This window comes from Nostoc sp. FACHB-892 (assembly GCF_014698795.1).
Classification (GTDB): domain Bacteria; phylum Cyanobacteriota; class Cyanobacteriia; order Cyanobacteriales; family Nostocaceae; genus Nostoc.
In genome coordinates this window covers 1-42,757 of sequence record NZ_JACJTR010000049.1, presented here as the reverse complement: position 1 = coordinate 42,757, position 42,757 = coordinate 1, and the positions used below count along the sequence as shown (strand labels likewise).

The following is a 42,757-nucleotide window of genomic DNA, read 5'->3' as shown; positions in this document are numbered from 1 at the left end:
TTTCTGGTTCAACAATTACTATTTTCAGCATGATTTGATTAATCCTCTAATAATAAATGGCTGTTTATTGGCGGACTTATTATTGATGCTTCTGCCGTGGGTGTCCGTGCTGCCGTAGCAGTGCCGTAGGCTACGACCTATACAGCGCATGGATTGCCGTGATTGTGCCGTATGCCGTGTCCACTCAGAAAAGCCTGTAAAACATCCCCTTTTATGATCACGGCATCACGGCAGGACTTTCACCAATCAGGGAGAGAGTAGCTATCAGGAGCATCAGAATTTACCTTTTCAGTCTTAACTAATTCAGCTAAACCATCAATTAATTCTGATTCTGAATAGCCGGACAACCTATCTGCCTTCTTCAAATCACGTAATGTTTTTGGCGTTTTCGACTTCACATTCTGGAAGTATTCATAAATCTTGTTAGCCACTTCAGATAATGGTTTAGGATGTATCTGGTGAGTCGGACTTAAATTAAATTCCAGGTCAAATACTCTATCTAGATATTCCTGCTCCGAAGCAATCGGGTTAACTTGATTAGATAATCTTGGCATTAATGCCACAACAAAACCCCCAACGGAAGCAATCATAACTGGGCGCAAGTTTTTATAAGAGACTGCTTTAATATCCAAGTATTTAGATTTAATTTGCTCCCGTTCTTGCTTACCTGGGATAATGTCACCTCTATTTAAAATCAACTCCAGCACCCCATAAGATTCTTGCTCCCTTCCATTCTTGATATACCTATTACCTAACAGCAATAAATTCAAACACATTCTCGTTTGAGCATCCATCTTTTCAATGCCCAAAGCCGCCAAATTAAAAGACTGTAGGGAAGCAATAAACTTAGTATTAAACTCTCGACCAATCAGTAAAACATCAAGTAATTTACCCCCATAATTCCAGTCAGAGTAATGCTTACTTAATTGGTCAGCAATCACTAACCAGTCATCCAAAATTAGAATCAATGGCGGTAAGGATTCGCGCTTTGATTCTGGTAGTTGCTTACGCTTTTTGTAGTCGGTGTAAAAGTTGTCAATTACCTCTTTGGCTAGGTCTGGGTTTTCCCCGTCAAAGACAATTACCCTTTCTTTCTCCCGTAAACCGCAAAAACTATCATTCTTAGCGCTAATTACCCAGATGTCCGCCCCTGGGGAATCAGCCAAAATCCGCCCAATTAAGTAATTGAGGGTTACTGATTTACCGCTTCCCGGTGCAGCGACTAAAGCAGTAGAACTATCGGCTCTCGCTAAGGCTTGCAAAGTATTGAGGGCAAGAGCTTCTGATGGGTCAAGGCTACTATTCGTATTTTGTTGTAGCGTCTTTTGAGAGCTTCCTTCAACCTTATCCCCAGGATTAGCAATATCCTGCATTGACTGCCCCGGCAATGCTGCGGCGGGTTGTCCAGTCGCCTGCTGTAGTTGCGCCCGTGCTTCGGCTTCTGCCCTCAAACGTACCTGCTCTTGAAAGATAGCTAACTCTTGCGGTGTCATTTTTGACAACTGCGCTTCTCTTACCCGTCTATTCTCCGTCCATTGGTGAAATTCGTAGTCTAACTGCGCGGTGTAGCTTTCTTTGTGGAGCCTTAACCCGTACCAAAGTTTAGAAATTAACCAGTTGCTACGAATTTCTTCCCTAACTGAAGGCATTAGTTGGATTAATCGCCATTCCCTAGCTTTGGATAACCCATAAGCTCCACCAACGAATAACACTGAAGCTAATCCCCAAATCGGCTTATGAGGGTTACTTGGTTCTATTATTCTTAAGCGGGTTGCTTTGGTTGGCAGGAAGTTATCACGTTGAAACTCTGGGTTAGCTGGTGTGTAAGCTTCGCTGTAAAACTCGCTTTCGGGCATTACATAACGTTTCTCTGGAGTGCAGTACCTTTGACGGTTAACTGGATGAGTGAGCTTTTCGGGGATGAAGCAATATTCAACCAAACTAATCTGAGTGCCTGTGAATGACTTTGCCCCACAAATTAACCCAATGGTTGCCAGCACCCCCACAGTGATATTGTTGGCTGTTCCCGAACGCAAGTATTCTTCAAATTGTTTGCGTTTCATTGGTTTGTTCCCCTGACGATTGCTGCAATCACCAACAACACAAAAGCACCTACCCCAATCAAGCCCCAAGGTATTTCACTCTTGGGAGTTGGCTTAACTTCGTAGGTTTTAACCTCCTGATAGAACCGTGTCTTACCTGTATTAGTTGCTTCTGACACTGCCCTATATTCATCAAAGGCAATCCACAACGAAGCCCCTACACTCACCGTCTGAGCAGTGGCTACCATGAAGTCTTTACCAATGTGGATTCTGCCGTCATAGTGAATTTTAGTAAGGGTATCAGCGAAAAATAGCCCTAGTACAATGCTGCTTAAAGTGCCAGAAGCGATCGCCCCAATCCCAAGACTTGTTAGTAGGCTGACTCCAGTGTTAGCGGTGAATACGCCCAAAAATGTCTTGAGTGCTTTGTTGAGGAGTTGTTTATTGCTGAATACATCCCTAATAGATTGCTCTAGCCGTTCGCCGTCTTCGCTCTCTGGGGTCGGTTTTTCTGAAGTAGTTTCACCCCACATTAACGGTGTGGACTGTTCACTGGTGTTTTGGAACTGTGATAATAGGGAATCAATTTCATTCATGTTTACCTCGCCTGGGTGAAACAGAAAAAGCCAGAGTTTACCGTCACTACTGGCTTTTAGCTAACTATGGTTAGATGCCCATAAAATTCCTGAACCACTGCCCTACTCGGCTAATGCCAGCAGTGCGCGAGTAATTGGGCTTGGGTATGCGGTCGGTTTTCGCTTCACTACCGTTTGTCCACAGTGCGCTAGTTACGGCGTTTTCATAAGCGCGATCTGCTGCGTCTTGGGCTTCTGGGACTTTGTTGGATGCCTTGATTAAATCAGCCTCATATTTTGCGATCGCCATCAAGTCCGCAGTAGCCCCAGATATCTGAATCAAGGATGAGCGTTGCGCGTGACGGGTGGCCTCGGCAGTGGTGGCGTTGACGTGTTCTGCCTGCATCTCGGACATCTCGTTTTTGAAACGCTGCTCTCCTGTCTTACTGGTGTTGATAGCTTTCAGGGTTTGCGTTCCGTGTTTTTGGGTCAATTGCACCAGTTCAGCGTAGGCTTGGTTTACATCTCCGGTGGTTTCAATGATTTTTCGGTATGCCTCCAAAGCTTTAGGCAGATTAGCCTTAGCTGTGTCAGACAGTCGCGCCATGTCTGCAATTTTGGTGATTACCGTTTGATCTCCCTGTAAAGCTTTGTTGAACTCCTCGGCCGACACATCAAACAGTCTCCCCATTGCTCCTAACGTACCGGGGGCATTATTGGGAATATGATTTTTGAGTTTTGCTGCTCCAAAATTACGTGCCATTTAATCTCCTAATAAGGTATTAAGTCGTAGTTGATATCATCGTCAGAGTCTGGCACTTCATTCCAGTAACCCATCTCTTCAAATCGGCTATAAATTCTCGCTGCTAATTGCCTTATGGGGTCGTCAAAATCATCAGAAATTAAATCAAATCTCTTCTCACCAAACGCCAATATATTTGCAATATCAGGGTCAATACCATTACCCAAGAATTGACCAAATGCAGCAGAGTATGGATGCTCATCAATGGTTGAATGAGTTGCTAAGAATTCAGTTCCTGTGAGGGGTAAGTAAAGGCTGCAAAGAAAACTATTTATTTCGCGCTTCGTAGCTGTTGGGTTAAGAGCCTTAAATTGCTGGAGTTTCAAAGCATTATCAGTGAAAGAACAGCGCCCCCAATCATTGGGATTTCTATAATCGAGTGTCATTTGTTAGAATCCTTGTGTACTTTCGTTTTTGCGGCGAGAGATACATACTTTGTGGGGCGATTGCAATGATTGGTCGTCGGTGCAATCGCTTCATCATCAGTTCTCACAAAACTCAACAAGTTCAATAACCTCCAGCTGCACTTGCTTTGGTTCTGTTCATGCTGCCCCCTTGAAATTAGTGACCATTGCGCTAAGTGCTGATTTATTGGGCTGTGTAGATTGCGCTGTTTCAACTTTGGGCGATGGTTGTACATTACCGTGTTGAAAAATCAGCTTCTCTACACCTGCTGATAATGCTTGTGTTGGCGCATCTTGGGGTAAATCAAACATCTTGCACAATTCAATTACTGCTAGGTAGGAGATGGTTATACGCCGAGATTCGTAATTCATTAATTAGGCTCCCAAAGAAATTTGAGTTAATAGTTTCAACCCCAAGGCATTGATGAACTGGGGATTATTCAAAACCACAAAGCCTAAACCGGCTAAGTTCTGATCCACCACGGGCAGAGAAACACCCCCACCCCAGGCGACAAGGTATTTAGCGCGGTCTAGATAATTGCCAGCAGTCACGAAGTTGGCGAATTTCTCAATCCTGTTACTCCACCATTCATCTAGACATTGGCTGTACTCGGTTTCAAACTTCTTGCCTGTGAGGTGGTTGCCGCCATAAGTGAAAGTGCCTTCGATAATTCCCTGGTTCACCAAGCTGGGCGAGTGCTTCACATCCTTGGATAGCAAGCTCACTCTGTCGTTTCGCTTGTCGAGAGATCCGGCAATCATGCTGTGCAGTTCACCCGCTCCACCTTCAATCAAGTGACGGTCAATCACTGCACCACTGCCGTTAAAGACAGTTACAAGCCAAGTTGATGAACCGATATCAAGTGCGATCGCTAATTCTGACGGGTCAAGTACCAGGGATGCTTCACCAAATAAGCAGTGGGCAATGCTTCCAAAACCTTCGGGGTAAATGCCTGTGACTACGATTTCAACTGTCTTGCTGACAATGGAACGAGTTACAGGGTGCAAATGTTCAAAGGTGTGAGTCCCTTCAACTCTGCGTTTAATCTCTTGGCCCCAGCGTTCGGGGTTATGGTTGCTCAAACTAATCGAAAGCTTGAACCCATCGGGAATATTCAGAACTGCTAAGTCTGCAAGGATGCTTTCTAGTGCCAGTTCTGCTTTTTTGGCTTTGTCCTCGTGTAACAGGGTGTGGTCACTTTGCGCTAGAGCCGCACTACCCCAAAAGAATTGAACATCTTTTAAGTCAAGCCGCGTTCCTTCTAGATAACGTACCCATGCCCCATCTTTTGAGATTGTTTCGTGGTGCATGATGTTTCGGTTGCGAACAAGTGAGTATACGGCTGGCATCATGATCGAAAAATCACCGATGATTGCTTTGCCATACCCTGCACCTGAATCTTTTCCGGCGATAAGGTCAGTTAGCCCTGATTTGGCTAACAAGTCTGCTTGGACGAGCCAGTTTTTGGCATTGGTGTATGTCGTTGTCATGGTTCTGATGGTTGGTGAAAGTCTTTAATTGTAGGAATTTAAGCCCATTTTTAACAAAATAGACTCAAATCCAGTTATCCAGTTATTGGTTAGCCTTAACTTCACTTTCTGGCTTCACTTGCCTTTGTTTTGTGTCGTTTTCTGGCTTATAGTGTTATCATAACACTACACAACACCAGTGACAAGTAAGAGGTTTAGACTGAGAATAGGGTTATTCCAACACCAGACAGTGTTACGATGCCCACAGGAACTAGACTAAATATTTATTTCACTGATGAAGATGATTTAGCACTCTATGAATTGATAACTGCTGAAGCAAAAACTGAAAAACGCTCTATGAGTCAAATGGTAAAAATTCTTGCTTCCGAAGCGATCGCGACAAGACACACAAAAACAAATAAATCAAAAAAGCAGGATGAAGATTAGGGCGACCACTTTCGGTGGAACTTAGCCTAAGCAAGATACATTCCTTAGTAAAAATTAACTAGATAGTTTAGATGAGGATAAATTTGACACTGTAACGGATGAGACATTAGTCAGCAGCCAAAACAATTTTTGATTTAGCCAATGTTGATCCAGAAAGACCTACCAAGCGATTTTCAACTCCCGCCGCACAATGAAGCGGCGTTAGAGATGATTAGGGAGGCGAAAGACTATGAATCCGCTTTGGCTCTAGCGGTTAGCGGTACAGCACTTGCTACAGGCGGCTTTATTACTCCAGTAGGCTGGGCAGCTTTTGCATTGGCTTACAAGCCATTGGTAAGAATTCAAAAACTTGCAAGGCTGGAAAAATTAACAACTTCGCTTTTGGATGAGTTTAAAAACCAAGGAATACAAGTCTTTCCGGTGCTGAAGATAGAAGATAAGAACCCTATCGACTTGTTTGTGAGATTTGAGCGAAAAATTCACCTGTTTATCTCCATTCGCTCAATAGGAGATAAGGAGATTGTCTACAACGAAGCTAGAGAGGTTTTGCAGATCAAGAGGAAAGACAAACATGGACTAAAAGTTTGGAATCCTTGCCCACTGCTTGAATTGGCAGATTACGAGAAGTGGTTGAGCAAGAACAGGGACTTGTTTGCAATGTCTTCCCGTGAAGCTACAAAAACGCCCTCAGCAAAAGTTTTGGTCTTATGGCCTCCCACCAAGGCGGCTATTGATCACAATTCACACCTTTATTCTGAAGTTGGAAGTATGAAAATTCTGGCTCTTAGAAGAAAAGGCACTGCATTTATTATTCAACAGGAGGAAGTAATCGAGTTTGTCAAGACGACTTTAGCCAAGTACTCATAGGCAAAACAACGAAAACCCCGCGTCCCGGTAGGACAGCAGGGTTTTCAAAGGGAATTGGGGTTATCGGGTTTGAACGGCCTAATTAATATCCCTAATAGTAATTTTATCGTACATGATTCGGTGTAAAGCCAATGTAACACTGGCTCACCAGATGTAAACAGCGTTTGAGAAATTTTATCAAATTATATTTTTGAACGTTTGTACTAAAAGATTACTTTCGGGATAGCTCCAATTCCTCCAACACACAAACTGGAGGAATAGCTCTCATGTCACCATTACAACAATTTAATCACTCAGTATCGGCGCAATCAGCAGATGCTCAAGGGGCAAATTCTGCTGCTTTGACAAAACTTGAGTTGATTGAGAGTCGGATAATCAAGTTTGCGTTTAACGCAACTGGAAAAAACAAAGACTGGGACTTTAAGAAGCTGGCCGGTAACTTCATTGATGTAGAGGGCACTCTAGCCGATGTCCAGCAACACATAAAAGCAGGTCACGCCATCTGTGCCGGACTGTTAGGGGCGAAATGGCGCAGTAAGGCCAATGTCATCGGTTCTCAGTGGCTACTACTCGACATTGATAATTCCAATATCGCCCGTGATCCTGACGGCAAACCAATACTGGACGCTAACGGCAATTCTATCAAAGTTTACGATCACCAATTAACCATTGAAGAAGCGCTAGCCCATCCCTTCATTAAAAAACACTGTGCTTTAATTTACACCACAGCCAGCCATAAACCAGAATGGCATAAATTTCGTTTGGTTTTTCTTCTCCCCGAATATGTTCAGGGTGCTGATACTGTAGAAGCTTGTACACGCTTCCTAATGCAGCAGTTACCCCATGACCCAGCTTGTAAAGATGCAAGTCGTGTTTTCTACGGTAGTACAGAGGCAGAATTCCCGCTAGTCAACCCTGAAGCCACTTTACCAGCAGAATGGATAAGTGAGGCGATTGCGATCGCGCTGCATGAACGGGAGGAGTATCAGCTAAGAATCCAAGAAATTGAGTCACGGCGTAAAGAGTGGCGTGAGATTTCCCTCACTGAAGGCTGGGACATTGACCAGCTAATCCAGAACGCGCTTTCATTCATCCCACCACGTACCCCAGGAAGCGGTAACTATGACGAATGCCGTCAGGTGTTGATGGCTTTGGTCAATCACTACGGGCCAATGGATGCCGAAATCATCGCCGAACAGTGGTCGCCCAGTATCAAAGGCTCAACTTGGAACATCCACGCTAAGATTCGCAGTTTTCGGCGTGGGGGAATCTCAATCGGTACACTGTTTCACATTGCCAAACAGTATGGCTTTCGGTTCCCTAAACGGCAGTATGAATATAACGAACGCGACCAAGGAGTAATTAGCCGTGAACAGTGGGAACTTGGGCGAGTTAGAGAGGATTTGAGCAGCTTCCAAAATTTATTGAAGCAAGCGTTGTTTACCGCCGTAGGCATCGCTCCATTTTCTTCGATATTTAAAGGATTTAAAGCCCCACCAACACCAAAGCCTGAACCCGAAATTGACACGCCTTCGACCAATGTAATTATCTACAAAAGGGGCAATATCCCGTACATAACTGAAGTTACAGGCAATATCTCTATCTCCTGCCAGCCAGAAGAACATATCACCGCATGGGTAGAGGCCGTATCCAAGGGCTGGACACAAATCTTAGATAATTCCCATCCAGGACTCGGCAAGTCTTACAACGCAGGGCAATTAACGGCGGGGCTATTCGGCGTTGATAAACTAATTTACCAGGATGCCAACCACAGAAACCCATCTACACTGCCCATTGAGACGAATTTTATTGACCTGCCAGTGCGACACAACGGCTTTAAACTTGACCCCACCCGCAAAACTCCTCTAGGTGAGGACTTTAAACTGTGGACTAAAGCGGGTGAAACTGCCGACACTGACGGCAATTGTCACAGGACTTACTTATTTAACGCATTTCGTAACAAGAATTTTAGCAGCCTTGATTTTGAAGAGAGCGGTATTAGCCCCATCTGTGGCGGTTGTTCCCTTAAAAATCAGTGCCGTTTTGCTTACGGGGACGGTTTTGGATTCCGCTTTCAAAAACGTACAGCAATTCAAAATTATTCCGAACTCAGAGCGCACCCAGACTCTACACCAATTACCTTAACTAACGCTGCTGACCAAACTTTCACCGTTGGGCGATTATGGGAAGAAGCTGGCACACTCATCAAGCCCGTGCGCTCGGTTGATGTGAACCGCAACGATTTTGAAACCACTGTGGGCAAGCTGCTACTGTTAGAACCAAACATAATGTCACAGCTGCAACCTGCACTCTTAGTTTTACACCAACTGTTAACTCAGCAACTTAAGCCGAATGACCGCTACGGGTTTGATGATGCCAGCATCCGTGCGCTGCTGCCGGCTTTCCCCACAGGTTTAGATATCGAAGCCATTCAGCAAGCCTCAGAACCTGATTTAACTTTCTTAGAAGACTTGGACTCAATTGATATTACCCAAGATAAACAACTCAAAAAAAGCTCTGCGGCTCGTTATGCTGCCAAAAAGGTAGTTAAAGACAGCGCACGAACGGCAGGCAGGGAGTTTCTTGACTTGCCTAATTACTGGTTGCCTGACTTCCTGGAAGCTTGGAAAGGTGATGGTAGTTTTCAGTCTCAATGGGGTGTACTCAGCATTTACCGCCGAAATCCTAAACATACTGAATTGGCTGTAGGAGCCAAATTTAATATTTATCTTGATGCCACATTCAAATCCGAGCAGTTGAAATTGAAACTGGGCATCAATGATCCTGTGTTAGTCATTGAGCAACAACGCCCAGACTACGGCAATTTAAAAGTCGTCAACGTCACTGGACTGGGTAAACTGCCCAAAAATCGCTCTCTTCCACTAAGCGCTCGTGTTAATGCCCTCAAAGAAACCTTGAAAAAACTCTGCCCCAACCTTGGGATTATCGATTGGAAACAGATTGCATCCCTTTCCGAGGGCCACACAGAATACGGTCACTTTGTCGATGGGCGTGGTGTTAACAGGTTTAGTGAGTGTGATGCGATCGCTTCTTTTGGCATTCCTTACCAAAACATCGGTGTTTTAGCAGCACAATATCAGGTGATGACTGGTGAAAGGGTTAACCTGGAAGATAAAAACAGCACCTTCCAAAAGTATCTCACAGACCTGATCCGTGCAGAAATAATCCAAGAGATTGGGCGATTACGTTCACATCGTCGCCCCAATGTGGAGCTAACATTCTACTTCTGCGCTGACTATGATTTGGGTTTCCTCGATCGTGAATTACCAGGAGTTAAATTAGAAAGCGTTGATGCTTTCCAACTCTGCCCAGAAGCGGGTAACGCCAGTGAGCAAACAGGACACGCTATCGTCAACGCATTAACGCAGCTTTGGCAGTCAAAACAGAAAATTACCCAACCAGCGATCGCGAATATTGCTGAAATCTCCCAAGCTTGGGTGAGCCGATTTACCCAGAGATGGGGGGGCTGGCAGCACTTTAAAAAATTATTACTCCTACTATTAGATAGTCTTAATAGCGGTAGTAATAAAAATTTGGCTGACTTAGACGATGATGAAAAGTGGCTAGCCCGTACATACTTCCCAATGTTGATTGCTGAATCAGAATCATCACTCCCAACTGTGCAAGAAGGGGTGGCGGAAGTTGCCCAAGTTATTGGTAGTACGGCGATGCGGCGAGTTTTACACAGATGTAGCCCGGCTGTTAGGGCTTCACTGCTGATGATTATCTTGCGTTGTTTACCTACTGAAGTTTACTCAGACGAATCCATTCTGAGTACCGTTGCAAGGGTGCAAATCACCTGTAACTCGACAGTAACGCTCTAAAATTTATCAGTTTTTAATTTCTACTGACCTATCAGTAACAAAAGATGCTCTCCTTCATGATTCGGTACTTAATCATTGAGTGAGCGTCCGGTTTAGTATGCCTTGAAACGCCCCACCCTAGCTCTGTACAGCATCAGTGCATTAAGGTTACTGCTTTCTACGGTAAGAGCAACGTGCTAATAATGTACTTCACCTTATCTTCCCTGAGTTGCCGCATCTGTTGTTCTAGCTGGGCAAGCCGAGACGCGAGATTTTCTTGCTCTAGTGCCGCAACTCTGGGGCCAAGGTCGGTATCTCCCAAAGGGCAACCGTCTTTTTTGAGAAAGTGTTCGACAATCAGCGACACAGCAGAGGAGACAGAACGCTGGTAATTTTCGTCCATCCAGCCTTTGAGTAGCTCATGCACATCTTTTGGTAAGTAGGCTGTAACTTGTACGCTCTTGCTATCAGCTTCATCCATACATTGCCCTCACTGCTTTTCAATGTGTGTGCAATGTGCGCGTACAGTGGAATGCCTTATTTAAGCATTGCCTGTACTGCACTTCACTGTATTAGTAATGTACTAAGTGCTGTCACGGGTGGTGCCACAGCATTGTTTAATACTGTTATGTACGGCATTAATAAATTAGACTTGTCCGAAAAGTTCAAAACCCGACTGTTCAAATCTTTGGGACAAAACTTTGATATTTGCGAAAAAACGTAATTACAAGGGTTTGAGATAGTTAGTGATAATTTAGAGGCGTAAAAATTAAACGCCTAATTTCTAAAAATTTCTGCTTGTTTCTAATAGCTGAGTTAGTAAAACTGTCTTAACATATTGTTAGTTATTTGACAACAAAACACGGAATATTTGTCTACTTGCTATAGGTGGAAGGCTGATAAAAAAATATTTTCTAATATATATATAACGATGTATGTCTGAGGAATGAAAAATAAAATTTAACATTTGTTAAGATTCATACTCGTTGTTGTAACCCCCAAACTTCAGAGATAGGGGTAGTTCAGGAAGCAAATAAAAAGGTGTATTTATGAGTACGTTAAAAGCAAATTCTGTTTTTCCGCAAATCACGAATGAAGAACTAGATCTGATTCAATCACAACTGGTTCTATCTGTACTTACCGAAGAAGAAGAAAACGCTATTCAAGGCGGTAATGCCTTAGAAGATGTAATAGCTGTAGTAGGTCAAGGCATTTTAAACTTTGGAGGCACTCCTAAAGTTACCCGAGGTGTAGGTGGTACTAAATAGCTACTTATAGACATTTATTAAGCTACATTGGAAAATTTCCTAAAATTATAAAAATATCAACCAATCAAGTGTTCGTTGATATTAGTACAAAATACTTAGGAAATCTAGAAGCTTTTTTATTCCAATGTTTCTCAAATAAAGTTTAATCATCGGTCATTTTCTATGGGGATGTTTAAAAAGTTATAAATTGTTCTAAATACCAGCTTGCATTCCTCTTTTAGAAACTCTATCCCGAAAAGATAAAGGGTATAAAATGTTATGTGTGTGAGCTTTTAAGGCAAGTAATAATACTTTTAAAACATCCTCTAAAATTAAAATACTAATATTTTATAACAAAAAATTATTATCTAAAATACTTCTAATTTCTTATTAATTAATTAAAATAGTCAACACACAAGTATTTTAAATGAGCGACATAGAAATTAAAATAATTTCCTTTACAGAATTTAAAAAAATTTCTGAGGAAATTCATCAGATAGTTTTTCAAGAATACCGACCGAGAGAATTAGAAAGAATAGACTTTGCTATTCTATTTTTTTACCAAAAGACCTTGGGAGGTTACATGACATTTTACGAACATAATAGTGAACAAATATATATACAATTCGGTGGTGCTTTACCAAAGTTTAGAAATTCTCCATTAATTTATAAAGCTTATGATCAAGCTATTAAACAATTACTCTCCCAATACTCATACTTGCTAACATTTGTAGAGAATAACAATATAGCAATGTTAAAACTAGCATTAAAAACTGGTTGGAAAATTATAGGAACAAGAATGACAACTGATGGAAGACTATTAGTAGAATTAATTAACTATAACTCTTAATTTAATAGTGCTGACATCTGTAATTGCAGAATGTTGTGAGTTTGGTTTATATCAACTTTTACCCGACCCATACGGGTATGGTAAAGATGATGAAATGGTAATACGAATAGATAAACAAAAGCTGGAACTTGAAAAAGAAATATATCGAAAATATAACTCATAATTCAACCAGCTTATATTTCGTTATCTTTGTAAATTTTTGGCATAAAAGCTGACCTGTTTGTTTCTCTAGTTGGTTCTGATTTTGCTTCTGGTTCCTGCGCTGCTGGCTGTTGTTTTTTCTTGCCCTTTGTACTCTTTACAGGTGTTTCTTCAGCTTCGCTGCTTCCAACAACTGCTGACTGATTTTCAATAGGCCCATTCTCTGATTTACTACTGCCGTTATCAGATGTTTTCTGACGGCGACGGCTGCTTTTTTTCAACTCACCTACTAAATATTTAATTCTGCTGCCTGTCAAATTAATGCCCAGACCCTTCAGCATTTCTGAAACTTCGTCGTAAGTGTAGCCGTACTTGTCAGAAGTCAGCTTCTCAATGTACCGTCTCATTTTCCTGATGGCCTCTCTGTCCGATACAGCTTCTCGCTCTTTCGGCTTCTGTCCCTTGAGAAGATTAATGGCCTTATCAATCTTCTCTTTCGTGATTACTTCTGAATTCTGATGCTCACTCATGGTTATCTCATGAATACCGATTAACTGATAATTATCGGCTATTTGAAATAATTTGTACCAAGAGAGTTTTCAAAATCCTACAAAAATCGGCTATTGCGGCTACGCCGAATTACCTCTTCGCATCACGGCTACGCCTTATATTTTTTAGTGTGGCAGCTTCGCTGGTCTTATTATTCAAGCTAACGCTAAAAAATCTGACTATTACAGCTACGCTGAATTATCTTTTCGTATTACAGCTACGCAGACTATTATATTGTGTGGCAGCTACGCTGAATCAGAGAATTTTTATATAGCAGCTTCGCTGTTTTTATCTCCTCTATAGTGGCTACGCCAAACCAGAATTTATCTCCTGCTTGATTTGATTCAAATTCCGGCTACGCCGTTGATATATCCCTCTGTAGGTTGTAGGATAGTCAGCATCACGGCTACGCCGTTGTACTCCCGCCTTCAGCCCCCTGCTGTCTCCTCCGTACATACGTAGCACACGACACCTCGCCCACCCCCGTATTTGGGCTTGAAGCCAGCCATGCCTCAAAGCTTACGCTTTGTCTCGCTGCGCTCGAACGGCAAAGCTGGTTCAGTGGGGTTTCACCCCCCTAAAAACCCCCCTCGCAATGTCCCTCAATCTCTCAACTTATGGCGAATCGCAAGCAGTCTAAAGCTCTAGTCCGAAAGCATATATTCCCAGTTAGGTTGAGCGACATTGAACTGGATATGATTCGTGTTAAATCACAAGACGCGGGGATGTCAGCAAGTGAACTAATGAGACGTAATGCGTTGATGCGTCCATTACCAAAACGACTGAGTAAAATTAGCTTACAAACATATTGGGAGTTAGGACAAATCGGGAACAACCTAAACCAGCTTGTAAAGGCAACTAACACAGCCTTAAAAGTTGGGCGAACTTTACCTGCTGATCCAGAACTACTAAGAGAACTTTTAGAACTGCTGCATCAGTGCAGACGATATATTGCCTCGGATGATGTTGATGATGAAGATTCAGAAGAGGAAGACGAAGAGGATGATTGGGAAGCAGACTAAAGGTAGAGGTTTTCGCAAGCTGTTAGATTATTTAGAATCTCGTGAAGATGCCAAACTCATCGGTGGCAACATGAGCGGGAGAAATGCGCGGGAGTTAGCACGGGAATTTAAGCTGTCGAGACAACTAAATTCTGATGCAGACCGAGTTGTTTATCAAGTCAAAATGAGTCCAAAAATTCTCTCTTTCTTTACTGATTTTAGTCACTCAATTCGTCTGAATTCATTAATGACTCAAATTCAAGCTGTGTCAACCGAGGAATTTGTACGCTAATAATTTGATTACATACATCCACACACTCATTACAAATATAAATAGAGACATTTCCCCGTGGTGGCCCTGCTATCAAAAGATTAACCTGTTCACTGCTTTTGTTACAAAATGAACAGCAAAGTTCTGGCTTAATTTGTGTATTTGTATTGGTAGCCATTGTCTTAGATTCCTTAAATGAAATAGGTTGAATCTTCGCTCTTATAGGTAGCAAACGTTGTCTGAGTTGGTGGCGAGCTTTATGCAAACGCCCCTTGACTGCACCGACTGAAATATTTAAGCGAACTGCTACTTCTTGTAGACTGAGTTGTTCGTCATAGAACAGCAAAGTTGCTTGACGATTATTGTCAGATAGAGAATCGATTGCTTCTAGTAAAGCAATGCGGAGTTCTTTGAGTTCTTCTACTTGCTCAGGAGCGGGTGAATTCTCATCAATTAATAATGGCGTATCAGCTAAATCTCCCAGCATTGCTTCTATGGAAAACACGATCACCTTTCGACGGCGCAATTCGTTGCGGCAAATATTCAGCACAATGCCATATAGCCAACTTTTAAAGCGCTCTGGCTGATGAAGTTTCTCCAATGAAAGATAAGCTTGCAACATGGTATCTTGTACAAGATCACCGGCCAAATCTTTATTGCGGAGCATTCGCTCTGCAATGCGTTGCGCCATCGGCTGATAACGTAACACAAGCCGACCAAATGCAGCTTTATCTCCTTGTCGTGCTAAAGAAATTAATTCTGGATCACTTTGCTCTGACACATCTGGCTTGCTGAACAACTCTACTTAATAGTGGCAGAGTCAACAGCAAAGGTTACTTGTAACGACAAGCCTGGGTAAAATGGTGAAAAATTTGATTACTTCGCTCTTAAGCCTTATTTATTAGGAGTTTCAGGGGTCATCGTGCCAAAACAGGAAAATCGGACGCGATGTGGACTTGGTTCAGTTCAAGAAAGAATTTTTGAAACACAATTGCAACATATCATGATTACGCATTGTCAATAAGCCTGGGTCTTATTGACAATACAAATTGCTCAAAAAAGTGGCTGTAATTGAGACTGGATATAAGTTACAGAAGATTTTCTTCAAAAACACTGTCCGGCCAAAAGGACAAAAACTGGTCATTTCTGTCCTTTTGGACGGCCGTTGACAGGTGGGCATTTGTCAGCAGAGCATGACAATTGAGTAGGGTTGGCGTTCATTGGACGGCCAAAAGGACAAAAAACCACTGTTTTCGTCCTTTTGTCCGTCCAAAAATATTAGTGTCGGATGAGACTGATTTACTACGGTTAAACTACACTAAGTCCACGGCTTTATAAGTGTTTAGTGTAGTTGTTGCGTTAGACGAGTTTCGATTTCAGTTAACGCTCAATATATAAAATGACTCCTGAACTCACAGTGGAGATTTCAGATTTACTCACTGAAGAAGTTGATCGATTGAGCGAGATTTTTGAAGTACGTTTGCAACATCAAAGTATTATACATTCTCAATAATTTTAGAGTTATTGAGAATGAGTAAGTTTGATAAAAGTGGCTAAAGGGTAGTTGGTGTATGTATTAGACACCAATTTTTCAAAAAAGCGATGTGCAAAATAGCAGACATTTTGTAGTGAATAATCAAAGTTTCCTGACAGCTATAACGGTTAGAAGCGTGTATAAGCTGTGCAGAATAGCAGACATTTTGTATATGAATCGGGGTTTTAGGTGCAAAATGTCTGCTATTTGTAACTGTGACTAATCAGACAATTTCACTACTTAAAACAAGTTTCATCTCTATTAACAAGCGTGGAGATTGTAAAATGAACAATTTCTATTCAGGCATGAAGAAAAAAAATCGGATGTTAAGTGGGCTGGGTTAAGTGAATGAAAAAATTATTGAAGCACACTTGCAACATAAATGTATTATGCATTCTCAATAATTTTGAAGTTATTGAGAATAAAACAAGCGATTAAAATTTGCTGTAAGTCATTGTCAGTCAGCATTACGCCAGAATTTTTCAAGAAATGTCTTATGCTCAACTGGTAGCAGTAGGGCTACTCTATAGCTACCAGTTGGGGAATTATCAAATTTTCAACAACTCGCTTTTTTACTACTCAACTGGTAGCGGTGTGTCACCAGTTGAGCTACCCAACAGCTACCACTTGGGCAAGGTATTTAGAACTACTATTTCAATACTGTTAAACTACATAAAGTCTATGTAATAAGTGGTGTTTATAGCAAGCTTTGGTGTAACTCACAAGTGGAGTGCAGCTTTTTAGTTACAAATGTAGTATAAAGTAATATGAAAAAGTAGAGTTTTGCTCAAAATGTGTTTCTAAGCAATAATTTAGCTTTAGATGACGCGCAAATACTCATTTTTGATCCAAAAGGTGTGAGCGTCCGTTTGAAGCAAAACAGAAATTCTCCGCACAAATACTCCCTATTGCTACCCGCAATACTCATTTTTGTATCAAGTATTCTTATTGTGTCTAGGCAGACAACAGTGTACTGAAGATAATTTCCAGGTCAGGTTTAATCACAAGAAAAAGAATTGCACCTAGTGGGCGAACTTGGAATGAAATTCTTATTGAACAGCAGCAGCAGCAACAAATGCTTAAGCAGAAGCAACGCTCTAGGGGTTTTAGTCGGTAATAAGAGCGTTGATCCGACGAACTCGTTGCCGCTTCGCTCGAATCATGCGGTGGTAGGGACGGGCATTAAGATTACTGGTTGGGCTGACAAGATCCACAAGCCCGCCCCTACCACTCCGCGTTGCCGCATGATTCGCAACGAGTTCTTTTTTCTTGGAAATAGGGGTATGAGAATCATTGGAACTATTACTGGGTTAAGCTTAAAAGTCTTATTACATAAAGATTTAATCTAGGGTTGTAGTCGCTCACTTAGATAATCCTCAAGTAACCGCTTAACGGTAAATCAAGGGTTTTAGCGTTCAATGGGTGACAATTATGGCGAAACCAAGCCAGATAAGCATTTGCTTATCTGGCAACCGTTTGAAAAAATAGGCGGAGAATGGGCATTCGCTCGTCGCTGCTTCTGAACCTGTTGATACTTCAGCTATTGTACCTGGGGCCAACCTCTACAGTTCCGTTGGGCAGTATAGTTTTCCAGAAGAAAGCTCCATCCGTATTTTCATAGGAAATCTTGAAATTAATAGCACTAGCCAAGTTGGTTTCGATCAACAGAGCCATACTCAAGTTGGCTTGGAACAAGTTAGCACCCCTCAGAGAAGCACGAGTCAGGTTAGCACTTTCCAGACAAGCTCTAGTCAGATCAGCAACTCCCAATTGGGCATTTCTCAAATTGGCACAAGCCAGAATAGTCTCACTCAAGTTGGCACTAGTCAATCTAGCAAACAACAAGTCAGCACCACTGAGATTGGCACTACTGAGATTGGCACCACTAAGATTAACACGATAGAGGCTAGCTCCTCTCAAATTGATCTTTCTCAAGTCAGCACCTTCGAGATTGGGGAAGAGATCGGTGGAATTCATAGTATTACGCAATTCAATTCCAGCAAAATTTCTTTCCCCAGCAGCATAACGTTGCAACAGTTCTTCAGCAGTCATAACTTTAGCTTCCAAAACACAGCAGTTACTACCTAACAAGCCCCGTTATAAAATATCAAGTAAGAAATTGCTAAGAAAAATTTTTTCTCAATACCTATAAGTAATTGCTGTTAAGGATTTCACAAGCTAGTGCTGCGAAACTTCCTTGCTTGGTCGAGGCTGGGGGAGAAAGCGGCGATCGCTTCTCCTTCAATGTCGGGTAATGTGGGAATTACGACATTGGGTAGAAGCGGCTAGAATAGAGCGTTTAGTTTGAGATTAGCCTGTAAATAGTGCGTTGCACCACGGAAATTATGAATGGTAAAGAATTGCTCAGACGTTACGCTGCTGGTGAGAGGGATTTTAGCGGGGTCGATCTCACTGGAGCTAATCTTAGTGGAGTCCACCGCCGCTTTGACATTGATTCTTATGCCGAACCCTACCGTCAGGGAATCACTTCCGATTTGAGCGGGATTAATCTCAGTGCTGCCAATTTGACTCAGGCTTACTTAGGAGGGGTCAATTTAGAAGGAGCCAACTTGAGTAATGCCAACTTGACCCGTGCTGATTTGAGTAAAAGCAATCTCACTAATGCCGACCTGAGTGGAGCTAATTTAACCGAAGCCGTGCTGGAATGGGCTGAGTTGGATGGTACTAATATGAGAGGAGCTAACTTATCTCATGCTGAAATCAGAGTTGGCGATGTATTTAGTCCAGACCTGACTGGAGCTAAAAATCTCAAAACCGTTGATTTTACTGGTATGGCTATAGAGTTAACTTTAGAGGACGGGACTGTTATCGACACTACCGACTACGATTGGTAAATTAGTTATTGATTGATGTTAAATAAATTTTCAGTACATATTTAATTGTCATCAATACATAAATATTATTAATTATATATGTATTGAGTTGGATGTAATTAAGAAAAAAATTAAGAAATCAAATTTAACTAATCACTCAAAAGCTTTATCAGTAAAATTTTAAAACAGGTACAACCGCGCACCTTGATTGCGCGTTCGGGGTTATCTCATTAAACTTTGAAGCTAGTGGTACGTGAGAGTATAAGTTGAATGAATTTAGATATACGAAAGTCTGTAGTTAGACAATTTTACTCAACAGAACTTAATAAACTTTACGATTTATCAGACTCGTTCTGTAATTTTTTTCCGGAGTGTCGAATTGCCAGTGTTCAACTATTAACCCTATCTACTGATATGGCTTTCAATTGTGTAGAGATTGAAAGAACTGAGCAAGATATTCCTCAGTCTGTCGCTAGAACTTATAATCGCCATTTTTGGTACTCTCAATACAGTCTCAGCAATCTGTACCTGGTAAAAATTCCTGTTGAGTCATCTGATTCGTTTGCTCTTCTAATACAGGGATATGTTGATGATGGATGGGACAATAGCGGTCGGTTTATAGAAATTTTTGATCAGCAAGGTGATTTTCTGGGAGCAGGTCGCTGTCACTATGAAGGTGTAGAGTGGCTTTCTCGACAACTTAACGGCAAAGACTTTTATACTCCGGCTCCTCCTTGGGTTGGTGATGAGCCTGGAATTCAACCTGTGTTCGAGCCTAGATGGTCTACTGAGTTTCTCTCACAGTACGCTGTGAATATTGAGCATAATGGCTCAGTTACTCGCTATATGCTTCCTAACGAAGACTAGCCAAATTTTCAACTGTACCAAGGCATGGCTTCATAATAATTAGAGCGATCGCAAATTCTAGCCACGGCTTCGCAATAGAGATGCACAACACTGGCTTTCAAAACTCCTGATATCGCTTGGTTATGGCAAATAAAGTAAGAAACTTGTTACTGAACTTTCTTACTTTTAGCATCTAATAATAATTACTTTATATTTTCTAGCCGACACAGAATTGATAGCTTGCTCAGTCAATCTATTCGTTTCTGATAGAACCATCGGGCATGATAGTGTTATAAAAAATAACTTGGCTAAGGTTGGCTCCCTCCAAATTAGCTCCAGTCAGGTTGGCTTCCCGCAGAATGGATTTTTCCAAATCAGTCCCACTCAAGTTAGCTCCAGTCAGGTTAGCTCTGTCGAAACTAGTTTCTTCAAATCTTCCCCCTCTCAGGTCAGCTCCAGTCAAATTGGCACATCTCAAATAAGCGCAACGCAAACTGGCTCCTCTCAAGTCAGCATCAGTCAAATCAGCACTATCCAAACAGGCATCAGTCAATCTGGCGTTACGCAGATTAACAGCCCTGAGTATGGCACGCGCAAGGTAGAACTCTTCCAACCTAGTACCACTCAAATCGGCACCACTCAAATCAATGCCATCCAAATCACCACCCAATTGAACTCCAGCAAAGTTTCGTTCTCCGGCAGCATACCTTCTGAGCAATTCGTCTCTAGTAATTCTTGACATAACTTATATCAAGCATCTATTTACACAATCAACTCTACCGTACTCAAACTCTGGTCTACCCTTTTCGACCCCACCTTCAACATCATCCGCCAAATCAATGTTCAGGTGGTGAATTTACAGTTTCCACCTTGTTTAATGGTAATTTTGATGTGTTCGCAACACAAACACCGTTATCTTAGGTTGCAATAGTGCAGGTAAACCAACTCACTTATGAGCCGAATCATCGCAGTTTTTAATCAGGCGGGAGGTGTTGCCAAAACCACCCTTACCCAAAACTTGGGCTACCAAATAGCGCAATTGGGTCATCGCGTCCTGCTCATCGACATAGACCCCCAAGCCAGCTTAACCATTTTTATGGGCTTGGTTCCAAGAGAGATAGAGCAAACCGTCAACAATGCCATTGTGGATGAACAACCCCTGCCAATACATGAGGGAATTCATGGTATGGATTTAGCCCCAGCCAACATCTCTCTTTCTACGGCAGAAATGCAATTGGTTAGTGCTTCCATGCGCGATTTTCGCCTGAAAGAAGCTATCGAGCCAATCCAAGAGAATTACGATTTCATCCTCATAGATTGCCCTCCCAGCTTAGGGCTACTAAGTTACATCTCCCTTGTAGCTGCTACCCATGTTCTCGTTCCCCTAGAAACCCATTTCAAAGCCTTTGAGGGAACAGGCGAACTCTTAAAAACGGTTGCTACAGTACGCAACAAACCAAACCGCAAACTGCAAATAGCCGGATTTGTGCCGACAAAATACGATGCCCGGAACTCCCAGGACACTCGCACTTTAGCAGCCATCACCGAACAACTAGCCAGCGCCGGAACTGTCTTTGCCCCCATTCCTCGCTCCACTGCTTTTGTTGATGCTTCAGAAGAACGAATGCCTTTGGCAGTTTACGATCCTAAGCACCCATCTGTCGCCATCTTGAAAAAAATAGCCCTTAGCATAGAATCCTTAAAATGAGACGCACTAAAGCAAGCCAACCTCTCAAAAGCAAAATTGATGTACCTTGGGACACTACAGGCGTTATTAATGCCGATTCTTCCCAGACTATCCCATTAGACCAGATTGTTCTGCCGCCGAATCAACCGCGCCGTTACTTTGATTCCGAAGCATTAAAGCAGTTAACTGAATCCATCAAACAGCATGGCATCTTGCAACCCTTGTTGGTACGCCCTCTTGATGGAGAGAAACACGAATTAGTCGCAGGAGAACGCCGCTATCGTGCTGCCTTAATTATTGGATTGAAAGTTGTCCCCGTCGTCATTAGAGAATTAGATGACAACGCAGCTTTTCAATTTGCACTTATAGAAAACTTACTTCGAGAAGACTTGAATCCAGTTGAAGAAACTGAAGGCATTCTGCAACTGCTGTCTCTCAAACTAGGTCGAAGTGTTGAGGATATCCCCCCATTACTGTATCGTCTACAACGCCTACAAAACAAAGCATCTACAGTTACCCATAACGTTATGGGCGCACACGATGGCGAAGGTGATGAACCTACCCATAACGTTATGGGCGGAGTTGAAACTGAGTCCACTAATAACGCTATCAGCGACGATGAAGGCGATATTGAATTATCTACCCATAACGTTATGGGCGAAACCGAAACGGATGATTCAGTCCTTAATCATGAGCCTGCTGTAAACCAAGACCTCAAAATCGTTGAAGGAGTGTTTGATGGCTTAGGGTTAATGACCTGGGAATCTTTCGTTAAGAACCGCCTGCCCTTGTTAAACCTCCCAGAAGATATCCTTGATGCGCTAAGGGAAGGCTCACTTGAGTACACCAAAGCTAGAGCGATCGCCCAAATTCAGAAATTAGATGAGCGCGTTGCATTTTTAGAACAAGCTCTTGCTAACAACTGGTCTTTAAGTGAAATCAGACAGCGCATTATTGAGAAGAAAACCCCAGCCTCTACCCCAAACACCGAGTCGAACGATTATAAAGAGCGCTTTACTGCTGCGACTACTAAACTAAGAAAGTCGCGTATTTGGTCAGACCCGAAGAAGCGCAAGCAAATAGAAAAACTACTTGCACAACTGGAAACGCTCACAAATGTTGAGTAACCTTACATACCAAAACCAGGACGGAGAAGGCAGAATGCTCAAATATTTTTTATACTTAGCTTGTGTTCCTTTTTAAGTTTAAGTCTCCATGCTAGAGTCAGAAAAACTTATCCAGATAGTACAATCCTGGCTAGGCTACATCAGGTTAGAAGAACTGACTCAAGCCGAGGTCGAGCGTTCTTCAGATATCTATTCAAAAGTAGTAGATAAGGGAGTGCAGCTTGTTGGCAACAAGCTACTCTTAGATAGCGAAGTATTTACGCAATTCCAGCAACAGCAACAAGCAGCTAAAAGAGGTAACAAAAATGATGTTCAGATGGCTGTTGCTTTCCCACAAATCTATATAATCAACGGCAAGGGCAAAGACCAAAAGCTGAAATACTTGCCTCTGTTCACCATCGATATTTCACTCATCTTTAAAGGTAATTACCGCAAAACTGGCTGGGACTTGACCGAGTACGAGTTTCAGCCTGTGGTTGTTAATTTGATGCGGCTGTACGGGCTAGAGGAGGAGCAAGCCGAATCACTGATTGTTGCTTCAGGAATTGGAAAATTTTTAGAAGACACATTTAAAGGAAGATTCCCAACGCTTCGAGACTTTCTTGAATTGGTAGATTTACCCCAAGGAAACTACAAAACCTTTCAGCAACCTTATTTGCTACGCTGCGACTTTACGCCCTACAATGCCCTTCTAAAGCAAGATTTGCAAGAAATCCTTAAGGAACTTCAACAACCTGACTGTAATAGCGAATGGCTAACTGAAACTCACCCAGCCATGCAGTACTTATGGGGTCAGCCACAATTACCCAGAGATGAGGTGATATTCTGGGGCGCTTTCCCCGACCATGCACCTGATGAATTTCAAGCGTCTGTCTTGAAACACGCCCAAGAGAACTTATTAACTGCTGTTTGTGGGCCACCCGGAACTGGAAAAACAGAAGTGTTTCTCCACCTCATAGCACAGCAAGTAGTGAATCGGGCGTTACGGCTTGTTCGCGGTGAAGATGATGCAAATAATTTAATACTTTTTGTCGGCACTAATAACAGCACCGTTAAAAAATTCCAACAACGACTGACTATAAATTCTTCTGCTCAACAGTTTTATCTTCCAGGCGGCAACCAAACTAATATCCGTAAGGAAACTCTACCCAAACTACAATCAACCCAAGATTGGCTGCGTCAGACTGAATTTAATCAATCTGCTTGGCAACAAGCCAAACTCGAATTACTGCAAGCAGAAAGTCAAATTCAGCAACTCATAGAGCAAGACCGCTTGAATACTGCTCAAAAAGTCACTGATTTTGAACGGCGATCGCAATTGGATGTAGAGATCCAATCTCTCAATAACGAGATTGCTGTTACTGATTCCGAGTTACAAGCCCTAACTGAACAGCTATCAAGCTTGTCTGATTATGCAAATTTTCCCCTTGATGCCTACCTGCAAATACGAGAAGAGTTATCCCAGGCAGAACGCGAACTGCCAAAAGAGTCTGACTCCATCACCAAACGCGCCTTGAACTGGCTTAATGCTACTACGGATCAACGAATTTTTCGCCGCTTGGCTTTGCGAATCAACGCAGCTGTGTTAAACACCTTGGCGACAGGGCATCCTTTTCAGACCCCCCTTGACCACCCTAGTTTAACCACAGCCCAGGCTTCTGTTAACCAAAAACTAGATTTCTCACAAAAATGGCAGAATCTTCACCAAAAAGTCACTGAAATTCAAACCCAGCTAACAGCTTTTAATAATAAAAGAGAGTTAAAACAAGCAGAACATCAACAAATTCAGAAACAAATCGATAGTTACCCACAAGGAGATTTCTACAATTTTTTTTACCGCGACCACCACAAATTACAGGTTGAACTGTTTCAACGTGCCTGGGCGTTTCTATTGCAAGAAGTTCTCCGTCGCAAAGATAGCGTTATCAGAGCATTGTCAACTTATGGCAGCGTCTTGACGGGGGACGGAGAGGCATTGCTCAAGTTAGAAAGTGATAGTGATGCTATCTACCGTGACTTGAGCTTGATTTTCCCCGTGATTAGCTCCAGTCTGCAATCAATACGCAATATGCTGCCAATTCTCCAACCTAATAGCGTAAAGCTGGCACTGGTAGATGAAGCAGGTACAACTCTTATACATCAATTATTTCCCTTGCTAGTGCGATCGCAACGGGCAGTAGTTGCTGGCGACCCCCAACAAATTGAGCCAATAGTTAACCTTTGCGACGATACCATCAAACAATATCTGAAAACTGCCTTTCTGGATCGGGGCATGGGGAATGAAGACTATTATCGCTATGCCCCCACTGCCAAATACACAGCTACCGCTTATCACCGCGCTGCTGGCTCTAGTGGCGCAGAAGGCGACTTAGGCAATGGCATTATTCTCTCTAATCATTACCGTTGCACCCCACCCATTATTCAGTTTTGCAGCCCCAACTATCCTGGGGGTCTGCAAATCCTTTCAGATTATGACCAGACTGCAACAGTCAAGCACCTGCTGGCTTACCACGTTGAAGGAAGCCACTTAAATCACACCAATCCCGAAGAAATTAATGCCGTAGAAACTATAATTGCGTCCTTGCTTCAGCAGGGCTACGACCTTGGCGCTGCCGACAACTCTAAGACAATTGGGGTGATGTCTCCTTTCTCACAGCAAGCCAACGCGCTAAGGTATCGACTCTCTAATCGGTGGCAAAACTTTTCGTGGGATGATATTGGCACAGTTCACACCTTCCAGGGAGGAGAGAAAGCAGCTATTATCTTCTCTCCTTACCAGTGCCACCAGGAGCATAGTTTTTGGTTTCTTAACCGGAAACCTAATTTACTAAATACCGCCGTTAGTAGGGCAAAGGAATTGTTTATTTTGGTGGGTAATCTTAGAGAACTAGAATTAGCTGGTGGTGAAACCAAGCGGTTAGTTGAACATATTCGGCAACATGGAGAAATTCGCACTTGAGTGAGGCTTCAATGTCCATCAGACTTCTATTGTGTAATGCCTTTATTTACCAGTGCCAATACCGTTGCACAGATGCTTATTACTCTTCTCAACCTCTGGATTATTTTTCAAATAATCCCGCACCCAATTACAACTCCGTTTAATTAGATCCTCAGAAGATTCAATCTGCCACAACTTCACTGTACCATCATCTTCTATGGTAGCCAGTTGCCGTTCGTTTGGGCTAAAAAAAGCGGCTATAATCTTCAAATTTTTAAAAGATGCTGTGAATACTGCCAATTGCCGACCTTGCAAGTCCCATAAGCGAGCTACACCCTCATCGCCTATGGTAACGAATTGCTGACCATTCGGGCTAAAACTAACACTCCAAACTGGACTTTGCTCTACAGTGAATACTGCTAATTGCGTACCTTGCAAGTTCCATAGGCGGACTGTGCCATCATCGCCTGCGGTCGCCAGTCGCTGACCATCTGGGTGAAAACTAACGCTCTGAGTCCCATTTGGATGACCTCTTAATGTTTGTAACTTCTGACTTTGCAAGTCCCACAGATAAACATTACCCGCATCTCCTGTGGTCGCTAGTCGCTTACCATCGGGACTAAAACTAACACTCTTAATATTCTCATTTTGAGTTCCTTGCCAAGCTTTTAACTGCTGACCTTGCAAATCCCAGAGACGGATCATATTATTGTCCGTGCTTAAAAGTTGCTGACCATTTGGGCTAAATTTAATTATTCTTATACCCTGATGCCCTTGCCAAGCTTTCAACAACCTACCCTGCAAGTCCCACAGGTATATCATGCCTTTATCGCCTATGCTCGCAAGTTGTTGACCATTTGGGCTAAATCTAATGCTTGTGACCATACCCTGATGCCCCGGCAAAACTTGTACTTGCTGACTCTGCAAGTCCCACAAACGGATAGTACCGTCCTGTCCTGAAGTTACTAGTTGCTTTGCATTTGGGTTGAAACTGAAGCCGATGACATCACCTTGATGCCCTTTCAATTTTACCAATTGCTGACCTTGGAAGTTCCACAGGCGGACTGTGTTGCCATCTCCGGCTGTAGCCAATAATTGACCATTGGGACTAAAATTAACGGTTCTGACCGGCCCTTGATAGCCCTTCAATGTGCCTACTTTTTGACCCTTTAAGTCCCATAGGTGAGCATTACCACCTTCTCCTCCTGTAACCAAGAACTGACCATCGGGGCTAAAACTAATACTCCAAATCCCCTGGAAATTTCCTCGCCAAACTTTTAATTGCTTACCCTGCAAGTTCCACAAGCGGATAGTACCGTCATCTCCTGTAGTCGCTAGTTGCTGACCATCGGGGCTAAAACTGACGCTCCTAACTGGATCTGTATGTCCTTTCAATTCTGCCAACTTATTGCCCTGCAAGTCCCAAATTCGGGCTACATTATCATATCCTGCGGTCGCTAGTCGTTGACCATCGGGGCTAAAAGTGACTTTCCATATCCATCCATTATGTGCTTGCCAAGTTTTTAACTGCTGACCCTGCAAATTCCGCAAGTGGATTTTGCCGTCCTGTCCTCCGGTTACTAGTCCCTGACCATCGGGGGTAAAACTAATGGTTCTAATCCAGCCTTGATTTGCTTGCCAAGATTTTAATTGCTGACCCTGCAAGTTCCACAAGGTGACATTAATATGACCTCCTGCCGCTCCCTGGTCTCCTACCGTTGCTAATAGTTGCCCATTTGGGCTAAAACTAAGACTCAACACTAAGCCTTTATTTCCTTGCCAAGATTTTAATTTCTGACCCTGCAAATTCCATAAGCCGACAGTACCGTCATCTCCTCCCGTTGCTAATAGTTGGCCATTTGGACTAAAACTGGCAGTGACGCTATTGACTACATCTTGTTGACCTACTTGTAGGCGGTTCCATTCTTTGACTTGATAGACTGCCTGTTGTAGCGTTACTTTCACTTTATTTTTTAGCTCGGCTTCAAATGGAAATACCTGTAATAGTGGTTGATTGAGTTTTATTCCCGCTTGTAGACTGTTGATTAAGGCATCTAAATCTTGATTTGAAACCAAAAATGCTTCTGATGATTCTCTAAAAGCTCTAATTTGATTAATTTCTGCTTGCCTCCATTGATACCCAGCAAAGACGGCAAATCCAGCAAAGATAATAGACGTTATTGAAGCTGTCATCATCTGACGCTGTCTGCGTTTTTCCTTTTGCTTAAGCAAAGACGCGTCGAATGCCAAACTCTTCTCAATGTAATCTTGTTCAGTTTGGCTCAGTTTCTCTCGGTGTTCCTTTAGCTTCTCTTTTGCTTCTCCAAGGGGTACACCTCGCAACAATACACTCTCATCCCAGTTCGCTTTTTCCCATTGAGTCATTGCTGCGCGCAGCCGCTCCTGCCAAGCTCGAAAGTCGCGGTCTGTTACCATCCATTGCCGCAATTCACCCCAATTACGAATCAGCGCTTCATGCACAACCTCCACTGTCTCTTGGTTGACAGCATTGTGACTTGTTACTATTAATCGTGCATCAGCCAGTTGTTTCACCAAAGTCCAGCTTGCTTCACCCAATTCAGCTTTTGTTGCCAACCGTCGCGTATCCTCTGTGCCTTCACCAGGACGAACTAGTTGGATAAAAATGCATCGGGCTTGTTTTTGCTCAGTTGCACTCAGCTTGCCATATTCTTCATCTGCATAGCTGGCTAGGGCACCTTTAACCTGACCAAGTTCATCGTAAGCTGCATGAGTTAATCGTCTACCTATTCGCCGTTTCCATAACTCAGTTAACGCAAACTGTAGTAAAGGTAAATTTCCTGGCGCATCTTCTACGTCATCTAAGATGCGTCCCACTAGTCCAGTTTCAAAGGTAACTTTCAACTTTTTACTAGGCTCTTCAATCACTCGTGAAAGTTCTTCACGGTTCATTGCTCCCAATTTGATGTCACTATTTTGTAACATATCTGCAAATGGGCGATATGAGAGAGCATTCCCTAAGAAATCAGCCCGCATGGTTGCAACCAGCACAGTAGCAAATGAAGAATTATTCGTGGGAGATTGAAAGCTGGTTAATAACTTATCTAAGAAATTACGGCGGATGACCTCATCGTTACAGAGAGTATAGAGTTCTTCAAACTGGTCGCCAATCAACAGCACCCGGTCGTTGGGATGATTTTGTTTTATCTGGGCAAAAACGTCAGACAGAGGAAGAGTAGCATCACAAAGATAGCCAGCTAACTTCCGAGCTTGGGCTATCTGGTCAGTAGCATCCAGATTTAGTGTGTACAGAGGAACGAGTGCTAAAGCCAAAGCATGGAAAGGGTCGGAACCAGGACGAAAATGAGTGAACTTCCAATGACCTTCTTTTTGCAGCTTAGGCACTAGACCCGCCAATACAACTGAAGATTTCCCGCTTCCCGATGCGCCAAGCACAGGGATAAAGTGATGGGTTTTAGTTGCTTGAAACAATTCTTCTACAAACAACTCACGTCCAAAGAAAAACTTAGCGTCATCGGGACTAAAGTGAAACAGCCCACGATAAGGGCATGGGATATCTTGATCAGGAGAAGCGTCAACAGACTCAACAGGTTTCAGTCTAACGTCTTCGCCGTAATAGTAGTTGGTGATTGTGATAATTGCATCACCTGCTGCCGAGGTGGCAGCATATTCAGTCTCTTTAATCGTTTGATTAATATCGGGTTGCTCAGACACGTTAGCCTTGCTTCTCCTAACTTATCAAAATATCTTTTCAGCTATCCTTAGATGCTCCGTGATCAGTGATGTTGCTAATACTGGCTGTACCAGTACCTGATGTGGCAGCATATTTGACATTGTTGATAGTTTGATTGATTAGTTGCTGTCCACCAGGTTGTTCTTTTAGATGGGACAGTAAATCTTGAGCCAATTGAAGAATTTCAGGGTCATCATTGACCTTAGCAATTTCGACTTCTTCTTGCAGCGTGGCTTTGCGACCTTCAGAGTCTGGCTTTTTTTCTAATCCATCGACTGCATTTATCAGGTCACTTTTTTCCCCAATTTTTTTTTTCAAAGCATTTTTGAGGGCGTTGTAACCGTCCTCAATGACACCCTTGCCCAGAGTATTAACAGCAGCCACAATAACTGTAGTGATAGGGTCCATAGTTGCTCCTTAATGATTAGTAGCAGTGGAAAATAGCGTTTTAATTTTATTTGCAGTTGAACTCTTAAGGCACAACAAATGCCGGTTCTTGGAAGCTCACATCAAAGTAAGAATACGTATTTTTTGAACTATTTGTAGCACATAATGCAAAGATGAATTATCTTTTTTTACTTTGAAACAAGTCACTATCGCTACAAGTACCTTACTATGAATATTCATTTTGAGATAAGCAAATTCCAGAAATTTTGCTACTTTTAATAATTCAGAATTGCTAAAGATGGCAAGTAAAAAGATATCTCCTTTGATAGATGCGTAATATCGAAGTATTATATTTTTTCACCAAATGGTTGCTATGCGTCCTGCACTGAGAAAGAAAAGCGATCGCTAATTAAAACGGCTCAGACCATCGCTTAACTAAAACCTCCCCAGAACTCCTATCAGGGCTTACGTGTAAATATTTACTCGTAGTATCCAAACTTGTATGCCCAAGAGTAGCCTGAACCAAATGCACTGGAACACCTTCTTCTATTGCGTGAGTAGGGTGACTGTGCCTAAACCAGTGCGCTGAAACATTCATGGCATTCTCTAATTCTGCTGCTGCTGCCGCCGCCCGTTTCACCACTCGGTCAATATGAGAAGGGGCTAAGGGTCTACCCGTAGCATTGGCAAACACAGGCGCATCCTTCAACGCTTCGCCGCGCAGTGACATTTAACTCCAGCCATAGCTCCCCGACATTTTCAAGTGGGATTTTTAAATAATTATGGGACACTCCTAACTGGATAATTAAGCTGTGTTAGGGTGTGAGAAATGATTCCAGAATTTGACGAAAGTGGTATTTTACCATCAGGGGTGCATTGGGCAGAATGGTCAGAATTTCAAGAAATATTTGGTACAAATTTGACTAGACAGCGCATGATAGACGGTCTGGAACTGGCAATGACGCAACTAAAAGCAGCTGGCTGTAGAACTATTTATATTGATGGTAGTTTCGTCACCAGTAAACAAAAACCAGGAGACTTCGATGCCTGTTGGGAGGACAATGGAGTTGATATAAAGTACTTAGAATCTATTGCTCCTACTTTATTTAATTTTGCGCTGCGGCGTGCCGAACAAAAAATTAAGTACAAGGGCGAAATCTTTCCGTCAAATTATCCAGCTAATGATTCCGGTACAGCCTACATAGATTTTTTTCAATTTGATACCAGGACGAATACGCGCAAAGGAATTATTGCTATAGATTTACAAAGGTGGAAACCATGATGATCAAAAACGAGCAACAATATCAAAATTCATTAGATTGGTTGCAACGCTTTGAACAGTCTATAGCGTCATTGGATAGCAATGAACACTTGAAAGCAGAACCAGAGCGATGGAAGCTTCACCGAGACTCATATCAAAGTCAAGTTGACGAGTTAAAGTCAGAAATAACAGAATACGAAAGACTTATTAATTGCGACACCAGCAACCTTTTAAAAATTAAAGTTGATTCTTTAAATAAGCTGCCAAATGCTTTAATTAAAGCTCGGATAGCAGCCAAAATTAGTCAGCAAGAACTTGCTGATATATTAGGAATTGATGAACAAAGAGTGAAAGAGTATGAGGATACAGATTATCAATGTGCCAGTTTTGTAGAAATTCTCGAAGTCAGCACCGCTTTGGGTGTTGAATTTGAAACTGCAACTGTGCAAGTGGATTTTGCAGAAATAGAAGCAGTTAAAAAAAGTGTGGACAAATGGCGCAAAGAAAAAATGAATATTAAAACTAGAGCCTCATAAGTAAGGCTGACATTTTAATTAATAAGTTCAAAATTATATAACCCTGCAATCAATACCTCCCCACTGTATCAAAAAGGATACCTTGGGTCATCTGGGTATAATTCTCCTTCGGCAACCATAGCTGCGTAGACTCCAAAGTAACCAAACTCTCTTGCTTCTGCTTCTAGTAGTTCTTGCTCGATCCGTTTTTCTAAACTGGAATCTATAGTTATGAAACAAATAATAGAAAATGTCAAACAAACCATAGCGCAGAAAAAAATACTTTGGGCTTATCCAATTGCCAAGAAATTACAAAACTATAGCTATATTTTAGCAATAAAATGGGCAATAGAATGTATACAAATATATTCATCTGAGATGAAATCAGACAAATTTTATCAGCTTGATAAATATATTCAGCAACTAATGGAAGAACAAAATGTTTTAACTCCTTCACAGTGTCTTGAGATTAGTCAAGAAATATGGTATCTCCCTGAGAGGGAAGAAGTTCAAACTGCCATAGCTCGACTGTGGGGTTCTATCTCAGCTTTTAAATATGCAGAAGAAGATGGAGAAGTGCATGGTGGAGTAATGGAAAGTACTGCGGCTGTTGAATTAGTATTACCGGATATATCAGGATTATCATTTACTAGATCAATATCTAGAAGCTGCTGTAAGAATTTGTGAAGAATACGAATCACAAAACCAGGCGTGTAAGTAATAGAACTGATATTTGAAGCTATGGAAAAAATATTGCTGAAGATTTCGGGGATTAGTACTTTAAATAGCTCTAAAAATTATTATCTTCAATGCTGTGATATCCTAAATTTTTGAGAAGTTTTATGGGGGCAGAACCTTACTGGTACTATACCGATTATCAAACGGATCTTAACTTAGCATTGGATACGTTACGAAAACGTGAGTTTCAGGCAGGTCGTTATAATCCTGCAATACCATTGCTCGATTTTCCCATCACGGAAAGTTCCCCATCTCCTGGAGCGCAACATTCATCCATCGAAGCAGCATTAGAAGCCTCTGATGCTGATGGAACACGTTCAATCCTTGATATTCTTCGAGTTTCTGATACGCCATGTCCACTTTCAAGAGATGAGTTTGAAACAGCGTTACTTGGAGGAGAAAATCAGGAAATAATTGGAGAAATATTTAACACCGCTTTTCCGCTCCCTTCAGCAGAACTCCTTGCTTTATTTGGCACTGAGCAACCTACCCATGAAATGATTGAATCTGTCATTTTGGGCGACACAAATACTGATGCAGTAAATGCTTTTTGGCACTCTATTGATAGAGGTACAGCTAGATATATAATCGTCTACACAGAAAATCAACCTAGTGAGATTTTCTTTATAGGTTATTCTTTTGATTAATAGCGATACCATCTGGATCTAAAGTAGCGAAGAATCTAAAACCCAATCACCGAAACAGCTTTGCGCTTCTGCTCTGGCGTGACCTCCAGATAACGTGTTGTCTTAGCGGGAGATATTCATTTAAGAGAAAGAGGAATTATTAACATTATTAGTTTAAGTTGCTTGTGCTTACAACATAAAGCTCCACAAAAGGTGTAGGCACAACAGTTTTTGAAACCCATTCTAAAGATTTTGTGTTTATAACTTTTTGGTCATTTATTGTTGCCTCAGCATTATGTTGATTGTATATGAACCGATATTGATATACACCTGCTTCCAGATTATCGAAAATCCAAAAACCTCCATCTCCGGCAGCGATTTCTAATCTTAATTGTTCCGGCTTGAACCAAAATAGTTTTGCATTTAAAAAGTAGCTCACGCTTGCGCCCGGCATAGCTAATGGATAATCAGATTTTTTAGGTGACTGAAGCCCGTGGCAATAATAACTTTTTTGCAATGCTTGACCATCTGCACTCACCAATTCCGGCTTTAATGTAGCAAACAAATTAAAACGAATGGGGATTTGAGTATTATTAGTAATCTTCATGCCAATTTGCAGAGAATTTCCCATTTTGCTACTCTTTTCTGGAATTAATAATAAATCTTCTGGGATTATGGTTTCAAAGCAAATACCATCTATCTCTACAGCATTAGCTTCAGTTTTTGTAGGTTGAACTAAGTGTAGATTTATGAAAGGAGTAGCTAATAGACTTAACTCATTTTCTTGTTTAGTTATCCCTTCTCCTTTACTTAATTCATCCCTAAATTTAGGGACAGGTAAATAAATGAATCGTAACTGATATTTTTCTAGGGACTGTAAATTATAAAACCAGTAGATGGCAAATGTTCTATAACTAAACTCAGGAATATTAAATTCAACTAGAAGCTGGTCGTTCTGCCAAAACAGACTTACTGTTATATAGATGGCTCTAGTTTCTGTCGCGTTTACTATTAAATAGTCTTCTCGTTCAAAGAGTTTAGTCAATCTTGATAGCCATTGGGCTAATTTAGATTTTAAATTTATCAGAGGCGGCGCATTTATTTGAAAAGTATGACTGGGTTCATTTGAAGTGTAAAACCTTGGGATTACTTGCCCCTCTAATGTCATAACTTGCGGAATTATTGTTTGAATGGGGTTAAAGCGAAATGATTTCCATGATGGGTTATGAAAATAAATCCCAATCTCTACATAAGTTTTCTTAACAGTTTGAGGTTCAGGAACAGGTAAAACTATTAACTTTTGATTCCAAATCTCCTTACAGATGGTATTAAATTCAAAGTTTTGATTGTTGTCTTGTTCAAAAAAACTCATTGCACGTTGAAGTATTTATACTTCTCAATTTTTACAGCTAACAGCGTGGTGCATAAACAATCTAAAACCCAATCACCGAAACAGCCTTTCACTTCTGCGGAAAGCGTGACCTCGCTTATAACGCTGCAACGTCTTGGGGTCGCTGTGGCCAGAGATTTCCTGAATAGTTCAAGGGGAGGTATCCCCGCGCAAGACATCTGTTAAATAGGTACTAATCGCCTTGACAGTACCTATTTCTTCTGCCAACCCGCATCTGTCCCTCTCCCTAAACATTCCAGCCGCCCCTCAGTCCGTTCAAGGCGCAGAATGCGACGAATCAGGTCAATCCCCTTTTACCGTTAGGTTGCTTTAATTTTTGGGCAAACTCATCTAGTAGACTGCGAGGTATTAAGGGCGAGGAGTTAACCGCTTAGAAACCCAACCTGGCAGCGTATTGTGTGTTTCAGGAGATTGCACGATGAGTATTGGGTCACGCATAGCTATCGGAGCAGTAGCCCTGCTTTGCGCTGCTGGTTTCTTTGTGACAGCTCTCGATCCAAGCGGTTTGCCTGCTGGAGCTTTTATTTTTTACGGAATGGCAGCGTTCTGTGTTGTTATTGCGATCGCTTGCTTCTTTCCTCAGAGTCATCCGATTACTTTACGACTCATCGGCATAATGATTTTTTGTGCCTATATTGCTTATGTATCTGACAGTTTCCGTACTCCAAATCTTGGTCGGGCAATTGTAGGGTTTCTTGTTTGGGGAATTCCTTCTGGTTATTTAGCAGTCATGGGTAAGTATCCATCATGGGGGACAGGATCAGAAGCATTCAACGCAAAACAGAATAGAAATCGCCAGAAGTGAGCTTGGTTGACGATCGCACCACTCACCACACCCCAATCGCCCCTCTGTCGATCCACGCTCACGCCTCAAGTCATTGTGTGTTCAGCCCTAGCGGGAATGTCGTTTAACGATAATCACCACTCATTCTTGAAATGGAGTGGCGAGTCCGACGTAAACTGAAAACTTGAACTAGAGCATATTTAAAAATGCTTCAATTATAGATTTAGCATGAAAATTCATATATTAAGTGATTTGCATATTGAATTTCAGCCCTTTAATATTCCTGAGATAAATGCTGATATTGTTGTCTTAGCCGGAGATATTAATTTAAGAGAAAGAGGAATTAAATGGGCAATTCAAAACATTCCCAATAAACCAATTATATATGTATTAGGTAATCATGAATACTATGGAAGTGCTTATCCAAGGCTTGTTGATAAGCTAAAAGACTATTCATTAGGGACTAATGTTCATGTTCTAGAGAATGATTTAGTTACCATTGAAGGTGTAAATTTTTTAGGTTGTACTTTATGGACTGACTTTAAACTGTTTGGTGAGCCGCGTATGGCAGGTGTAGAAGCAAGTATAGTCATGAATGATTACAAGAAAATTAGATTAAGTCCTCAATACTCAAAGTTAAGAACTATTGACACAGCCCTAATTTGTAAAAAGTCAGTTAATTGGTTAAAAAACACATTACCTAGCTTGTCTGGTAAAACTGTAATTATTAGTCATCATGCCCCTAGTGTAAAATCTATACCTTTTCAATATAAGTCAGATATTTTAAGTGCTGCTTATGCTTCAAATCTTGATACTTTAGTTGATGAATCTGGAGCATTATTATGGATTCACGGCCACATTCACAATCAATTAGATTATCAAATCGGTTTGACTCGCGTTATTTGTAATCCTCGTGGTTATCCAGATGAACCAAATAATTACTTTAATCCAGAATTATCGGTAGAGATTTAATAAATAGCTTATTTAAAATTAAAATTTGCAATTTTAAGAAAATTTAGGACTTAATTGCTTACTTTGGGGGTTACAAGTAAACAATGGCACTGCTTTCAAGAGCCAATACTGCATACCTTTCTTGCGCGGTTGAGGCTCTCAAACATTCTAATGGCACAGCTTCAACTACTTACTGCTTCTAATAATAGACTGAAAGCATGAGTAGTATCTTTCAAAAGTTAACATTAGCACCTTCACTGATGAGTAATAAAGCTATTTCATCATGATTTGCTGCTACACCCAAAGGTGTCATATTATCAATGCAATGGTTAATATTAACTCCCATTTCAATTAAATTCTTGACTCGTTCAATATTGCCTTCTTCACAAGCTTCAATTAGTTCAATTTCCTTCAAACCTCCTTTAGATGCACCAGCTTGTTTTAAAACATTAACCAATGCGTCAAATTTTCTGGCTTTGGCATACATGATAGCGGTGTTACCATCTTTATCTCTAATATTTAAGTCAGCACGACACTCAATCAAAGCTTCTACTGCATTGGTGTAGTTGCACAAAGTCGCCCACATCAATGCAGTTAACCCATCTTGTCCTTGTAGGTTAATATTAGCTCCCGCTTCAACTAATACTTTAATTACTTCGTGGCGATTTGTAGCAAAATAACTGCTTGCTACTAGCATCAGTGCAGTTTGCCTTACGCCCGTAATGTCTTCATCACTCAAGATATCGAGATTAGCTCCTGCCTTAATTAAAACTTTTATTACAGATATATGACCATAGGAAGCTGCATACATTAGAGCTGTCTGCCCGTTAGATCCAATCGCATTGATGTCTATTCCATTTTTAATAGCTGCTTGGACAGCTTCTAGCTGCCCCATCATTGCTGCGTCAATAAAGTTTTCAATATTTTTTCTTTGCTTTCTTTGTTTGATTTTTATTCCTCTAGCAATTCTTTGTTCTCCTACTTTACGAATTTCCTCAGAAACTAAAGGATAAAGGTAATCATAAACTTCTTTTTCTCCAGCGTCAGCTGCATTTAGGAAAGGATTATCGCCTGATTTCCATACCAAAGCATTAACATCAGCACCAGCATCTACAAGCAATTTCACAGCTTCTAATTGCCCATAATCAGATGCGCTCATTAAAGCTGTGCATTTTTCATGGTCTTTTAAATCTACATTAATCCCAATTGTAATTAAGGTATTAATAACTTCAAGATTACCTGTTATAGCTGCATTTAGTAGTTGATTTAAAAAATAATACCAATCAAAATCAACCCCAGCACTCATTAGAGTTTTTGCTGCAAGAATTAGACGCTGTTCATAAGCATAAACAAGGGTACAACTGTCAGGTACACCTGCTGCTACTAAAGCTTTGACTACATCTACATGACCGTTACAAGCCGCAGCCCACAAAGCATCATAACCTTGGATAATTAGGTTAGCATCTGCTGCTAATAAAACCTCAACGATATCTAAACTTCCTAATTCAGCCGCAATTACCAGAGCATGACGTGCCTGAGAATCCTTTGTATTAGGATTAGCACCAGCATCTAATAGAGCGCAAACTTGCTCTAAATTGCCTTCATTAATTGCAATTAAAAGAGGTTCGTTAGTTGCTTCTGTCATTGCCAACTATGTTGTAATACTTAATTTTAAGAATATACATAATTTATTTTTGAGGACAACTGTTTTTCTACTAGAACTTAAATATTTGGCAATGACAATTACCTAATTAATTATTGACAAATAGTAGTCTATGTAGGGCATACATAAAATTTAGAAAAGTGTTAGCTTAGAACCCAATCACCTCAACCGCCTTTCGCTTCTGCTCTGGCGTGACCTCCAGATATCGCTGCAACGTTCCCAGGTCAATTCTCCTACATTGTTCAAAAGTCCAAAGCAGAGATAGCGTTTTGCTTCTGCTTCTCCGTTACGCCCAGATACCGCTCCAAAGCCGCCAAAGTCCGATGCCCCGATATCTCCTGTATGTGGCGCAACGGTATCCCTGCATCGCTCATCCTGGTTAACGCCGTCCTGCGAAAGCTGTGGGTACTAACGCCCTCAATGCCCAGCCGCATACAGGTATCTCTGAGAATTTTGTCAGCACTGACCTTATGGATATGTAAGAGTCCATGCCGACCCGGAAACAAAAACTCTTTGCGGCGATTGGGGTTGTACTCTTCTAAATACTGCTTGAGCTTCGGATGCACTTGGATTTCCCTGGTGTCCCGCTTGCCTTTAGTGTTAATACTGCGTAGTACTAATACCCCTCTGACACCGTTGCTGCCAAACACATCTTTCACTGCCAAAGTGCAAGCTTCGTTGATCCGGCAGGCAGCATAAAGGCACACCCCAAATAAAGCTTTGTCTCTTGGGTTGACAAAGCCCTCGCTAAATAGGACATTAATTTGGTCGGGTGTGAGGATCTCTGCCCTGCCGAAACGGTTTATTTTCATACGTTCTAGCCTACATTGTCTAACATTAATAAAACAATGTAACTGACCAAAAAGCCGATTCTTTCGTGAGCGATGACACGCGCTTAACCCAGGCTTATGAATCAGCCCGACACCACAAACGCTACAAGCCGCATTCTTTCGTTGGCTGATAAAACCTGCTTATGATTGCTACGATATTACCAAGTAGGGGTATAATCCGCACTTAATACTCATACCTAACTTATAAATGAAACGATCGCTTCATTTATATCTCCATGATTGAAAAGGCTTACTGTTATTGCAGCAAATACACAGTTAGTTGCCTTATACTTAGCTTGACGGCAATTTCTTCATTGAAGCTTACTTCTGACTATCATTGTTAAAAAGTCACTTATTGGGGGTGAAGTAATGGACGAGCCTAATCTTAACCACAAAAACAAATTTCTTTACCCTCGCAGTCGCTACTACGGTCAGGTTAAGCCAGAGAATTTAGTATTTAATGCCAACCTTCAAGAATTTGCTCAAAAAGTTGGCTACATTACCTGTTTAGAAACCAGTGGTAAGCTTTCTCCTGATGAGGCTTACAAACAGATTAAGGCACTTTGGAAACAGTTGAAGCACAGTAAAAAAGAATTGGGAATTGCTCAGGAGCCTCCCGCATAACCCGCTCAATCACTCTAATTCTGGGCTAATCACTTCAAACTCATTTACAGTTAGCGACACTATAATATTTTCCTCATCTGAATCTACTTGAATGAGCCATCGCTTGCTTGCTTGTCCATCTGAGTGAGACTCTCGACCGCAAACTATCCCGACTTTCCCCGCTACATAGGAGTGGCGTAGAATTAACACTCTGTCTCCCACTTGAACAGGGTTGGGGTATGCAATAAATAACGCTCCTAAAACTGTTGGGTCTGAAAAATAAACTTATACAAGTGAAATTCTTGGTTTTATAACCTTTTCTTAATTAAAGCTTAGTTTCTAGCTAATTTTCCTGTCAATGCTTCTGATGGAATGCTTTGATTTGCAGACAACCAGCACTTGTAATATAACTCCAAGCCACATAGGTTTTAAGATTGTTAGACAGTAAAAGGTTCTCTGAAGCGTTCTTACAATAAAATACTGTAAATCACTTACTACCTGTAATACTTTACTTAGCTACCGATGGGAGATTAATAATAGTTAATAGCATATCTACAACTTCACTAAAAGAAGCTGCGGTCTTGATATTTTCTGATTCTACATAACCGAATCCATAGGTAACGTGAATAAAATCAACTCCTGCTTTCATTGCTGCTAATCTATCACTTTCTGTATCTCCAATATATATTGCGTTTTTCAAGCTATTGCGCTGACAGATTGCAATGATATTTTCAGCTTTAGGCTTTTGAGTTCTGCCAAAACATTCTGAGTCTATAAATATATCCCCAAAAGTCTTGCTTGTATTACTACTGTTTAAAGGCATCGAAAGAAATGCCTGTAAGTACCAATACTCACAATTGCTAACTACAAACAAGGGAAACTGAGCAGACAAAGTATCTAAATATTCCGAAACTCCGTTATATAAAGTTCCACCTCTAGTTTTTATCTCTTGCTTTTCACAGTCTTCTATTAAAAGAGAAATTTTATAAATACTTTCCTGTGCTAATTCGGGAAAAATATTTTTTACACAGTCTATAAAAGGCAGACCACTTACCCTAGAGATATCATCCTCAGTAATAGGATTTCTCTGAATCTTAGCAATATTAATTGCTTGATTCCACGCGGATGCACATATACTCGATATATTCCAAAGAGTTCCATCTAGATCAAATATTACCCCAGTCATTTAATAACTCCCAAACGAAACCAAGCAATTTCAATCACTAGAGTGCTAGCGGATATTAAAATGTGACTTCAAAGCGCATCTGTTTGACCAATCCTGATGGATATATTTAACTACGCTATCTTCTGTGTTTGAGCCAATTACTAATGTCGCGTAACGCTTAAGTTCAGCATCTGCGTTAGCAACTGCAATGGCACGAGCGGCAATTTTGAACATTTTGATATCATTAATTTGATCTCCAAAGACGACAATCTCATTTGCTTCTAACCCATAATTTTCTAATAGAGTTCTAATAGCTTGATCTTTGGTAGCTTTGCAGTCATGAATTGTTAACCAGTACCACCCCGGAGAGTATTGGTTCTCAATTAGGTGTGTCTCTACGGTAGTTCCATGTCTTTGAATAATCGCACCTTGAAGTTCGAGCAGTTGCTGTGCGTGACCAATCACTGTTAGGCAAACGACTTGATCATGGAAAGAATGCGTCAAATCTTCTATTGCTCGCCATCTTCGGTCTTTGCTTGTTAAGCACTCATTAAGATACCAACGCATACCATCGTTGATTACATCCTTGTAATAGACGCAATCTTCTGTGCCATTAAAACTAGATACAAATGGAACACAGCCGAACTCTAGGATAAGTTTGTATATACTTTCAACTACATCAGGACAAATAGAATTAATGATTTCGTGTCTGCCAGAATCAAAATCGGAAATAAAAGCACCATTGAATTCAATAACTGGGAGACGAAGATTTAAACCCTTCAGCATCACTTGCATAGAAACAACGCTACGCGCACTGGCTACCGTAAACTGTAGTCCTTGATGCAAGAGTTCGTGAAGTATTTTCTTGCTGAACGAAGAAAGAATTGCATTATCTCCAAGCAATGTACCATCTAAATCACAAATGTAGACAGTGTTCATAAACTAATCGGGGACACTGGCTGAGAGGGTAATCATACGTTAATCTCCTGTAAATTGCTGGGTTTACTGTAATATACAATAAGAAATTTAATTTTGATAATCTTGATGGGTGCAGTTTAGAAATCCGCAGTTGATCTTGAACTTAAATACAAGTGCGAACAGAACTGGTTATTTTTGACTGTGACGGAGTGTTGGTAGACAGCGAGACGTTGAGCAATCGCGTTCTTGTCCAATTCGTTGCAGAGTTAGGGCTTACACTCGAACTTAAAGAAGCTATTTTATTGTTCAAGGGTTGCAAAATGACTGATTGTGTTGCTGTCATTGAGCAAAGGCTTGGAAAAATGTTACCGCCAGATTTTGTGACTCAGCTTCGCGTCCGCACTGCCGAGGCATTCGAGCGTGAATTGCTGAGTGTGGAAGGAATAGAGGCATCTCTTGACAAAATCAATTTACCTATCTGTGTTGCTTCCAGTGGGCCACCCGAAAAAATTAAGTTAGCTCTGCGTGTCACTAATCTGCTGCCTCGATTTGAAGGGCGTATCTTTAGCTCGTATGAGATTGGCAGCTGGAAGCCTGCACCCGACTTATTCTTATATGCAGCTAAAAATATGGGAGTTCAAGCTGCATATTGCACTGTTGTAGAAGACAGCGTTTTGGGTGTGCGTGCAGGTGTTGCTGCTGGTATGAAGGTCTTGGGTTACACTACTCCGAGTGAGGCTTCTTCACTCCTAGACTGTGGAGCGCAAGTCTTCTACTCCATGTACGAACTACCTTCTTTGCTGTCACAGCATTAAAAAATTTGTATTAACTGTAAGAAATTGTTTGCAGTTTTTGTCTGTCCTTAGAGGTGAATAAAACTTAAACCCCACCACTCCCCGACTTAATTTTCTCGCTCTCCTCACCGATAAATCATTCATTCACAATCAAGTTATAGTCAATATAACCAAGCATCGCCCCTCTTTTGATAGCCTCATAACGGTTCTTGACGTGCCATTTACTGTACAAATCACTGGCATAATGTTTGACTGTACTAACAGAGAGAAACATTTCTTTGGCAATCTGTTCAAAAACTAAACCCTGAGCCAGTAATCGCAGGACTTGTATTTGCCGCTCGGTGGGAGAGTCAAGCAAGTTTTTTTCAGCAAAACTAGGGTCAATATATCTGTTTTGATAAAGGGTTTCTAATAATTTTTTAGCAAGCTTCGGGTCAAGTAGACATTCATTAAAGTAAGCTCTCTTGATGGCTAGTTCAATCAATTCTATATCAGCACTCTTGAGCATATAAGAATCAGCCCCATGACGGAAGGCTGAGTTAATAAAGTCTTCATGAGTCTGATTAGTAAAAATCACCACTTTACTATTAGTCTTTGTTTTAATTGAGCGAGTCAGTTCTAGACCACTCATGTCGGGTAAGAGTAAATCAACTAACACAACATCAGGGTTGGTCTGTTCAATTAATTTAAAACCTAGCTTTCCACTGGAGGCATCACCAGTTACTTCTATATCTAGAGATTGTTCAATAGCAGCTTTGATGCCCAAGAGCGTGAATGTTTCTGGTTCAACAATTACTATTTTCAGCATGATTTGATTAATCCTCTAATAATAAATGGCTGTTTATTGGCGGACTTATTATTGATGCTTCTGCCGTGGGTGTCCGTGCTGCCGTAGCAGTGCCGTAGGCTACGACCTATACAG

The 42,757-nt window shown here is 41.4% G+C and carries 41 protein-coding genes and 2 pseudogenes; 20 read left to right on the top strand and 23 right to left on the bottom strand.

Features of this window, described 5'->3' with window-relative positions:
* Window positions 1-239 precede the first annotated feature (239 nt).
* The 6 genes from H6G96_RS33990 to H6G96_RS33965 form a co-directional block, all read right to left on the bottom strand.
* Complete coding sequence (locus H6G96_RS33990) at window positions 240-2,063, bottom strand: hypothetical protein (RefSeq protein ID WP_190917913.1); 1,824 nt, start codon at window positions 2,061-2,063, stop codon at window positions 240-242.
* Window positions 2,060-2,638 (bottom strand): hypothetical protein, encoded by a 579-nt coding sequence (locus H6G96_RS33985; protein WP_190917911.1) that lies wholly within the window; start codon window positions 2,636-2,638, stop codon window positions 2,060-2,062. Before H6G96_RS33985 ends, H6G96_RS33990 begins: the two co-directional genes overlap by 4 nt.
* Before the next feature lie 70 nt (window positions 2,639-2,708).
* A complete protein-coding gene (locus H6G96_RS33980; RefSeq protein WP_190917909.1) occupies window positions 2,709-3,380 on the bottom strand; it encodes a hypothetical protein in 672 nt (223 codons plus the stop codon).
* Between the two features lie 8 nt (window positions 3,381-3,388).
* The gene (locus H6G96_RS33975; protein WP_190917907.1) at window positions 3,389-3,805 is read right to left on the bottom strand and encodes a hypothetical protein; all 417 of its coding nucleotides are present in this window, start codon (window positions 3,803-3,805) and stop codon (window positions 3,389-3,391) included.
* A gap of 156 nt (window positions 3,806-3,961) precedes the next feature.
* Complete coding sequence (locus H6G96_RS33970; protein WP_179076110.1) at window positions 3,962-4,195, bottom strand: hypothetical protein; 234 nt, start codon at window positions 4,193-4,195, stop codon at window positions 3,962-3,964.
* Window positions 4,196-4,198: 3 nt separating this feature from the next.
* Window positions 4,199-5,314: a ParM/StbA family protein gene (locus tag H6G96_RS33965; protein WP_190917905.1), complete on the bottom strand. Its 1,116-nt coding sequence runs from the start codon at window positions 5,312-5,314 to the stop codon at window positions 4,199-4,201.
* 237 nt (window positions 5,315-5,551) lie between these two features.
* On the opposite strand from H6G96_RS33965, the gene H6G96_RS33960 reads away from it, so the two are divergent.
* The 3 genes from H6G96_RS33960 (at window position 5,552) to H6G96_RS33950 (ending at window position 10,452) form a co-directional block, all read left to right on the top strand.
* Entirely contained in the window at window positions 5,552-5,740 is a 189-nt protein-coding gene (locus H6G96_RS33960) for a hypothetical protein (RefSeq protein ID WP_190917903.1), read from the top strand.
* 141 nt (window positions 5,741-5,881) lie between these two features.
* On the top strand, window positions 5,882-6,607 hold the full coding sequence (locus H6G96_RS33955; RefSeq protein ID WP_190917901.1) for a hypothetical protein: 726 nt from the start codon (window positions 5,882-5,884) through the stop codon (window positions 6,605-6,607).
* 266 nt (window positions 6,608-6,873) lie between these two features.
* Entirely contained in the window at window positions 6,874-10,452 is a 3,579-nt protein-coding gene (locus tag H6G96_RS33950; RefSeq protein ID WP_190917899.1) for a PriCT-2 domain-containing protein, read from the top strand.
* Between the two features lie 157 nt (window positions 10,453-10,609).
* On the opposite strand, the gene H6G96_RS33945 is transcribed toward H6G96_RS33950, so the two are convergent.
* A complete protein-coding gene (locus H6G96_RS33945) occupies window positions 10,610-10,912 on the bottom strand; it encodes a hypothetical protein (RefSeq protein ID WP_190917897.1) in 303 nt (100 codons plus the stop codon).
* 568 nt (window positions 10,913-11,480) lie between these two features.
* Between H6G96_RS33945 and H6G96_RS33940 the strand changes: the two genes are divergently transcribed.
* Complete coding sequence (locus H6G96_RS33940; RefSeq protein WP_190917895.1) at window positions 11,481-11,699, top strand: hypothetical protein; 219 nt, start codon at window positions 11,481-11,483, stop codon at window positions 11,697-11,699.
* A 406-nt stretch (window positions 11,700-12,105) separates the two neighbouring features.
* Window positions 12,106-12,528 carry a hypothetical protein gene (locus H6G96_RS33935; RefSeq protein WP_190917894.1) on the top strand — a complete coding sequence of 141 codons (423 nt, stop codon included), beginning with the start codon at window positions 12,106-12,108 and terminating at the stop codon, window positions 12,526-12,528.
* A 173-nt stretch (window positions 12,529-12,701) separates the two neighbouring features.
* On the opposite strand, the gene H6G96_RS33925 is transcribed toward H6G96_RS33935, so the two are convergent.
* Together H6G96_RS33925 and H6G96_RS33920 are read right to left on the bottom strand one after the other, a co-directional pair.
* On the bottom strand, window positions 12,702-13,199 hold the full coding sequence (locus H6G96_RS33925) for a hypothetical protein (protein ID WP_190917890.1): 498 nt from the start codon (window positions 13,197-13,199) through the stop codon (window positions 12,702-12,704).
* Between the two features lie 325 nt (window positions 13,200-13,524).
* The gene (locus H6G96_RS33920; protein ID WP_190917887.1) at window positions 13,525-13,683 is read right to left on the bottom strand and encodes a hypothetical protein; all 159 of its coding nucleotides are present in this window, start codon (window positions 13,681-13,683) and stop codon (window positions 13,525-13,527) included.
* Between the two features lie 152 nt (window positions 13,684-13,835).
* On the opposite strand from H6G96_RS33920, the gene mobC reads away from it, so the two are divergent.
* On the top strand, window positions 13,836-14,240 hold the full coding sequence (gene mobC, locus H6G96_RS33915; RefSeq protein ID WP_190917885.1) for a plasmid mobilization relaxosome protein MobC: 405 nt from the start codon (window positions 13,836-13,838) through the stop codon (window positions 14,238-14,240).
* A complete protein-coding gene (locus tag H6G96_RS33910) occupies window positions 14,221-14,511 on the top strand; it encodes a hypothetical protein (RefSeq protein WP_190917884.1) in 291 nt (96 codons plus the stop codon). The genes mobC and H6G96_RS33910 overlap by 20 nt, the downstream gene beginning before the upstream one ends.
* Here the strand turns inward: H6G96_RS33910 and H6G96_RS41805 are convergent.
* The 3 genes and pseudogenes from H6G96_RS41805 to H6G96_RS33900 form a co-directional block, all read right to left on the bottom strand.
* Window positions 14,498-14,668 (bottom strand): annotated as a pseudogene (locus H6G96_RS41805) (ClpX C4-type zinc finger protein); the annotation flags it as partial. The gene H6G96_RS33910 and the pseudogene H6G96_RS41805 sit on opposite strands and share 14 nt — an antisense overlap.
* A 63-nt stretch (window positions 14,669-14,731) precedes the next feature.
* Window positions 14,732-15,271, bottom strand: a pseudogene (locus tag H6G96_RS41800) (RNA polymerase sigma factor); the annotation flags it as partial.
* Window positions 15,272-17,560: 2,289 nt separating this feature from the next.
* Window positions 17,561-18,076 (bottom strand): pentapeptide repeat-containing protein, encoded by a 516-nt coding sequence (locus tag H6G96_RS33900; protein WP_190917880.1) that lies wholly within the window; start codon window positions 18,074-18,076, stop codon window positions 17,561-17,563.
* Between the two features lie 293 nt (window positions 18,077-18,369).
* Between H6G96_RS33900 and H6G96_RS33895 the strand changes: the two genes are divergently transcribed.
* Both H6G96_RS33895 and H6G96_RS33890 read left to right on the top strand, forming a co-directional pair.
* Entirely contained in the window at window positions 18,370-18,879 is a 510-nt protein-coding gene (locus H6G96_RS33895) for a pentapeptide repeat-containing protein (protein ID WP_190917878.1), read from the top strand.
* A gap of 249 nt (window positions 18,880-19,128) precedes the next feature.
* On the top strand, window positions 19,129-19,725 hold the full coding sequence (locus H6G96_RS33890; RefSeq protein WP_190917875.1) for a hypothetical protein: 597 nt from the start codon (window positions 19,129-19,131) through the stop codon (window positions 19,723-19,725).
* 232 nt (window positions 19,726-19,957) lie between these two features.
* Here the strand turns inward: H6G96_RS33890 and H6G96_RS33885 are convergent, their stop codons facing one another.
* The gene (locus tag H6G96_RS33885) at window positions 19,958-20,446 is read right to left on the bottom strand and encodes a pentapeptide repeat-containing protein (RefSeq protein WP_190917874.1); all 489 of its coding nucleotides are present in this window, start codon (window positions 20,444-20,446) and stop codon (window positions 19,958-19,960) included.
* 210 nt (window positions 20,447-20,656) lie between these two features.
* On the opposite strand from H6G96_RS33885, the gene H6G96_RS33880 reads away from it, so the two are divergent.
* The 3 genes from H6G96_RS33880 (at window position 20,657) to H6G96_RS33870 (ending at window position 25,477) form a co-directional block, all read left to right on the top strand.
* Complete coding sequence (locus tag H6G96_RS33880; protein WP_190917872.1) at window positions 20,657-21,412, top strand: ParA family protein; 756 nt, start codon at window positions 20,657-20,659, stop codon at window positions 21,410-21,412.
* Window positions 21,409-22,518, top strand: coding sequence for a ParB/RepB/Spo0J family partition protein (locus tag H6G96_RS33875; protein ID WP_190917871.1), 1,110 nt, complete (start codon window positions 21,409-21,411; stop codon window positions 22,516-22,518). The genes H6G96_RS33880 and H6G96_RS33875 overlap by 4 nt, the downstream gene beginning before the upstream one ends.
* A gap of 88 nt (window positions 22,519-22,606) precedes the next feature.
* A complete protein-coding gene (locus H6G96_RS33870) occupies window positions 22,607-25,477 on the top strand; it encodes an AAA domain-containing protein (RefSeq protein ID WP_190917870.1) in 2,871 nt (956 codons plus the stop codon).
* A gap of 42 nt (window positions 25,478-25,519) precedes the next feature.
* Here H6G96_RS33870 and H6G96_RS42975 read toward each other — a convergent pair whose 3' ends face one another.
* The 3 genes from H6G96_RS42975 to H6G96_RS33855 form a co-directional block, all read right to left on the bottom strand.
* Window positions 25,520-29,170 carry a WD40 repeat domain-containing protein gene (locus H6G96_RS42975; RefSeq protein ID WP_190917869.1) on the bottom strand — a complete coding sequence of 1,217 codons (3,651 nt, stop codon included), beginning with the start codon at window positions 29,168-29,170 and terminating at the stop codon, window positions 25,520-25,522.
* Between the two features lie 37 nt (window positions 29,171-29,207).
* The gene (locus H6G96_RS33860; protein WP_190917868.1) at window positions 29,208-29,597 is read right to left on the bottom strand and encodes a hypothetical protein; all 390 of its coding nucleotides are present in this window, start codon (window positions 29,595-29,597) and stop codon (window positions 29,208-29,210) included.
* 388 nt (window positions 29,598-29,985) lie between these two features.
* Complete coding sequence (locus tag H6G96_RS33855; protein WP_190917867.1) at window positions 29,986-30,306, bottom strand: site-specific integrase; 321 nt, start codon at window positions 30,304-30,306, stop codon at window positions 29,986-29,988.
* Window positions 30,307-30,405: 99 nt separating this feature from the next.
* Here H6G96_RS33855 and H6G96_RS33850 point away from each other — a divergent pair, with 99 nt between their 5' ends.
* The 4 genes from H6G96_RS33850 (at window position 30,406) to H6G96_RS33835 (ending at window position 32,737) form a co-directional block, all read left to right on the top strand.
* Window positions 30,406-30,858: a hypothetical protein gene (locus H6G96_RS33850; protein ID WP_190917866.1), complete on the top strand. Its 453-nt coding sequence runs from the start codon at window positions 30,406-30,408 to the stop codon at window positions 30,856-30,858.
* Entirely contained in the window at window positions 30,855-31,373 is a 519-nt protein-coding gene (locus tag H6G96_RS33845) for a helix-turn-helix transcriptional regulator (protein ID WP_347242309.1), read from the top strand. The genes H6G96_RS33850 and H6G96_RS33845 overlap by 4 nt, the downstream gene beginning before the upstream one ends.
* A gap of 210 nt (window positions 31,374-31,583) precedes the next feature.
* Window positions 31,584-32,039, top strand: coding sequence for a hypothetical protein (locus H6G96_RS33840; RefSeq protein ID WP_242063505.1), 456 nt, complete (start codon window positions 31,584-31,586; stop codon window positions 32,037-32,039).
* 155 nt (window positions 32,040-32,194) lie between these two features.
* Window positions 32,195-32,737, top strand: coding sequence for a hypothetical protein (locus H6G96_RS33835; RefSeq protein WP_190917865.1), 543 nt, complete (start codon window positions 32,195-32,197; stop codon window positions 32,735-32,737).
* Window positions 32,738-32,885: 148 nt separating this feature from the next.
* Here the strand turns inward: H6G96_RS33835 and H6G96_RS33830 are convergent, their stop codons facing one another.
* Entirely contained in the window at window positions 32,886-34,088 is a 1,203-nt protein-coding gene (locus tag H6G96_RS33830) for a hypothetical protein (protein ID WP_190917864.1), read from the bottom strand.
* A 457-nt stretch (window positions 34,089-34,545) separates the two neighbouring features.
* On the opposite strand from H6G96_RS33830, the gene H6G96_RS33825 reads away from it, so the two are divergent.
* Window positions 34,546-34,932: a hypothetical protein gene (locus H6G96_RS33825; protein WP_094346802.1), complete on the top strand. Its 387-nt coding sequence runs from the start codon at window positions 34,546-34,548 to the stop codon at window positions 34,930-34,932.
* Window positions 34,933-35,139: 207 nt separating this feature from the next.
* Entirely contained in the window at window positions 35,140-35,883 is a 744-nt protein-coding gene (locus tag H6G96_RS33820) for a metallophosphoesterase (protein WP_190917856.1), read from the top strand.
* A 211-nt stretch (window positions 35,884-36,094) separates the two neighbouring features.
* On the opposite strand, the gene H6G96_RS33815 is transcribed toward H6G96_RS33820, so the two are convergent.
* Window positions 36,095-37,507: an ankyrin repeat domain-containing protein gene (locus H6G96_RS33815; protein WP_190917854.1), complete on the bottom strand. Its 1,413-nt coding sequence runs from the start codon at window positions 37,505-37,507 to the stop codon at window positions 36,095-36,097.
* Between the two features lie 260 nt (window positions 37,508-37,767).
* Window positions 37,768-38,337: a site-specific integrase gene (locus tag H6G96_RS33810; RefSeq protein ID WP_190917852.1), complete on the bottom strand. Its 570-nt coding sequence runs from the start codon at window positions 38,335-38,337 to the stop codon at window positions 37,768-37,770.
* 387 nt (window positions 38,338-38,724) lie between these two features.
* On the opposite strand from H6G96_RS33810, the gene H6G96_RS33805 reads away from it, so the two are divergent.
* Window positions 38,725-38,979, top strand: a complete 255-nt coding sequence (locus H6G96_RS33805; RefSeq protein WP_190917850.1) for a hypothetical protein — start codon at window positions 38,725-38,727, stop codon at window positions 38,977-38,979.
* Between the two features lie 9 nt (window positions 38,980-38,988).
* On the opposite strand, the gene H6G96_RS33800 is transcribed toward H6G96_RS33805, so the two are convergent.
* From H6G96_RS33800 to H6G96_RS33790, 3 genes are all read right to left on the bottom strand, one after another.
* The gene (locus H6G96_RS33800) at window positions 38,989-39,168 is read right to left on the bottom strand and encodes a hypothetical protein (protein ID WP_347242308.1); all 180 of its coding nucleotides are present in this window, start codon (window positions 39,166-39,168) and stop codon (window positions 38,989-38,991) included.
* 298 nt (window positions 39,169-39,466) lie between these two features.
* Entirely contained in the window at window positions 39,467-40,144 is a 678-nt protein-coding gene (locus H6G96_RS33795) for an HAD family hydrolase (protein ID WP_190917844.1), read from the bottom strand.
* Between the two features lie 45 nt (window positions 40,145-40,189).
* Window positions 40,190-41,062: an HAD family hydrolase gene (locus H6G96_RS33790; RefSeq protein ID WP_190917842.1), complete on the bottom strand. Its 873-nt coding sequence runs from the start codon at window positions 41,060-41,062 to the stop codon at window positions 40,190-40,192.
* A 152-nt stretch (window positions 41,063-41,214) separates the two neighbouring features.
* Between H6G96_RS33790 and H6G96_RS33785 the strand changes: the two genes are divergently transcribed.
* Window positions 41,215-41,856, top strand: coding sequence for an HAD family hydrolase (locus H6G96_RS33785; protein ID WP_199339823.1), 642 nt, complete (start codon window positions 41,215-41,217; stop codon window positions 41,854-41,856).
* Between the two features lie 115 nt (window positions 41,857-41,971).
* Here the strand turns inward: H6G96_RS33785 and H6G96_RS33780 are convergent, their stop codons facing one another.
* Entirely contained in the window at window positions 41,972-42,643 is a 672-nt protein-coding gene (locus H6G96_RS33780; protein ID WP_190917840.1) for a response regulator transcription factor, read from the bottom strand.
* Window positions 42,644-42,757: the final 114 nt, after the last annotated feature.

What these genes read in the sequence shown, in the direction of transcription:
- H6G96_RS33990 (WP_190917913.1), bottom strand. Translation starts at nt 2,063, where the DNA reads ATGAAACGCAAACAATTTGAAGAATACTTGCGTTCGGGAACAGCCAAC.
- H6G96_RS33985 (WP_190917911.1), bottom strand. Translation starts at nt 2,638, where the DNA reads ATGAATGAAATTGATTCCCTATTATCACAGTTCCAAAACACCAGTGAA.
- H6G96_RS33980 (WP_190917909.1), bottom strand. Translation starts at nt 3,380, where the DNA reads ATGGCACGTAATTTTGGAGCAGCAAAACTCAAAAATCATATTCCCAAT.
- H6G96_RS33975 (WP_190917907.1), bottom strand. Translation starts at nt 3,805, where the DNA reads ATGACACTCGATTATAGAAATCCCAATGATTGGGGGCGCTGTTCTTTC.
- H6G96_RS33970 (WP_179076110.1), bottom strand. Translation starts at nt 4,195, where the DNA reads ATGAATTACGAATCTCGGCGTATAACCATCTCCTACCTAGCAGTAATT.
- H6G96_RS33965 (WP_190917905.1), bottom strand. Translation starts at nt 5,314, where the DNA reads ATGACAACGACATACACCAATGCCAAAAACTGGCTCGTCCAAGCAGAC.
- H6G96_RS33960 (WP_190917903.1), top strand. Translation starts at nt 5,552, where the DNA reads ATGCCCACAGGAACTAGACTAAATATTTATTTCACTGATGAAGATGAT.
- H6G96_RS33955 (WP_190917901.1), top strand. Translation starts at nt 5,882, where the DNA reads ATGTTGATCCAGAAAGACCTACCAAGCGATTTTCAACTCCCGCCGCAC.
- H6G96_RS33950 (WP_190917899.1), top strand. Translation starts at nt 6,874, where the DNA reads ATGTCACCATTACAACAATTTAATCACTCAGTATCGGCGCAATCAGCA.
- H6G96_RS33945 (WP_190917897.1), bottom strand. Translation starts at nt 10,912, where the DNA reads ATGGATGAAGCTGATAGCAAGAGCGTACAAGTTACAGCCTACTTACCA.
- H6G96_RS33940 (WP_190917895.1), top strand. Translation starts at nt 11,481, where the DNA reads ATGAGTACGTTAAAAGCAAATTCTGTTTTTCCGCAAATCACGAATGAA.
- H6G96_RS33935 (WP_190917894.1), top strand. Translation starts at nt 12,106, where the DNA reads ATGAGCGACATAGAAATTAAAATAATTTCCTTTACAGAATTTAAAAAA.
- H6G96_RS33925 (WP_190917890.1), bottom strand. Translation starts at nt 13,199, where the DNA reads ATGAGTGAGCATCAGAATTCAGAAGTAATCACGAAAGAGAAGATTGAT.
- mobC (WP_190917885.1), top strand. Translation starts at nt 13,836, where the DNA reads ATGGCGAATCGCAAGCAGTCTAAAGCTCTAGTCCGAAAGCATATATTC.
- H6G96_RS33910 (WP_190917884.1), top strand. Translation starts at nt 14,221, where the DNA reads ATGATTGGGAAGCAGACTAAAGGTAGAGGTTTTCGCAAGCTGTTAGAT.
- H6G96_RS33900 (WP_190917880.1), bottom strand. Translation starts at nt 18,076, where the DNA reads ATGACTGCTGAAGAACTGTTGCAACGTTATGCTGCTGGGGAAAGAAAT.
- H6G96_RS33895 (WP_190917878.1), top strand. Translation starts at nt 18,370, where the DNA reads ATGAATGGTAAAGAATTGCTCAGACGTTACGCTGCTGGTGAGAGGGAT.
- H6G96_RS33890 (WP_190917875.1), top strand. Translation starts at nt 19,129, where the DNA reads ATGAATTTAGATATACGAAAGTCTGTAGTTAGACAATTTTACTCAACA.
- H6G96_RS33885 (WP_190917874.1), bottom strand. Translation starts at nt 20,446, where the DNA reads ATGTCAAGAATTACTAGAGACGAATTGCTCAGAAGGTATGCTGCCGGA.
- H6G96_RS33880 (WP_190917872.1), top strand. Translation starts at nt 20,657, where the DNA reads ATGAGCCGAATCATCGCAGTTTTTAATCAGGCGGGAGGTGTTGCCAAA.
- H6G96_RS33875 (WP_190917871.1), top strand. Translation starts at nt 21,409, where the DNA reads ATGAGACGCACTAAAGCAAGCCAACCTCTCAAAAGCAAAATTGATGTA.
- H6G96_RS33870 (WP_190917870.1), top strand. Translation starts at nt 22,607, where the DNA reads ATGCTAGAGTCAGAAAAACTTATCCAGATAGTACAATCCTGGCTAGGC.
- H6G96_RS33860 (WP_190917868.1), bottom strand. Translation starts at nt 29,597, where the DNA reads ATGGACCCTATCACTACAGTTATTGTGGCTGCTGTTAATACTCTGGGC.
- H6G96_RS33855 (WP_190917867.1), bottom strand. Translation starts at nt 30,306, where the DNA reads ATGTCACTGCGCGGCGAAGCGTTGAAGGATGCGCCTGTGTTTGCCAAT.
- H6G96_RS33850 (WP_190917866.1), top strand. Translation starts at nt 30,406, where the DNA reads ATGATTCCAGAATTTGACGAAAGTGGTATTTTACCATCAGGGGTGCAT.
- H6G96_RS33845 (WP_347242309.1), top strand. Translation starts at nt 30,855, where the DNA reads ATGATGATCAAAAACGAGCAACAATATCAAAATTCATTAGATTGGTTG.
- H6G96_RS33840 (WP_242063505.1), top strand. Translation starts at nt 31,584, where the DNA reads ATGAAACAAATAATAGAAAATGTCAAACAAACCATAGCGCAGAAAAAA.
- H6G96_RS33835 (WP_190917865.1), top strand. Translation starts at nt 32,195, where the DNA reads ATGGGGGCAGAACCTTACTGGTACTATACCGATTATCAAACGGATCTT.
- H6G96_RS33830 (WP_190917864.1), bottom strand. Translation starts at nt 34,088, where the DNA reads ATGAGTTTTTTTGAACAAGACAACAATCAAAACTTTGAATTTAATACC.
- H6G96_RS33825 (WP_094346802.1), top strand. Translation starts at nt 34,546, where the DNA reads ATGAGTATTGGGTCACGCATAGCTATCGGAGCAGTAGCCCTGCTTTGC.
- H6G96_RS33820 (WP_190917856.1), top strand. Translation starts at nt 35,140, where the DNA reads ATGAAAATTCATATATTAAGTGATTTGCATATTGAATTTCAGCCCTTT.
- H6G96_RS33815 (WP_190917854.1), bottom strand. Translation starts at nt 37,507, where the DNA reads ATGACAGAAGCAACTAACGAACCTCTTTTAATTGCAATTAATGAAGGC.
- H6G96_RS33810 (WP_190917852.1), bottom strand. Translation starts at nt 38,337, where the DNA reads ATGAAAATAAACCGTTTCGGCAGGGCAGAGATCCTCACACCCGACCAA.
- H6G96_RS33805 (WP_190917850.1), top strand. Translation starts at nt 38,725, where the DNA reads ATGGACGAGCCTAATCTTAACCACAAAAACAAATTTCTTTACCCTCGC.
- H6G96_RS33795 (WP_190917844.1), bottom strand. Translation starts at nt 40,144, where the DNA reads ATGACTGGGGTAATATTTGATCTAGATGGAACTCTTTGGAATATATCG.
- H6G96_RS33790 (WP_190917842.1), bottom strand. Translation starts at nt 41,062, where the DNA reads ATGAACACTGTCTACATTTGTGATTTAGATGGTACATTGCTTGGAGAT.
- H6G96_RS33780 (WP_190917840.1), bottom strand. Translation starts at nt 42,643, where the DNA reads ATGCTGAAAATAGTAATTGTTGAACCAGAAACATTCACGCTCTTGGGC.